The 57,671-nt window shown below is 61.2% G+C and carries 47 protein-coding genes and 1 tRNA gene (2 of these 48 cut by a window edge); 26 read left to right on the forward strand and 22 right to left on the reverse strand.

Features of this window, described 5'->3' with window-relative positions:
- A protein-coding gene (locus CFE428DRAFT_RS18770; RefSeq protein ID WP_006981198.1) for a beta strand repeat-containing protein crosses the window boundary here: on the reverse strand, positions 1–2,349 show its 5' portion. 2,163 nt of this gene lie to the left of the window's left edge; the window shows 2,349 of its 4,512 coding nt (coding positions 1–2,349); its start codon is at positions 2,347–2,349; its stop codon lies off the left edge, out of view.
- A gap of 347 nt (positions 2,350–2,696) precedes the next feature.
- Here CFE428DRAFT_RS18770 and CFE428DRAFT_RS18780 point away from each other — a divergent pair, with 347 nt between their 5' ends.
- On the forward strand, positions 2,697–3,464 hold the full coding sequence (locus tag CFE428DRAFT_RS18780) for an SDR family NAD(P)-dependent oxidoreductase (RefSeq protein ID WP_042725366.1): 768 nt from the start codon (positions 2,697–2,699) through the stop codon (positions 3,462–3,464).
- A gap of 113 nt (positions 3,465–3,577) precedes the next feature.
- Here CFE428DRAFT_RS18780 and CFE428DRAFT_RS18785 read toward each other — a convergent pair whose 3' ends face one another.
- From CFE428DRAFT_RS18785 to CFE428DRAFT_RS18795, 3 genes are all read right to left on the reverse strand, one after another.
- A complete protein-coding gene (locus tag CFE428DRAFT_RS18785) occupies positions 3,578–4,924 on the reverse strand; it encodes a phospholipase D-like domain-containing protein (protein WP_006981200.1) in 1,347 nt (448 codons plus the stop codon).
- Positions 4,925–5,196: 272 nt separating this feature from the next.
- Positions 5,197–5,499, reverse strand: a complete 303-nt coding sequence (locus CFE428DRAFT_RS18790) for a hypothetical protein (RefSeq protein WP_006981201.1) — start codon at positions 5,497–5,499, stop codon at positions 5,197–5,199.
- A 15-nt stretch (positions 5,500–5,514) separates the two neighbouring features.
- Positions 5,515–5,808, reverse strand: coding sequence for a hypothetical protein (locus tag CFE428DRAFT_RS18795; protein WP_006981202.1), 294 nt, complete (start codon positions 5,806–5,808; stop codon positions 5,515–5,517).
- Positions 5,809–5,974: 166 nt separating this feature from the next.
- On the opposite strand from CFE428DRAFT_RS18795, the gene CFE428DRAFT_RS35895 reads away from it, so the two are divergent.
- The 5 genes from CFE428DRAFT_RS35895 (at position 5,975) to CFE428DRAFT_RS18815 (ending at position 8,535) form a co-directional block, all read left to right on the forward strand.
- Entirely contained in the window at positions 5,975–6,148 is a 174-nt protein-coding gene (locus CFE428DRAFT_RS35895) for a DUF3606 domain-containing protein (protein ID WP_006981203.1), read from the forward strand.
- Positions 6,149–6,158: 10 nt separating this feature from the next.
- Positions 6,159–6,353, forward strand: a complete 195-nt coding sequence (locus CFE428DRAFT_RS18800; RefSeq protein ID WP_006981204.1) for a hypothetical protein — start codon at positions 6,159–6,161, stop codon at positions 6,351–6,353.
- A gap of 372 nt (positions 6,354–6,725) precedes the next feature.
- Positions 6,726–6,798: transfer RNA gene (locus CFE428DRAFT_RS18805), tRNA-Ile, on the forward strand.
- 19 nt (positions 6,799–6,817) lie between these two features.
- Positions 6,818–7,741, forward strand: coding sequence for a 2-dehydropantoate 2-reductase (locus CFE428DRAFT_RS18810; RefSeq protein ID WP_006981205.1), 924 nt, complete (start codon positions 6,818–6,820; stop codon positions 7,739–7,741).
- A 5-nt stretch (positions 7,742–7,746) separates the two neighbouring features.
- Entirely contained in the window at positions 7,747–8,535 is a 789-nt protein-coding gene (locus CFE428DRAFT_RS18815) for a purine-nucleoside phosphorylase (RefSeq protein ID WP_085951231.1), read from the forward strand.
- Between the two features lie 68 nt (positions 8,536–8,603).
- Here the strand turns inward: CFE428DRAFT_RS18815 and CFE428DRAFT_RS37545 are convergent, their stop codons facing one another.
- The 12 genes from CFE428DRAFT_RS37545 to coaD all read right to left on the reverse strand — a co-directional run bounded on the left by CFE428DRAFT_RS37545 (position 8,604) and on the right by coaD (position 19,715).
- Complete coding sequence (locus CFE428DRAFT_RS37545; RefSeq protein WP_131989536.1) at positions 8,604–9,002, reverse strand: hypothetical protein; 399 nt, start codon at positions 9,000–9,002, stop codon at positions 8,604–8,606.
- A gap of 12 nt (positions 9,003–9,014) precedes the next feature.
- Positions 9,015–9,587, reverse strand: coding sequence for an NADH-quinone oxidoreductase subunit C (locus tag CFE428DRAFT_RS18825; RefSeq protein ID WP_006981208.1), 573 nt, complete (start codon positions 9,585–9,587; stop codon positions 9,015–9,017).
- 3 nt (positions 9,588–9,590) lie between these two features.
- On the reverse strand, positions 9,591–10,127 hold the full coding sequence (nuoB, locus tag CFE428DRAFT_RS18830) for an NADH-quinone oxidoreductase subunit NuoB (protein WP_006981209.1): 537 nt from the start codon (positions 10,125–10,127) through the stop codon (positions 9,591–9,593).
- Between the two features lie 150 nt (positions 10,128–10,277).
- Positions 10,278–10,598 carry a hypothetical protein gene (locus tag CFE428DRAFT_RS18835; protein WP_006981210.1) on the reverse strand — a complete coding sequence of 107 codons (321 nt, stop codon included), beginning with the start codon at positions 10,596–10,598 and terminating at the stop codon, positions 10,278–10,280.
- A gap of 129 nt (positions 10,599–10,727) precedes the next feature.
- Positions 10,728–11,852 carry a glycoside hydrolase family 26 protein gene (locus tag CFE428DRAFT_RS18840; protein ID WP_006981211.1) on the reverse strand — a complete coding sequence of 375 codons (1,125 nt, stop codon included), beginning with the start codon at positions 11,850–11,852 and terminating at the stop codon, positions 10,728–10,730.
- 143 nt (positions 11,853–11,995) lie between these two features.
- Positions 11,996–15,574 carry a trifunctional glycoside hydrolase family 18/polysaccharide deacetylase/glycosyltransferase family 2 protein gene (locus tag CFE428DRAFT_RS18845; protein WP_006981212.1) on the reverse strand — a complete coding sequence of 1,193 codons (3,579 nt, stop codon included), beginning with the start codon at positions 15,572–15,574 and terminating at the stop codon, positions 11,996–11,998.
- Between the two features lie 50 nt (positions 15,575–15,624).
- Entirely contained in the window at positions 15,625–16,437 is an 813-nt protein-coding gene (locus CFE428DRAFT_RS18850) for a TatD family hydrolase (RefSeq protein WP_006981213.1), read from the reverse strand.
- A gap of 9 nt (positions 16,438–16,446) precedes the next feature.
- Positions 16,447–17,460, reverse strand: coding sequence for a beta-ketoacyl-ACP synthase III (locus CFE428DRAFT_RS18855; RefSeq protein WP_006981214.1), 1,014 nt, complete (start codon positions 17,458–17,460; stop codon positions 16,447–16,449).
- Entirely contained in the window at positions 17,426–18,457 is a 1,032-nt protein-coding gene (plsX, locus tag CFE428DRAFT_RS18860; protein WP_006981215.1) for a phosphate acyltransferase PlsX, read from the reverse strand. Before plsX ends, CFE428DRAFT_RS18855 begins: the two co-directional genes overlap by 35 nt.
- 96 nt (positions 18,458–18,553) lie before the next feature.
- Positions 18,554–18,736 (reverse strand): 50S ribosomal protein L32, encoded by a 183-nt coding sequence (gene rpmF, locus CFE428DRAFT_RS18865; RefSeq protein ID WP_042725324.1) that lies wholly within the window; start codon positions 18,734–18,736, stop codon positions 18,554–18,556.
- Between the two features lie 16 nt (positions 18,737–18,752).
- Positions 18,753–19,214 carry a YceD family protein gene (locus CFE428DRAFT_RS18870; RefSeq protein ID WP_006981217.1) on the reverse strand — a complete coding sequence of 154 codons (462 nt, stop codon included), beginning with the start codon at positions 19,212–19,214 and terminating at the stop codon, positions 18,753–18,755.
- A gap of 12 nt (positions 19,215–19,226) precedes the next feature.
- Positions 19,227–19,715 carry a pantetheine-phosphate adenylyltransferase gene (gene coaD / locus CFE428DRAFT_RS18875; RefSeq protein ID WP_006981218.1) on the reverse strand — a complete coding sequence of 163 codons (489 nt, stop codon included), beginning with the start codon at positions 19,713–19,715 and terminating at the stop codon, positions 19,227–19,229.
- A gap of 337 nt (positions 19,716–20,052) precedes the next feature.
- Here coaD and CFE428DRAFT_RS18880 point away from each other — a divergent pair, with 337 nt between their 5' ends.
- Both CFE428DRAFT_RS18880 and CFE428DRAFT_RS18885 read left to right on the forward strand, forming a co-directional pair.
- The gene (locus CFE428DRAFT_RS18880) at positions 20,053–22,113 is read left to right on the forward strand and encodes a beta strand repeat-containing protein (protein WP_042725325.1); all 2,061 of its coding nucleotides are present in this window, start codon (positions 20,053–20,055) and stop codon (positions 22,111–22,113) included.
- A gap of 33 nt (positions 22,114–22,146) precedes the next feature.
- Positions 22,147–22,518: a hypothetical protein gene (locus CFE428DRAFT_RS18885; RefSeq protein ID WP_042725326.1), complete on the forward strand. Its 372-nt coding sequence runs from the start codon at positions 22,147–22,149 to the stop codon at positions 22,516–22,518.
- On the opposite strand, the gene CFE428DRAFT_RS33990 is transcribed toward CFE428DRAFT_RS18885, so the two are convergent.
- The 3 genes from CFE428DRAFT_RS33990 to CFE428DRAFT_RS18900 form a co-directional block, all read right to left on the reverse strand.
- Positions 22,515–25,781, reverse strand: a complete 3,267-nt coding sequence (locus CFE428DRAFT_RS33990; protein WP_006981221.1) for a hybrid sensor histidine kinase/response regulator — start codon at positions 25,779–25,781, stop codon at positions 22,515–22,517. The two genes, CFE428DRAFT_RS18885 and CFE428DRAFT_RS33990, sit on opposite strands and share 4 nt — an antisense overlap.
- Before the next feature lie 31 nt (positions 25,782–25,812).
- Positions 25,813–27,318, reverse strand: coding sequence for an MFS transporter (locus tag CFE428DRAFT_RS18895; RefSeq protein WP_083805240.1), 1,506 nt, complete (start codon positions 27,316–27,318; stop codon positions 25,813–25,815).
- Positions 27,319–27,574: 256 nt separating this feature from the next.
- Complete coding sequence (locus CFE428DRAFT_RS18900) at positions 27,575–29,104, reverse strand: DegQ family serine endoprotease (RefSeq protein WP_006981223.1); 1,530 nt, start codon at positions 29,102–29,104, stop codon at positions 27,575–27,577.
- A gap of 177 nt (positions 29,105–29,281) precedes the next feature.
- On the opposite strand from CFE428DRAFT_RS18900, the gene CFE428DRAFT_RS18905 reads away from it, so the two are divergent.
- The 5 genes from CFE428DRAFT_RS18905 to CFE428DRAFT_RS18925 all read left to right on the forward strand — a co-directional run bounded on the left by CFE428DRAFT_RS18905 (position 29,282) and on the right by CFE428DRAFT_RS18925 (position 36,908).
- Positions 29,282–31,327, forward strand: a complete 2,046-nt coding sequence (locus tag CFE428DRAFT_RS18905; RefSeq protein ID WP_006981224.1) for a HEAT repeat domain-containing protein — start codon at positions 29,282–29,284, stop codon at positions 31,325–31,327.
- Positions 31,328–31,397: 70 nt separating this feature from the next.
- Positions 31,398–32,048 (forward strand): 3-keto-disaccharide hydrolase, encoded by a 651-nt coding sequence (locus CFE428DRAFT_RS18910; protein ID WP_006981225.1) that lies wholly within the window; start codon positions 31,398–31,400, stop codon positions 32,046–32,048.
- A 139-nt stretch (positions 32,049–32,187) separates the two neighbouring features.
- The gene (locus CFE428DRAFT_RS18915) at positions 32,188–34,188 is read left to right on the forward strand and encodes an ATP-dependent helicase (protein ID WP_006981226.1); all 2,001 of its coding nucleotides are present in this window, start codon (positions 32,188–32,190) and stop codon (positions 34,186–34,188) included.
- 240 nt (positions 34,189–34,428) lie between these two features.
- Positions 34,429–35,064, forward strand: coding sequence for a response regulator (locus CFE428DRAFT_RS18920; RefSeq protein WP_042725328.1), 636 nt, complete (start codon positions 34,429–34,431; stop codon positions 35,062–35,064).
- Between the two features lie 107 nt (positions 35,065–35,171).
- On the forward strand, positions 35,172–36,908 hold the full coding sequence (locus tag CFE428DRAFT_RS18925) for a 4-alpha-glucanotransferase (RefSeq protein ID WP_006981228.1): 1,737 nt from the start codon (positions 35,172–35,174) through the stop codon (positions 36,906–36,908).
- A 290-nt stretch (positions 36,909–37,198) separates the two neighbouring features.
- Here the strand turns inward: CFE428DRAFT_RS18925 and CFE428DRAFT_RS18930 are convergent, their stop codons facing one another.
- Positions 37,199–37,702, reverse strand: a complete 504-nt coding sequence (locus tag CFE428DRAFT_RS18930; protein ID WP_006981229.1) for a hypothetical protein — start codon at positions 37,700–37,702, stop codon at positions 37,199–37,201.
- Entirely contained in the window at positions 37,699–37,914 is a 216-nt protein-coding gene (locus CFE428DRAFT_RS18935) for a hypothetical protein (RefSeq protein WP_006981230.1), read from the reverse strand. The genes CFE428DRAFT_RS18930 and CFE428DRAFT_RS18935 overlap by 4 nt, the downstream gene beginning before the upstream one ends.
- A 252-nt stretch (positions 37,915–38,166) precedes the next feature.
- Between CFE428DRAFT_RS18935 and CFE428DRAFT_RS18940 the strand changes: the two genes are divergently transcribed.
- The 13 genes from CFE428DRAFT_RS18940 to CFE428DRAFT_RS19005 all read left to right on the forward strand — a co-directional run bounded on the left by CFE428DRAFT_RS18940 (position 38,167) and on the right by CFE428DRAFT_RS19005 (position 56,832).
- Positions 38,167–39,153, forward strand: coding sequence for a malate dehydrogenase (locus tag CFE428DRAFT_RS18940; RefSeq protein WP_006981231.1), 987 nt, complete (start codon positions 38,167–38,169; stop codon positions 39,151–39,153).
- Positions 39,154–39,644: 491 nt separating this feature from the next.
- Positions 39,645–41,663, forward strand: coding sequence for a hybrid sensor histidine kinase/response regulator (locus tag CFE428DRAFT_RS18950; RefSeq protein WP_006981232.1), 2,019 nt, complete (start codon positions 39,645–39,647; stop codon positions 41,661–41,663).
- Positions 41,664–41,782: 119 nt separating this feature from the next.
- Positions 41,783–43,552, forward strand: coding sequence for a chitobiase/beta-hexosaminidase C-terminal domain-containing protein (locus CFE428DRAFT_RS18955; RefSeq protein ID WP_006981233.1), 1,770 nt, complete (start codon positions 41,783–41,785; stop codon positions 43,550–43,552).
- Between the two features lie 15 nt (positions 43,553–43,567).
- A complete protein-coding gene (locus CFE428DRAFT_RS18960) occupies positions 43,568–45,352 on the forward strand; it encodes a chitobiase/beta-hexosaminidase C-terminal domain-containing protein (RefSeq protein ID WP_006981234.1) in 1,785 nt (594 codons plus the stop codon).
- A gap of 8 nt (positions 45,353–45,360) precedes the next feature.
- Entirely contained in the window at positions 45,361–46,665 is a 1,305-nt protein-coding gene (locus CFE428DRAFT_RS18965; protein ID WP_157447573.1) for a chitobiase/beta-hexosaminidase C-terminal domain-containing protein, read from the forward strand.
- 270 nt (positions 46,666–46,935) lie between these two features.
- On the forward strand, positions 46,936–47,226 hold the full coding sequence (locus CFE428DRAFT_RS18970; RefSeq protein WP_006981237.1) for a chitobiase/beta-hexosaminidase C-terminal domain-containing protein: 291 nt from the start codon (positions 46,936–46,938) through the stop codon (positions 47,224–47,226).
- 19 nt (positions 47,227–47,245) lie between these two features.
- Positions 47,246–48,706 carry a sulfatase gene (locus CFE428DRAFT_RS18975; protein ID WP_006981238.1) on the forward strand — a complete coding sequence of 487 codons (1,461 nt, stop codon included), beginning with the start codon at positions 47,246–47,248 and terminating at the stop codon, positions 48,704–48,706.
- Positions 48,703–50,583 (forward strand): sulfatase, encoded by a 1,881-nt coding sequence (locus tag CFE428DRAFT_RS18980; RefSeq protein WP_006981239.1) that lies wholly within the window; start codon positions 48,703–48,705, stop codon positions 50,581–50,583. The genes CFE428DRAFT_RS18975 and CFE428DRAFT_RS18980 overlap by 4 nt, the downstream gene beginning before the upstream one ends.
- A 50-nt stretch (positions 50,584–50,633) precedes the next feature.
- Positions 50,634–51,614, forward strand: a complete 981-nt coding sequence (locus CFE428DRAFT_RS18985) for a hypothetical protein (protein ID WP_006981240.1) — start codon at positions 50,634–50,636, stop codon at positions 51,612–51,614.
- Positions 51,611–53,206 (forward strand): right-handed parallel beta-helix repeat-containing protein, encoded by a 1,596-nt coding sequence (locus CFE428DRAFT_RS18990; RefSeq protein WP_006981241.1) that lies wholly within the window; start codon positions 51,611–51,613, stop codon positions 53,204–53,206. The genes CFE428DRAFT_RS18985 and CFE428DRAFT_RS18990 overlap by 4 nt, the downstream gene beginning before the upstream one ends.
- Positions 53,207–53,382: 176 nt before the next feature.
- Positions 53,383–55,464 (forward strand): S1 family peptidase, encoded by a 2,082-nt coding sequence (locus CFE428DRAFT_RS18995; RefSeq protein ID WP_006981242.1) that lies wholly within the window; start codon positions 53,383–53,385, stop codon positions 55,462–55,464.
- A complete protein-coding gene (locus CFE428DRAFT_RS19000; RefSeq protein WP_006981243.1) occupies positions 55,461–56,117 on the forward strand; it encodes a thioredoxin domain-containing protein in 657 nt (218 codons plus the stop codon). Before CFE428DRAFT_RS18995 ends, CFE428DRAFT_RS19000 begins: the two co-directional genes overlap by 4 nt.
- 55 nt (positions 56,118–56,172) lie before the next feature.
- Positions 56,173–56,832: a trimeric intracellular cation channel family protein gene (locus tag CFE428DRAFT_RS19005; RefSeq protein WP_006981244.1), complete on the forward strand. Its 660-nt coding sequence runs from the start codon at positions 56,173–56,175 to the stop codon at positions 56,830–56,832.
- Between the two features lie 225 nt (positions 56,833–57,057).
- Here the strand turns inward: CFE428DRAFT_RS19005 and CFE428DRAFT_RS33995 are convergent, their stop codons facing one another.
- A protein-coding gene (locus tag CFE428DRAFT_RS33995) for a tetratricopeptide repeat protein (protein WP_049975687.1) crosses the window boundary here: on the reverse strand, positions 57,058–57,671 show its 3' end. Its footprint extends 697 nt past the window's final position; 614 of the gene's 1,311 nt are visible here — the last part of the coding sequence; its start codon lies beyond the right edge, outside the window; it ends in the stop codon at positions 57,058–57,060.

The following is a 57,671-nucleotide window of genomic DNA, read 5'->3' on the forward strand; positions in this document are numbered from 1 at the left end:
GTAACCGCTGGCGGAAGCGAAATTCACCGAGCCACCGACGCCGCGCGTGTAGCCGGCGCCACCCGCTGTCCCCGTCAAGGTGAGGCTCAGCGTGCCCTTCGGCGTATTCATGGTGGTGACCGTATTCGCGCCCTGCTGGACTGCGAGCGACGCGAGAGTCTGGCTCGACGACACGCTGCCGAAAGCTTGCGTGAACGTGCCCGAGCCGAGGCTGCCGCCCAGGGTCAAGGTAGCGAGTGGATTGATGCGATCGATCAAGCCGTCGTTGGAGGTCGGAGCCGGGCTGCCATCCTGCAAAGTGCCGCCGCCGTTCACGACCAGCGCGGTGGTGCCCGAAAGCTTGCCTTGGGTGGAGTCGCCGGTCACGGCCAGCAATCCGCTCTGGACGATCGTCGCGCCGGTGTAGCTGTTGTTTCCCAGCAACGAGAGCTGGCCGGAACCTTGTTTCACCAAATTGCCGCCGTTGCCGACGACGGCGAGATACATATTCGTCTGGCCGTTGATGATATTGAAATTGCGGGAGGCGGAGCCGATGGACAGTTGCGCCACCGCTCCGGAAGGGACGGTGCCGGAGATGGTAAAGTTGCTCCCTCCTGACGCGGTGAGGTCGCCATTCAGGACGATTTGCGAGCCGGCATTGCCGGAGGTGGCCGCATTGGTCTGGACTGTCTGACCGCTCAGGCTCAGACCGCCCGCCCCGATCGTCAGCGTCGTGAGAGTGGTCGAGCTCCCGCCGATCAGAATTCCACCGCCGGTCACGGTGATGCCATTGCTGCTTACCGTTCCGCCGCTATTGACGACAAAGTCCCCGCCGGCTCCGCCGGTGATGGAGGTATTGCCAAGGATGGTGGTGATGCCGGCGTTGCTATTGAATACACCGCTGCTGAGTTGCAGCGAACCGATGGTGGTGGCGCCGGTCCCACCGGAATAGGTGCCGCCGCTGATCAGCAGGGAGGCGAACGACTCGGAGAAGCCGCTACCGTTATAGCTTCCCCCGGCGATGGTCATATTCGACGTATCGGCGATCTGGTTGCTGGCCCCGAGGAGGAGTGAGCCGCCGTTAATGACCACATCTCCCGCAATGGCATTGACGCCCGCGGCCTTTTCCAGCGTCAGCGTCCCGGCATTCACGATGACCACACCGGAATAAGTATTGGGCACCGTATTGTTCGAAGTTCCGCCGAAGGTGAGGGCGCCGGCTCCGCTCTTGATGAGGCTTCCCCCGGAGCCGGTGATCGCGACGTTGATGAACGTCGTCCCGCCGGTGATATTCAACGTCCGCGTCGCCGTGCCGATGGCGAGCGAGTTGAGTCCGGTCCCGGGTGCGCCGTTGGGGACGATTTTGTTGGCCCCGGAGGCCGTGAGATCTCCGTTCAACACGATCTGGGTATTTCCCGGACCGGTATTGAGGGTGATCGACTCGCCGCTCATCGTCAGGCCGCCGCTGCCCACGACGAGCTGCGTATTGAGATTGCCTCCGATCAGAATGGTCGGCGTGGCGCCGGTCATCGTGATCTTTGCCGCGTTGAGCGTTGCCCCGCTGTTCACTGTGAGCGCCCCGCTGCCGCTGAGCGTCATGGCGCCGGTAATGTTTACGGTGCTGGTTTGGGTGCCGCTATTGCCGGTGATGAAGGTGCCGGCGGAGACATTCAGATTCTGAAAGGTCTCATTGTGGCCGGCGAAGGTCACCGCGCCACCGGCGACAGTGATCGTCGAGGTATCGGCGATCTGGTTATCCGCCGCGAGCGTGAGCGTGCCGCCGGTGTTGACCAGGATGTCACCCGTCACGGCGGTGACACCCGCGGTCTTGCTGAGGGTCAAGGTGCCTCCCGAAACGGTGGTCAGGCCGCTGTAGGTATTCGCGCTCGATCCGCCGAGGATCAAGGTGCCCGTACCGGTTTGCGTGAGGCCCGCACTGCCCGCCACGATGGAATTGATCGTCGCCGATACGCCCGCGGTCGCCGCGAGATTTACCGCGATGTTGCCGGTGGTGATCGTCAGCGTATTGCCGGTGATCGTGTAGTTGCCGCTGCCGGTGGTGTTGAAAGTCAGGGAGTTCGCAGTGATCGCGCTACCGAGGGCGACCGTGCCCGCCGCACCCGAACCCGCGCCGAAAACGGCATCGTTACCATCCGCCCAGGTTTGATTCTGCAAGGTGTTCGTGGAGTCGAACCAATTGCCTCCCCCGGTCTGCCAGGTTCCCGGCCCGTCCTGGGCCCCAGCGGTCGTGTTGTCGGTATCCCAGATGTAGGTCGCCGCTCCAGCGCTCAACCGAAAGGCGATCAACAGCGACGACGTGAGAAGCGAAGGAAGGATGACGCGATAGAGGAGGCGTTTTTTCGAGGGCACAATTTGGGGATTAGGGGATGGGGGCACTTACCTTTACGCATTCAGGGATGCTCTGCAGGAGAACCTTGCCCGATCTTCCTGTGGAGGATTACGTGACAAAATTGGATTCGGCCCCGCGATTCGCAGACGCGATTTCAAGGTTTTGGGCCCTTGCCCGGAGCCTCGCCATAGTAGCCGGCTCACGGATGTTGCCCGTGAACCTCTTACCACAGCGTTCCGGCGAGGCGCGTTATCGTATCGCGCTCGTGAATGACATCGCGTAAAACGTCCGCAGAACGCCGCGGCGAAATTCAGATCTTCGGCACCACCATTCTCTAAAATTCTTGTCTATGAACGATTCTCCATCTCTGAAGCTGGCGGGAAAAGTGGCCTTGGTGACTGGTAGCGGGCAGGGGATTGGGCAGGCGATTGCCATTCGTCTCGCGCAGGAGGGGGCCGATATTGTGGTCGACGACCGCGTCATCGGGGAAAGCGCCCAGGAGACGATTGCTGCGATCCACGAGCTTGGACGGCGCGCGGTGGCCGTGCAAGGCGATCTGAGCAATCCGGCCGACGACCGCCGGGTCATCTCCGAGGCGGTCGCGCAGTTGGGGAAGATCGACATTCTCGTGAACAACGCGGGGGTCGAAAAGCGCGCGGATTTCTGGGATGTGACGGAGCAGGATTTCGACTTCGTGGTGAACATCAACCTGCGCGGGACGTTTTTCATCACGCAGGACTTCGTCAACCATCTCCGGGCGACCAACCGGCCGGGACGGATCATCAATATCAGTTCGGTCCATGAGGAATTGCCCTTTCCCCATTTCTCCAGCTATTGCGCGAGCAAAGGCGCGCTGAAGATGCTCTGCCGGAATCTGGCCATCGAACTCGCGCCTCTCGGCATCACGATTAACAACATCGCGCCGGGAGCCATCGAGACGCCGATCAATAAGGCCCTGCTGAACAATCCGGATTTGCTCAAGATGCTCCTCGGTAAAATCCCGTTGGGCCGGCTCGGCACGCCCGGCGATGTCGCCGGCCTCGCGGCTTTCCTCGCCTCGGATGACGCGGCCTATATCACTGCATCGACCTTCTTCGTGGATGGCGGGTTGCTGTGGAATTACCACGAGCAGTGAGGCACGCGAGAGCCTCTTCACGGAATACAAAGCGCTTTGGCCCTGGTATACGGTAAGCGAAATGGAGTCGTTAGCGGACACGACACCGCTGTTTTGCGCTGAAATCCCGGCGACTAGAATAGTGGCGCCAGGGGAGAGACGGCCCATTCAGAAATATGTTCTGATATCGGCCGTCGCCTGAATTGTTCCAGCGTATAGGGGTCGGCTCTCGCCAGATCCTTCATGAAGATACCGTCCATCTCTGCACCGAAGCCCCGATCATACACCGTGATATCGAGCTCTTCGTTGATCTGCGCCGAGCGGGAATCGAAATTTGAAGACCCAAGGACAGAGAAAAGGCCATCGACCACAATCGATTTCGTATGAATCATCGTGGGAGCGTATTCGTAAATCTTGACGCCTCCTGCCAGTAGCTCTCCGTAGGCGGGTCTGCCGGCGGCTTTGGTGGCCGGCTGGTCGTCATGCTTTCCCGGGATCAAAATCCGCACGTCGACGCCGCGCTTTACCGCTTCGACCAAAAGCTTCACTTGGTTATGGCTGGGTGTGCAGTAGGAATTCGTGATGTAGATGGATTTTTCCGCGGAGGCAAAAGCCACCGCCTGCACCAAGGAAACGGGGGAGACGGAAAATGAGTGAGAGGCGATGAGTTGGGCGGAAAGTTTGCCCGCAGGGGGCAAGGGAGGAAACTGGGATGCGCCGCTGATCGTCTCGCCCGTGGCGCGAATCCAGTGCTGCTGAAAGGCCCCCTGCAATTTTGCCACGATGGGCCCCCCCAGCTTCATCTGAATGTCCCGCCAGTGGTTTGGCGCATCCGCATTTCCCTCCCAGGAATCCGCGAACCCGACGCTGCCGGTGAAACCAGTCTTGCCGTCCACGATCATGATTCGGCGGTGAGTGCGTCTGTTCAGTTTATCGACCCGCCAGGAGTGGGTGGGATGATAGTAGGCGAAGGTGCAGCCAGCGGACTTAAACGTCTTTTCGTCCGCATCGGAAAAATTCTTACCGGAACCGATCCCGTCCAGGAGCACTCGCACTCGCACGCCGGCGCGCGCGCGCTCACACAACGCGTCACGAAATTCAGCCCCTACATGATCTGAATAGAAGAGGAACGCTTCAAAATTGATGCTGGATTGAGCCTGATGAATGGCCTCCAGCATGGCGGGGAAAATCTCATCGCCATTATGGAGAAGCTGGATGGCGTTTCCTTCGAGTGGCGGTGGGTCGGCCAAAGCGTGAGCCGAGGCAAAAAATGAGGGATCGCGCGTCGAAAAGTCGTGCTCCCAGCGGTAGTCGACGACCGCTCGTTTGAGGAACGCGATGCCGAATCCGGCAACTAAAATGAAGACCAGTAAAACGCTGACGACGACGATCCCGAGAATTCTCCACCCCGTGAGTTTGTGGACCTTATGTTTGATCACAATGGCGTCCCGGCTGTTTGGGCCTGTTTCTGGGTGAGCCATGCGGCGGTCATTCTAAACGGAAATCGTTCAAGCTGCCCCGCCGGACGCATCGGGCGTGCGCCGGCATCACGTAGGAGGGGAGCTTGAGAATGACGGAGGTGGTAAACACCGCTTTGGAGATGATCCCAAAGAGAGAGTCACTGCCGCATTAAAAAACGATGTTCGTCATGGCACCTCTCAATATCCGCAGGTGCGAAACTTGATTGCCATGCCCCAAGCGAAAACCACTCTTTCAAGAGAAGAACGCCGGGCGAAGCGCGAAGCGCGGCGGGCTAAAGAACGTCGATGCTGCGCACCACAATGAGCACTGATTCCTGACTCAAGGCGCGTTCCAGTTTCGCCTTCAATTTTCCCCAATCAAAACGGGTCCGCTCATCATCAATCACGCGAAGAATGGTAACCTCGTCGCGAAACGTGGCCCTGCCGACCCGCCATACACCTTCACTCCGCTGGCGAAGATGGGTGTAACCACCAAATGCTTTCGTCAACTCGGCCTTCGTCTCGGAAATGATGTGTTCGTCCACTGGCTGGCCGGCATTATCCGTCGTCGGTAGATAGATTTCGTATTCCCGCATGGGAACGAATCCCTGTCAGGCTGTCTCGCCATGCTCGTGGCCGCAGTCACACGCCTGGCCATCGGTGAGGCACCTGGTGAGGCACGCGCTGAAGCCGCGACGACTGCGGCAAGCCGCGACGCACCGGATGCGACGCGACCACAACGCAACGGCTTTTTCCGGATCGCTGCGCAGCTCTTCCGCTAGCTTCGCGACATCGTACGTTTCGTTATAAACAGTTAACCCATTTACTTCGACCGAGTATTTGATCACGACTTTAAGGTCTTCGTTCAAAGGCTCGGTGGCGGTGAAAAGGCCGACGTCAGGCATAGGTGGAAGATTTTAAAAGTGGGATGGATGAAGTAAAATAGTTGGTCCCGGCAACTCATGATCGGCTCGTGATTGCTTTCCAGCTTCAGGCCGGTCCCCTAGAAAACGGTCGTCACTACATCGGCCCGGCAAATCCGTCGCGACAGGCAGCCGCGAATCGCAGGATATGGCTGATGACAAATCCAAAGCGGGCGGTCCCGACCGGGATCGCATTAACGTGCACGAAGATTACGAGCTTCGCGACTGGTCTCAAAAATTCGGCGTAACCCCGGAAAAACTCAAAGAGGTGGTGAAAAAGGTGGGGCCGATGGTTACGGACGTGGAAAAGGCATTAAAGTAGTTTCCGGTCCGTGAAACGCGTCGAATTTTCAATTCGCGGCGAAAATGGAGCGGCTTTAAGCGAGCCGCAATTTGTCGAGGACTGTTCGGAATTGCCGCTCGCGATCATGCGGGCAGTCGACGACTACCTGGAAGCGCAGGGCGGTAAAATGGAACTGCCGATCGTGATCCGCATTTTTCCAAGTTGCGGGGGGCCGACCTGCTAAAAAGCAACATGCCGATAGCGGCTCCCAGGCCGGCTTGAGCCGCTTTGGCAGAGAAAAGCCGTTGAGCAACTATTCGTAATTTTTAGCGATCGCTTCGGTTGCCATTTCGTTCACCGGTCCAGAGCCGTCGCGCCCAAGGGGGCATCTGCAAATCGCCTGCCAAAGGCTGATGTGTGCAGAGTTCGCCATGATTCCTTGCCGTCGCGAAAAAAGCGGGCGTAGTATGCCCACTCTGATGCCCGAAGAGATTGTTCATGTTCGTTTCTGCCGACCGTTTCTCCGTTTTGCACTCGCTCATGCCTTGAGCGTAGAACGGGAGCGTAAACCGGCAGGCGATTTTGGAACTGGCGAAACTGCTTTTTCTCTGTGAACGGGCCTGTAGCTCAACGGTTAGAGCAGGGGACTCATAATCCCTTGGTTCAGGGTTCGAATCCCTGCGGGCCCACTTTGCCGTTGGCGCTGCCATGAGCGCCGCGCCGAAGACCATCGCGATCGTGGGTTCGGGCGCGCTGGGAAGTTACTACGGGGCGAAGCTGGCCCGGCAGGGCGCGGACGTGCGATTTTTGATGCGGGCGGATTTGGAGGCGGTGCGGCGGGATGGGCTGAAGGTGCGCGAGAAGGGCGAGGAGTGGCATGTGCAGGGACAGGCTTTTGGATCGGTGGCGGAGATCGGGCCGGTGGATCTGGTGGTGATCGGGTTGAAGACGACGGCGAATGCGGATTTGGAGCGATTGATTCCGCCGCTGCTGCATGAGAAGACGCTGCTCCTCACGCTGCAAAATGGGCTGGGGAATGAAGAGATACTGGCGCAGCGTTGGGGCGCGGAACGCGTGCTCGGCGGGCTGTGTTTTGTCTGCCTGAATCGCGTGGCGCCGGGAGTGATCGAGCATTATGGGCACGGGACGCTTTCGCTGGGAGAATTTGGGCGTGCACCGATGGAGCGGACGCAGGCGATCGGCGCGATGTTCTCCAACGCCGGTGTGGAGACGCAGGTGGTGGAAAACCTCATCACGGAGCGCTGGCGGAAGCTGGTCTGGAATATTCCGTTCAACGGGCTTTCCATCGCCACGGGCGGGCGCACTTGCGATCAGTTGCTGGCGGATGAGGGGGTGAACGCGCAAGTGCGGGCGCTGATGCTGGAAACAATTGCTGCTGCGGGAGCGCTCGGGCACGCCATCCCGCAGAATTTCGCGGACTACCAAATCGAGCGGACGTATTCGATGGGAGCGTACAAGCCTTCGAGCATGATCGACTGGCAGCTCGGTCGTGCGGTGGAAGTGGAATCGATCTGGGGTGAACCGTGGCGGCAGGGAAATGCGGCGGGAGTAGCGTTGCCGCGTTTGGAATTGCTTTACCGGCTTCTGCAACAGCTCACGCAACGGTCATGAGTGGGATGGCGCTGACTCTCAGCGTGGAAGTGTTGCCCAAGGCGGTGCGCGATTTTCAACCGGAATGGGGCATCGTGCTCGGCTCGGGCCTCGGTTCGCTGGTGGAGGAAGTGGACGCCATCCTGAGCCTGCCGTACGAGGAGATAACGGGCATGCCGGTGTCGACCGCGCCGGGGCATGCGGGGCGTTTTGTGTTTGGCCGCCTCGCAGGATGTCGGGTGATGATGGCGCAGGGGCGTGTGCATCTCTATGAGGGGCGCACGGCGGATGAAGTGACGGCGGCGGTGCGCTTCATGGAGAACATCGGTGTGCGGAGGCTGTTGCTCACCAATGCGGCCGGGACGTTGAATCCGAAGTTTGAGCCGGGTTCATGGATGATGCTGAACGATCACCTCAATCTCACCGGCACGTCGCCTTTGCTCGGGGCGCCGAACTTTGCCGACATGAGCGCGGTCTATTCCCCTGAGTTGCGAGTGCGTTTCGCGACGGCGGCGGGCGAGGAGGGGCTCGTGTTGCACGAGGGTGTGTATGCCGGGTTACTCGGCCCGCAATATGAGACTCCCGCGGAGGTGCGAATGCTGCGTATGTTGGGGGCGGATGCCGTCGGTATGTCGACGGTGCTCGAGGCCATCCAGGCGCGCGCGTTGAAGATGGAAATAGCGGCGTTTTCCTGCCTCACCAATTGGGCGGCGGGCCTTGGGACCAAACCGCTCAGTCACGAGGAAGTGATCGAAACGGGACGCGTAGCGTCCGCGCAGATGCTGCGGATTTTGACGCGCGGGCTTGCGGGTTAATGCCGAGAGCAGTGCTGTGGGTGGAGTTGGCAGTTCGGACGCGGGCCAGCTCTTCTGTTTGGAACAAGCTAGTTATCGCCGCGCAAGCACTCGACCAGGAGTCGCAATTTGTAACCCTCCAGCATCTCCGCAAGTTTCTCGCGTTCTTCTTTGGGGAGCCACGCATTCGTATGGCGAAGATCGCGAAGAATATCAGCCATTTGCTGCTCCTCTTCGTCACTGGTAATTCGCCAATCGCCGAGCTCCCAAGTGACTATTTCATGCAGCAGATCGCCGGGAACGTGAGCTCCATGGCTCATCAACGAGCGAAAAATCGCCAGACTTGGCAAAAGTGCAGCATGGCCGATCAGCGGCAAAGTACCCCAAGTCGCATCCGGTGATGCTCCAGCGCGCAGGTGCGCCTCCACCTCAACTTCATTCCCGGCGAGAACAGCCAGGGTCAGTGGGGTGGCCACCTCCGGCGCCATGCACTGAGAGCGTTAAACGATCTCGCGGGAGCGCGGCTCGCGGTCCTTGGTCGTCTCGGTTGAGGGGACGGTGACGAACGGGCCACCGGCGAGCGGGGCGGGCTTGGAGAAAGCGACGTCGGGCATTTCGCTGGGACGGCCGGCGAGCGGGAAATCCTTGCGCAGGGGGTAAAAGGGATAACCTTCCCACATGAGGATGCGCTTGAGCTCCGGATGGCCGGCGAACTGGATGCCGTACATGTCGTAGGCTTCGCGCTCGTGCCAGTCGGCGGTGGCCCAGAGGTCGCTCACCGTGGGGACTTCGAGTTCGTCTTCGGAGACGGAAATCTTCAGGCGCAGATAAAGGCCGTCGGCGAAATGGTAGAGCTCGTAAACGACCTCGAAGCGCGGTTCTTCGCCGAAATTATCGACGCCGCTGAGATCGACCAGGTAGGTGAAACCGAGTTGCTCCTTGCAAAAGCGGGCGAGTTCCTTGATCTCGGCGCGCTCCACTTGAAGCGTGGTTTCGCCGCGGAATTCGGTTTTCTTGAGGACCTTGAACTTGCCGGAGATGGCCGAGACGGCGGTGGAAAGCGAGGCAGCCATGAATTAGTTGGCGGAGTCGGAAAGGGAAGCGATGAGCTCGCGCTTTTGCTCACGGAGCGCGGGTTCGGTTTCGATCTTGCGCTGGAGTTTCATGAGACCCTCGAGCAGCGCTTCAGGACGGGGCGGGCAGCCGCTGATGTAGACGTCCACGGGGATGAGTTGATCGATGCCCTGGAGCACGGCGTAGCTGCGATACATGCCGCCGCTGGAGGCGCAGGCACCCATGGCGATGCACCATTTCGGTTCGGGCATTTGGTCCCAGATTCGCTTCACGGCCAGCGCCATTTTGTAGGTGACGGTGCCGGCGACGATCATCACGTCGCTCTGGCGGGGCGAGAAGCGCATGACTTCGGCGCCGAAGCGGGCGATGTCGAAGCGCGACGCACCGGCGGCCATCAGTTCGATGGCGCAGCAAGCGAGGCCCATGGGCATGGGCCAAAGCGAGTTTTTACGCATCCAGTTCATGGCTGCGTCAAGCTGGGTGATGATCACGTTCCCTTCGATCTTCGAATCGTAAGCGACCGGGCTGGTCTCAGGCATATGGGAAGTCTAAAGGTGGGGACAGAGCGGGCAAGCGGAATTTGTGAAAGATTTCACAAGGGGCGGCGGAAAGTTGAGAGTTGAGAGTTGAAAGTTGAGAGCCGCGTCCAGTTTGCGGAAGCGTCAGGAGACAGGGGCCCGCTCTCTCAATTAAACCTCGGCGTCGGTTTCCTCGGACAATCTCGGGAAACGCCTCCAGTGGCGTAGACGAGCGAACCAACCGGCCTTTTCGAGATTGGGATCGTCGGGGCTCAGGTAGTGGTGCTTGTGCGTCCGGGTGGTGACGAGGAGGCGGCCGTCGCGCAGGACTTTTTCGACCGTCCAGAATTTGTCGATGAAGTAGATGTAGGTGTCGCCCTGCGACGCTGGGTGGACGTCGTAAGCGTGCGGGCTTGGATGCGTGGAGACCTTTTGCTTGCGATAGACGATGCGGTCGCCGGGGTGGACGGGGGCATTGGCTAGGGCTCGCATGGGAGGCAGGAATTCGTGCGCTAAAAGCAGCGCCAAAAAGACAGGAGTACCTACCACAACAATAAGAAGAAGCAACTCAACCACGCGAGTACATTAGCAGATGTTTTATGCCTGTAAATACTAAATTGCCTACTTCGCCGGGACGATGATCGGCTTGTCGAGGTAGACGGGATCGGCGACGCCCTGGCGGTAGGCTTCGAGGGAGTCGGGGGAGGAATCGACGTGAAGGTTGCTGTAGCGGCCGTCTTCGTTCTGCCAGCGTTCGTGCCAGTAGACGCACGCCTTGACGTTCGGGTACTTCGGGCTCTTGAAGAGCCGGAAGGCGTCGCGGATCCAGTCACCTTTGCTGCCGAGTTTGGGGAATTCGCCGACTGACCATTCGCAGATCATCACCGGCTTGGTGGCGTCGATGCGGCGCAGCTCTTCGTAAGGCCAGTCGAGCAACGGGAAGAATTGCGTCCAGTCGTCGTCGGCAAATTGCGCGCCGTAAAGGCTGATGCCCATCCAGTCGACATAATCGGAACCGGGATAGTATTCCGCGGCGAGATTCCAGCCTTCCTGCGGCAGGGAGTAATTCATGAGGTGCAGCGCCCATTCGATGTTGGTCGCACCCTTGGCCCGCACGCGATCGACCACGTGACGATAGGCCTTTTTGAAAGTCTCGGGGCCTTCGAAACGCACGGGATTGGTGCCCGGCACCGGCTTGCTACCGCCGTAGAGTTTGCCGCTCCATGGGAACCACTCACCGTTCATTTCATTGGCGAAGGAGACGATGATGGGCGCACCATACTCGCGCGCCTTTTCCGCCCACATGTCGATATAGGCATCGTGCTCGCCGGCGATGATGCTGGTGAGGGAGAATTTATCCGGGCCGCGGCCTTCGATGTAAGGCTTGTCCCAGGGCGACCAGTAGACGAGGGGCACGGAATCGTGGCGGGCGATGAGCCGCAGGTTTTCCAGAGGGAAGGTGCCTTCGCCCCAGTAGCTGGAACTCGCGATGATGGCCTGGTGCTTGCCGACGAGCTTTTCGAATTGGTCGATTTGTTCGAGGGTGACGGAGTCTTCCTTGTCGCCCCAATCGATGTAGGCGCCGGTGTAGATGCCGTGTTGGGGGATGGCGAGATGCTGAAGCGGGTGGGGGGCTGGGCTAGAGGCGGATGTGGAGTTAGCCGCCGGAGTGGGAGAGGAAGGCGTTCGGGATGTGCGTGAGTCGCAGGCCGAAAAGAACGTGGAGATGGCGAAGGTTAGAAACATCCAACATCCAACATTGCCCCCGCGGCACCACGGGCGTCTCGCAAAGCCTCGGCTCAACATCCAACGTCCAATGAGCGTCCATCCACGCGCTTGCCCCATTGGATGTTGGGTGTTGGGTGTTGGATGTTGGATGTTCATCTCCGTCATACGCGGCTGGGAACGCTGGCGGTGCGTTCCAGTTTTCCCCAGGCGACAAACGCGCCCTTGAGCGCACGAGAGATGGAACGCCAGATGACCCAGGCGAGGACGGGGCGGTAGAAAAACCGCATGGGCAGAATGAGGAGGGAGCGGCGAAGACGCTCGCCGTCCATCCAGCAAGCGAGGGCGGCGAGGAAGAGATCGAGCCCGAGCACGATGACAAACCAGTACCAGATGCCGCGGGCATTTCCGAAGAGCAGTGAGTAGAGCAGAATCGCGTCGACCAACGGGGTGACGGCGACGAGCCCGATCTGCATGAACCAGATATTCGGCAGACTGAACCAACCGAGCGCACCGTAACGCGGGTTGAAGACCATGTCCCGGTGCTTCCACAGGCACTGCATGGTGCCAAACGCCCAGCGGGAACGTTGTTTCACCAACCCAATGGTCGTCTCCGGCGCTTCCGTCCAGGCGACGGCCTCGGGAGCGTATTCGATCCGATAACCGAGGCGATGCATCACCAGGGTGAGATCGGTGTCTTCCGCCAGCGTGTCGTCGGAAAATCCGCCGCCCGCCACGATGGCACTGCGGCGGAGGGCGCTGACCGCGCCGGGCACCACCGTGATGCAGTTCCACTCCGTGTAGGCGCGCCGATCGAGATTGAATCCGCAGATGTATTCCAGGCTCTGGCAGCTCGCGATAAACCTGCGGGCCAGCAAGGAAAGCGTGGCCCAGGTCGAGCCGGCCCACCAGCGCGAGAGGAACCCGGGGGAATTCGCGGAAGCAGACGATGCTCCCGAGGAATCGTGACCGGTCAGCAGATTGCCGACGCGGGCATTGCCGCTCACCGCGCCCACGAGCGGATGTTCGAGCGGTTGGACGAGGGCGGAGAGCGTGTGATGCTCGAACAAAGTGTCGGCGTCGAGAAAGGCCACGATCTCGTTGCGGGCGACGGTCACGCCGTGACGCAGGGCGCTGGCCTTGCCGCGATTCGGCTGCTGGATGAGCCGGATGCGCGGTTCCGCCGCCGCGAGCGCTTCCACCTTGGCTGCGGTATCGTCGCGCGATCCGTCATCCACGATAATGAGTTCGAGATCGCCCGTGTAGTCTGTATCGAGGACGGAACGCAGGGTCTTTTGAATGACTTTCCCCTCATTGAAGGCGGCGATGACCACGGAGACGGAGGGTTGAAATGTCGATTTGCTTACGATCTCGCCCCGGTGGTGCCGATGGGCCAGCCAGGCCACAAGTAGAGTGCGCAAGACTACCAGGCCGGTGGAGAAAATCATGAACGCCCAGAAAAATTCGACAATGCCGTGCCAGGTGCGGAAGCCGGTGCCGGTAACGAAGCGTTCCATCGATTGCTGCTTCGGATTGACCGGCGGCATCAGTTCGTCGCGGGGAATTTTCAGCAGTTCCGAAAGCGACACGATGCGGTCGCCGCGAGCCCGCAGGTAATCGATGATCTGCGGCAACGCGGCCAGCGTTTCCGAGCGGTCCCCGCCGGCATCATGCAGGAGAATAATGTTCCCTTCCTTCCGCAGATCTTTCACCCGCTGGACGATCTCGTCCGTGCCGGGCCGCGCCCAATCCTGGGGGTCGATCTTTTCCAGCACCACGGTGTAGCCGAGTTGTTTCTGGGCGAGACTCAACGGCGCGAGTTCGGCGATATCGGTGGGCGTGGAGTCGGCGTTATAGGGCGGACGGAAAAGCGTGGTGGAGCGGCCGGTGATGCTCTCGATGAGCCGTTGGGTGATCGTCAGTTCCAACTCCACCTGCCATTCGGACATCACCGCGAGGTTGCGGTGCGTGGTGGTGTGATTGCCGATCTCGTGCCCCTCCGCGACGATGCGGCGCACGAGGTCAGGGTAGTCCTCGCAATTCTTGCCCAGGAGGAAGAAGCAAGCCTTCACGCCTTTCTCGCGCAGAAGGTCGAGAATCCTGGGCGTCCATTCGGGGCTGGGACCATCGTCGAAAGTGATCGCGACCTCATGTTCGCCGCCCGCGCCCTTGTGAATGAGCGTGGGATATTTGGCAAAATCGGTGTAGCTCGCCCGCAACAGACCCTGGTGGACTTCCGCCAGCGTGGTGGCCTCGAAAGGATCATTCGGGTGAATGATCGGCAGACCAGTGGCATCGATGCTGACGACGCGGATTCCATTGTCGTGGGTGGTATCGACTTCCACGATTTCACCGCGACCGATGTTGGTGATGGTGTCGGTGGATTTGATGGAGCCCAGCGTCTTGAGCACGGCCGGCGTAGGCTGACCCTTGAGTTCCAGCACATCCCAGATTTGCGGATCCTCCGTGCCGAGGCGCCAAATGCCGACCCCTCCGAACTCTGCGGCCCGGGCCGCGCGGAGATGATTGTAGAAGGTGATGGCGTCGAGAAAACTGACGGTGTGATCGTGATTATTGTTCGGATCAAAATACCGGTATTGCCCGTTGTAGCTGGGCGGGGCGACGTCGGTGGACTTGCCGCTCGTGATCATGTCGAGACCGGCTTCGCTGGCGCGGCTCATCGCATCCTTGAAGGTGATCAGTTCCGTCTTCTTCGTCGTCGTATTCCAATCGTAGGCATAGGCGCCGAGGACGGCGATCCACTGATCCGGGTCCGCATACTCGACGATGACCTTCAGCCAGCCCTCGATCCAGGGTTGCGAGGCGATGGGGCCGGGCGGGTCGGTCTCGGAATTTTCGTCGTGCAGGGTGACGACGAACCGGTTGACGAAGGTTTCCAGCGCGGGGCGGTTGAACTTCACCCCGGGCTGCGCATCGGGATCGCCGAAGATGTGGAAGGTCTTGAAATCGTCGCCAGGTGAGACGGAAAACCACAGCTCCATCTTGGCCGCCTGCAGGGCATAGGCCATCTGCTGGAGGAAATCGGAATAGTCGTCGCGCTTGGCGGGATCGAGTTGCTGCCAGTCGATGATGACACCGCCGGCCTTGATGCGACGCAGCTCGGCGAGCAGATCGTGGATGAAGCGCGCCCGTTTATCGGCGGTGCCGGTGGCCAGGTTCTCGACGGCTTCCGGTTGCCAGGTATCGCCCTGCAGATTTTGCAGCAGGGGCATGAGGGTGAGACCGTGCGCGGCGGCGAAGGTCACGAGGCGCGGATTGGGCTCGATGACTAAATGGCTATCGGTGCCTTGCAGGCTGAACCATTCCGGAGCGATGTGGGTGAGGGAACCCGCGTGTTCTTCCAGCGAAGTGAGGCTGTTCGGATCCCAGTCGGAATAGTAAGCGAGACGGATTTCCCCCTTGGCGGCATTCTTCTTTCCCAACTGATGCCGGATATTGATCAACCGATCCTGCGCGGATTTGGATTCGCTGTAGAAGCGTTGCCAATTGATCGCGTGAGGATCGTCCCGCTCGGTGCTGCTGATGGCGGCATCGAGTTGGCGCTGCAACTTCACCACGGAAGGCGGCGCCTTGAGCTGCGGGTGGACGAGCAGCGTTTTGAAAAACCAGACGGTCGCGGCGATGACGAGAATCGCGAAGCACACCAGTACACGCCGCAAACGCGGCCAGCGTCGGCCGTGTGGATCTTGGAAAATGAATGCGCCGCGATCTGTCTCGCTCATCTCTTTCTATTCAACGAGTGCTCGAACGGACATGCACGCCTTTCCGTCGTTCAATTCGGATAGCGGAAAAACGCCGTGGCGTTGCGCGAAGTGCGCTCCGCGAGTGCCGCGAAGGATTCGCCCCGCAACAGCGCGACGTATTCGGCGGTCTGCCGGGTGTAGGCGGGCTCGCAGCGTTTGCCGCGATAGGGGACCGGGGCGAGGAACGGGCAATCCGTCTCGAACATGAACGATTCCGGCGGAATCTGCCGGGCGGTATCCTGTGCCTCGGCAGCATTCTTGAACGTGACGATGCCGGTGAAGGACATCATGTGGCCGAGCTCGAGAAGCACCCTGGCGTGCGCGGGCGATTTGCCGAAACAATGGTAAACGGCGCGCAGCTTTCCGGTGTAAGGGCGGAGAACGGCCAGCGTGTCGTCCCAGGCGTCGCGCTCGTGAATGACGATGTTGAGTCCAAGTTCGACCGCCAAATCGAGCTGCTGCTGAAAAACGGTCGCTTGCTTTGCCTTGATCGCGCGATCGCGCTCCGCCGCCGTGGGATCGTCGGGCGCCTGCTTTCCCGGCAGACGATAGTAATCGAGACCGGCTTCGCCGATGGCGACCACGCGCGGGTTCTGGGCGATCTGCCGCAGTTCGTCGATGCAATGGTCGCCGGCTTCGTCGGCGGAATTGGGATGGACGCCGACCACGGCATAGACCTGCGAATATTTCTCCGCCAAGGCCACCGCCTGCCGGCTGCCTTCAATGGTCGTGCCGATGGTGTTGATCCGCGTCACACCCGCGGCCTCGGCGCGCGCGAGAAGCGCGTCGAGGTCGTTTTCGAAATCAGGGAAATCGAGATGCGCGTGCGTGTCGAACAGCATGCGCAAAGCCTACCACTGGATGACCGAACTCGCCCACGTCAACCCGCCGCCGAAGACGACGAGCAATACATAGTCGCCCACCTTCATCCGCCCGGTGCGATTGGCTTCATCGAGGGCGATGGCCACCGCGGCGGCGCTGGTGTTGCCGTAGCGGTCGAGGTTGATCATGAAACGATCCATCGGCAGATCCATGCGATGGGCGATGGCTTCGATGATGCGCAGATTGGCCTGGTGCGGGATCACGCAGGCGAGATCCTTCGGGTCGAGATTGGCGTCGGCCAGGACCTTGTTCGTCGCATCGAGCATCGAGGTCACGGCGTGCTTGTAGGTCTCCTTGCCGTTCATCTTGATGCAATTGACCCGCGTATCGGCGTTTTCCTTGGTGATGGGGAAGCGCGAGCCGCCTCCCGGGATGTAGAGGATATCGCTCAGGCCGCCGTCGCTGGCCATGAAAGTGCTGACCACGCCGTGGCCACCGCCACGATGCCGGAGAACGGCCGCGCCGGCGCCGTCGCCAAAGAGCACGCAGGTGTTGCGGTCGCTCCAGTCGACGATCGAGCTGAGCTTTTCCGCGCCGATGACGAGGATGGTGTCGTAGGTGTGCGAGGTGATGAACTGCTGGGCGATCTCGATGGCGTAGAGGAAGCCCGAGCAGGCGGCGCTGACGTCGAAGCAGGCGGCATGTTTCGCGCCGATCTTCGATTGCACGAAGCAGGCGGTGCTGGGAAAAAACATGTCCGGTGTGACGGTCGCGACGAGGATGAGATCGACTTCCTCGGCAGTAATGCCGGCGTTTTCGAGGGCGTTGAGCCCGGCCTTGGCCGCCATGTCGCTGGTGAATTCGCCTTCCGCGGCGATGCGGCGTTCTTTGATGCCGGTGCGGGTGGTAATCCACTCGTCACTGGTTTCGACAAGCTTTTCGAGTTCGGCATTGGTCATGATCCGCTCAGGGACATAACTACCGGTGCCGATGATGGAGACAGTGCGCTTAGGCTGGTTGGGGCGCGTTCGAGGTTGAATCATGGGAGCGTTGCACGGCCTCAACGATGTGGGGGTTGAGTTGGTGCTGGATGGAGGAACAAGCGGCGCGCAGGGCGTTCTTGACGGCAACCGGGGAGCTGCCGCCGTGGGCGATGATGCAGATGCCATTGATGCCGAGGAGCGGCATGCCGCCGTATTCGTCAGCGTTGGTGACTTCGTGCACTGCCTTGAAGCCCGGCTTGCAGAGGAGCGCGCCGGCCTTGCGGATGGGGTTGGCGAGGAGTTCTCGCTTGAGGAGTCGGAAAATACTTTTGGCCAGCGCCTCGCTGGTCTTGAGGACGACGTTGCCGGTGAAGCCGTCGGCGACGACCACGTCCACCGCGCCTTCGAAAAGGTCGTGTCCTTCGACGTTGCCGTGAAAATTCAGGCCACTGTTTTTCAGCAAGCTGTGCGCGGCCAGGGTCAACGCGTCGCCTTTGAATTCCTCGGTGCCATTGGAGAGCAGGCCGACTTTGGGATTCGGACGTCCGAGGACATGCTCGCAATACGCCGCGGCCATGATGGCGTTGTCCTTGAGGTGTTGCGGCGTGGGATCGGGATTCGCGCCCGCATCGCAGAGAATAAAGTGCCGGCCATTCTCCGTGGGCATCATCGCCGTGATCGCTGGACGATCAATGCCCGGCAGCATGCGCAGCTTGATGGTGCAGGCGGCGACCGCCGCGCCCGTATTGCCCGCGCTGACCACCGCTTCGGCGGCGCCGGATTTGACGAGATCCACCGCGCGGCTGACCGAGGAATCCTTTTTCTTGCGCACCGCGTCGATGCCGCTGTCGTGCATCTCCACCACCTGCGTCGTGTGCACGATCTCGATGCGCGAGTCGTTGCAGCCCTGCTGTTTAAGCAAGGTCTCCAGCTGGGCGGTATCGCCCGTCAGGATGAGCTTGGAAATCTGTGGATACTCACGCAGCGCCAGAACGGCACCTTCGACGAGCGGCCGTGGGCCATCGTCGTGGCCCATGGCATCGAGCGCGATCTTCATGAGCGCATTTCGTGCGCGAGAAAAACTTTGTGCAAGTGTAAAAAGAAGCAGCCGCCCGCGTGTTGAAACGGGGCGGCTGGCTAAAAGGACTTGCGCTTAAAGGGCCTCGATGGTGAGGACCTGGCGGCCTTTGTAGTAGCCGCAGGAAGGGCAGGCGCGGTGCGACGGAATGGTGCTACCACACTGGCCACACTTGCTCAGTTGAGCGGCATGAAAGCGGTTGGCGGCCTTGCGCGTGCGCAGGCGCATCTTGGACATCTTGCGTTTTGGAACTCCCATATCAGTAAGTGGTAGGTTATTTAAGTTTAAGCTGATCCAGCGCGCCCCAAGCGTCGGGTTTCTCGGCGAGGGGTGCATCGGCGACCTCGGTTTTTGACCGATAGGATACGCCCGGGCACACTCTCTTGCCGTTCCAGTCGCAGTGCGGGTGGGGCGGAAGGGCGAGCAAGATGTCTTCCCTTACCGGTTCTGTCAAGTCCACCATTTCAGAACCTGTTAATTCGATCTGGCAGGCGAATCCCGGCACCCGCAGCGGGTATTGAAAACGCTCCAGGCAGCCCACGCATTGCAGATCCAGGTCCACGCCGAGCTGGCCGGTGGCAAAGAGGCCCCCATCACTCAGACCCACATCGAGGGAATACTGAATATCGCTCACCGGCCGGACGTTGCTTTCCTCCCTCAGGTCGAGGATTTTGCTGGGGTCCGTTCCTTCGAAATGCCGCCCCTCCGTCGGGATTTGGTTCAGATGGATTTTCATAAAAGAGCCTTTTTAGCCGTTGGACGTCGCGAATTTCTCCCGCAACGCCTTGGCCACAGATACTGGCACAAATGAGCTGACATCGCCACCCAGTCGGGCGATTTCCTTCACAATCCGGGAGCTGAGATACGTATATTTCTCGGCCGGCATGAGAAAGATCGTCTCAATCTGCGGCTCGAGCTTGCGGTTCATCAGGGCCATCTGGAACTCGAATTCGAAATCCGAAACCGCCCGCAATCCGCGCACCACGGCGGTGGCCTGCTCCCGGCGGGCGAAGTCCATTAGCAGCCCATCAAACCGGGCAATGCGGATATTCGGCTTCGTGCCCGAAGCTTCCTGAAGGAGGGAAACGCGTTCTTCGGCGGAGAAAAGTCCCTGCTTCTGATCGTTGAAAGCGACCGCGACGACGACCTCATCGAAAAGGGTCGCCGCACGGTTGATGACGTCGAGGTGACCATTGGTGATGGGGTCGAAGCTGCCGGGGTAAATAACGCGTCTCACGGTGCCGAGCGTGCCGAGCGAGGGGCAATTAATGAAGAGGAATTTTTGAATGAAGGAGGGAGGTCCAAACAGAGCGGTTGGGCGAAAAAATGGCCGAAACTGTCGACTGTAAACTACGTGGCGTATAAATACCTACAAAAATGTAAGTATATCCTTGTGTTAGTTTAAACAAATATGGCAAACGCGCGGCACTATGAAGAAGAACAACGGGCGGTGTTCGACTACGGTGGGGTGCTGGGGCAGTCGCCTCGGCATTGGCGAAAAGATATGTACTGGGACGATTAGGACGGTCCTTGCCAGCCTCCGGATTCTTACGGTCTGGGCTGGCCTGACCGGTTTGCGTCTCCACGCTCAGCAGCCGGAGCTTTTGGATTGGGGCGCCAATGGCTCCGGTTTTCCCGGCGGCGGATCGGGAACGTGGGACACGAGCAGCTCGAATTGGGTGATCGACGGGAGAACCACCTATCAAGCGTGGCCGAACAACGATGCCGATACCTACGCCACTTTCGGAGGCACCGCGGGGGCGGTCACCCTTCAATCCGGCATCGTGGTCAATAGCCTGGTCTTCAATACCGACGGCTATATCGTCAACGCGGGTTCGGGGTCGCTCGCCCTGAAAAATTCGAGTACCAACTTCGGAGCCAACGTGACAGTTTCCTATACGGGACAGACCGCCATCATCAATGCTCCGATCACTGGCTCCTCGCTCGCTCAGTTGACGTTGTTCGGCGCTGGGACGCTGAATCTGACGGGGGCCAATACTTTCACGGCGTCCGGCGGTATTTCCATCCAAGGCGACGGCGCACTCAAAATCTCCTCCGCCACCGGCTCTTTGGATCCGAGCACCAACCTGTTTTTCGGTGTTACTCCCGGAACCGCCGGCTCCGGCGGTTCGGGCAGTTTTATCTACGATAACACGGGCGCGACCGGCGCCTCCGCCCAAAGTCTCGCCAGCGTTTCGATTTCGGCGGGCGATGCCACCATTCAGACCAATCGCGTCGCGGCACAAACTGTGTCGCTTACTTTTGGTTCTGAAACGCGCGTGCCCGGAGCCGCGGCAAACTTCGTGGCCAATGGCGGTGTCACCGGCACGGACAACCTCATCTCGATCACCGGGCATGCCAGCGGATTTATCGATCAGGGCTCCTTCTTTGGCGGCAGCGCCTATGCCTGGTATGACTCCGGCGGATTTGTGCGGGGGATCAAATACGGGGTGGACAGCGGGACAATCACTTCCGCGGGTGGCACCAGCGTCGCGTCGACGGCTCAAGTTCAGGTCACCGGCGCGATCACCGCGCAAGTCACGGCCACCTTCACCACGCTGAACCTGAGCGGGGGAAACAACTTTGCGATCGGCAGCAGTTCCACGTTGACGGTTAACGGCATCCTCAAGTCCGGCAATAACTCGGCGACGATAAGCGGGGGCACGATCAAACCGGGGAGCGGCAAGGAGCTCATCATTCGCGCGGATCAGGCAAGCGATGCGCTCACCATCAGCTCGGCGATAGCCGCGAACGGAGCCAACGCGTTGATCAAGAGCGGAGCGGGGACGTTGACGCTTTCGGGCTCCGACGCGTTGACCGGAAAGACCTATGTGGATGGCGGCATCTTGAGCGTCGCGGCCCTCACGAGTCTGCCCAGCGGAACGGTGCAAATCCAAGGCGGCGCTTTGCAATACACCGGCGCCACGGCGAGTACCACGCGCGTATTGAATGTGGGCTTCGGGGGCGGGGCCATCGCGGTGACTCAAGCGGCGACGAGTTTGACTCTTTCGGGAGTCGCCACGGGAGCCAACACCGGCCGGGCGACGGACGCCCTGCTCAAGAATGGCGCTGGGACACTCATTTTAAGTGGCAACAGCGATAACAGCGGTCTCTTTGTGACCGTCAATGCCGGCATTTTGCAAATGGCCAAGACGAGCGGTATCTTCAAACACGCCGTCAGCAGCTTGGTGATCAACAATGGCGGGACGGCGCAGCTTGCCGGCACGGGCGGCGATCAAATTTACGACAACGCGGATGTCGTGGTGAACAGCGGCGGCACGCTCGATTTCAACGGCAAGAGCGAAGGCTTCGACGGCTTGAGTGGCGCTGGGACGGTAACCAACACGGCCGCCACAACGTCGACCTTGACGGTCGGCCTGAACGGCAACATTTCGGCTAATGCGATGGATGCGTTTGCGGGACGGATCACCGATGGCGTGGGGAAAATGGCGCTCTTCAAGATCGCCTCCGGCACCCAGTCCCTCGCTGGCGCCAGCACTTACTCGGGTGGCACCACCATTCAGGGCGGCACGTTGCTGGTCGCGAACACGACCGGCTCCGCCCACCGGCACCGTTTTCGTGGAATGTGCAGTCGGGGACGCTCGGCGGGACGGGGACCGTCGGTGGTCCTCTGACTATCGAAGAGCGGGGGCGGCCCTCGCTTCCGAGTGCGACCACCTTTCGCCGCGACGGCCGGCATCAACCTGATGAGCGGCGCCCAGTTAGTTTTCAATCTCGGCCTCGATCGCGTGACAGATACCGGCGGTCTGACGCTGGGAAACACGATCAACCTGACTTTGACCGGCTTCGGAGCAGGGACCTATGACCTCATCGACTACACCGGTGCGCTGACCGATAACTCTGCGAACTTCAGCGGCTGGACGGTGACCGGGCTTCCCACCGGCTATACGGCAAATTTCGTGGTGACATCATCCGCGCTCCAGGTGCAGGTCATACCGGAGGCCAATCCCGGGCTGCTCCTTGCGCTGGGTGCTGTGGGAATGGGATGCCGGCGCCCGTTTCGTCGGTTGAGAGCCTAGTGGGGTGATTTCAGATTCTTCTGAATTACGCGCAGGAATTCATCGAGCTTGTACGGCTTGGTGAGATAGCCGGCGGCGCCGAGTCGCAGCAGGTGCTCGATGCGCTCGCCCATGGCATCCGCGCTGACCATGATGACCGGAATGTGGCGAACGGCGGCATCGGATTTCAAGCGATGCAGCACTTCGTCGCCGGTCATGTCCGGCAGATTCAGGTCGAGAAGAATGAGATCGGGTTGCTGCGAGCGGGCGAGTTCGAGACCGGTGTTGCCCAGCGTCGCGGTGATGAGGCGATACTGGGGGCGCGGGTTGAGGATGCGCTCGACCAGTCGCAGGTTGAGATCCTGATCTTCGATGTAGAGCAACGTGTGGCGACCATCGGTCACGGGAACGGGCGGCGGCGCCGGCTCTGCGGCGACCGAAATGGCGACGGGTGAGGGTTCTTCCATGGGTGAAATTTCATCGGCACGGGGCAGGGTGAGCCAGAAGGTACTGCCTTCGCCCACGCGGCTTTCCACGTGGAGTTCGCCGTGCAGCGCATTGACGATGCCGCGCGAAAGCGCCAGGCCGATCCCGGAGCCTTCGATGTCCGTGGATTCCGCGCCGAGCCGTTCGAAAGGCAGGAACAGCCGCGAGAGTTTTTCGGGCTCAATGCCGCGACCGGTGTCCGCGATGGTGATGCGGATGCGCGGGCCATCCACCCGATAGCTGACCGTGACGCGACCGTTGATACGATTGTATTTCACCGCGTTGGAAAGGATGTTGTACATCACCTGATGCACGCGCTGGCGATCCGCGAGCACCTGGAGCGGCGGCATTTCGGCCGTGGCCGGTTCCAGGGTTACGGGGATGACGTGCCGCGTGGCCAGTGGTTGTATGCTCTCGATTGCCTCGCTGAGGAAGCCGTGGACTTCGATCGGCTCCGGCGAAAGGGCAAAGCGGCCGGCGTCGATGCGCGAGATATCGAGCACTTCATTGATGAGCGAGAGCAGGTGTTTCCCGGCGCGCGAGACGTGTTCGACGCTTTCGGCCAGGCTCGGCCCGAGGGTCTCCGTTTCCATGAGCTGGGTGAAACCGAGAATGGCATTGAGCGGCGTGCGCAGTTCGTGGCTCATGCGCGAGAGGAATTCGGTTTTCGCCCGGCTGGCGAGTTCCGCCTGCTCGCGGGCCTGGCGGATACTTTCCTCCGCCCGTTCCCGCTGGATGGCGGCGGTGAGGACGTTGGCCACCGATTGGAGAAAGTGGGCATCGTCCTGGGCGAAGGCCCGCGCAGCCATGGTGAAGGCGGCGAGCACGCCGAGCGGTCCTTCGGATCCCTTTACCGCCACGCTGATGCCGCTCTTGAGCCGGGCATCGAGCACCGCCCTGGAGGTGGTAAAGCGTTTCTCGGCGGCGATATCGTTGACGATGACCGGCTCGCCCGCCAGCAAGGTGTAGCCGGCCTGGGAGCCGCGTCCCACGGAGATGCGATTGCCGGTGGAGTTCGGAGGCCAGCCGGCTTGAGAGCGGACGACCAGGTCCTTGCCATCGCGGGTCAGGGCGAGCAGCGAACAGCAGTCGACGCGCAGGACGTTCTGAACCAATTTCATGGCCTCGTCCATGAGCTTGCCCAGCGCCAGGCCGGAGAGCGCACGTTGACCGAGCTGCGCCACCGCTTCCTGCTGGCGGGCGCGATCTTCAATGACGGCGGAGGCGCGAGCCAGCTCCGCCGTGCGCTCGACGACCCGCTGCTCCAGCGTTTCCTGGCTCTGGGTGAGCGCTTCCTGCGCCCAGTGCCGCGCCGTGACATCGGCAAAAAAGCCGACCATGCGTCCGATCTGTCCGCGGCGGTCGAGGAAGAAATAGCCCTTGGCCTCGACGTAGATGTAGCCCGCGTTCTTGGGCCGGAGGCGAAACTCGAGGTGGAAGGGATCGCGCGTATTGATGACCCGCTGCACCTGGTCGTCGAAGATCGGGAGATCCGCCGGGTGAATCAATTGCCGGAACCGCTCCAGGCCACCGGCCATCTCGGCGATGGTGTAACCGAGCACGCGTTCCATGTCGCCGGCATAGGTCACTTCGTTGGTATACGAGTTCCAGTCGAAGAGCACCTGGCCGCTGGCGCGAATGGCCGCGTCGTAGCGGTTGGCCCACTCGATGCGCTCGACTTCGTCCCGCTTCCGCTCGCTGAGGTCCCGAATAATCGTGGAAAGGAACTCCACCTCACCATCCGTGCCCCGATGGGAAAGCAACACCTGGGAAATGGGAATTTCCCGTCCGTCGTGATTCTTCAAAGCATTTTCCCCGCGCCAATAACCGTCGCGTATGGCTGTGGGAATCGCTTCCTTCATCAGGATTTCGTTGGCCCAGTCGGGATGGTTGGCCGTGAGGTGAAAATCCAGCGGCTCGTTCGGGTCGATGCCGATCATCTTCCGGCCCGCGGCGTTGATATAAAAGGGGTGGCCATCCACGGTGGCCATGCCGACGTAGTCCGTGGTGGCCTCGAGGATGCGAATGAGCCGCGCCTGGGCCTCCTCGGCTTTGCGGCGATTGGTAATGTCCCGCGAAGCGACCAGCAGGCGGATGATCTGCCCGGTCGCATCGCGCATCAGGCAGGCGCGGCTGTCGAGCGTGACGTAGTTATCCTCGCGATCGCGGATGCGGTATTCGTAGGAAAGCCGGGTCGCGCCGGTTTTCATCGCCTCTTCGTAAATGTGCAGGATGCGCTCGATATCGTCGGGATGGGCATGCTGCCGCCACCAGGCGTGCGCGGCATGATATTCTGCCGGCGCCTCGCCGAGGAGTTCGATGAAGGCGGCGTTGTAAACGACGTGATTGATGCGCAAATCCCAGTCCCACACCATGTCGTGCGTGACCTGGCTGAGCAATTCGACCGGTTGCGCGGTAGCGCTCGCCGTGGGTGGCCGGTCGCTGATGTCCGTCAGTACGCTCATCAGGCCGCTGAAGACGCCCTTCGGGCCGAAGATGGGCGAGCTGTGTTCGGTGACCCGCCGGTAATCGCCGAGGTCGTTGCGCCGGCGATATTCGATGGCAAAACCCTGGTGCGCCTGGAGGGCGTTGCGGATCGTATCGGCGTACGATTCCTTCTCCTCCTCGTGGACCGAAGCGAACCAATCCCTCGCCAGGGTCACGGGACTTTCGTATCCGGCGAAGGCGAGGGTTGCCTTGTTGAAATAGGCCGCCGCTCCGCTCGGTTCCACGACCCAGACCATCATCGGCAGGTCGTCGAACGTCCGCGGGTCAAACTGGATTTTATCCAGCTTCATGCGGGCCTTGATGTGGACGGCGAGGATACGGTCATTCCGGCAATGGCTGGCCCTTGGTCTCGGGGCCGAACCACACGATTACGATACCAATAATATAGATGCCTGCCATGCAGGAGGCAGCCTTGGGAAAACTGCCGCCGAAGAGTTTCATGAGATTGGCCGTTTGCAAGCCGCCGACGGCCGCAATGATGCGGCCGAAGTTATAAGCAAAGCCCTGTCCCGTTGCACGAACGGCGGTGGGCAGCAATTCCGGCAGGTAGAGTGGGAAGAAGCCGTAGAAGGATGCGGTGACCGTGCCGGCGAGGAAGATGCAGAAGAGGAAGAAAGGGCCATAGGTGTCATTGGCCAGATAAAGCAGCAGTGTGCCGGCGATCGAAGTCGCGCACAGCACGGCGTACGTGATGCGGCGTCCGTAACGACCGGCGGCGATCGCGGCGATCATCGTGCCGACACAGGCGCCGATCGAGAGCCAGATCTGGGTCCATTCCTTGGCGTTCTTGGTGTGAGGCGCGAGTTGATCCGCCACCCACTTCGGCGCCCATTGGGTGGAACCCCAGGTGCCGAGAAGCGCCACGGACGACAACACCGCGCCGAAAAGCATGAGTTTAATGAGGACGGCGCCACGGCCCGACTGGAGCGTGCCGGCGGCTTCCGCACGATGCATGTATTTCCGCACGGGGTGCAGATATCCGATCAAAGCGACCCCGAGTCCCACGACGGTGATGGCGATTGCACCGTAAATATTCACTTTGTCCGCCCCCATCGGCGACCAGGCCCAGATGATGACCAAGGCGGCGACGCTGCCGTAGAGCACGCCGAGCAAGTCCAGGCGTGCCCAGTGGGCGGTGGCGCCGCGGGCATGTTCCGCTTTCCATTTCTCGGATTCGGGAACGAAGAGGAGAATCAGGAAGTTGAGCAGGGCCGGGAGTGCACCGCTGATCATGAGCAGGCGCCAGGCGGAGTGATCGGTGAGGTAATGGACCGTCGCTTGGGAAAGCCCGATCGCGGAGAGGCCGTGCTGCGCCGAGGTGATAAAGCCGAGCAGTGCCATGCTCAGGAAACCGACGATGAGGTAGCCGACATTGGCCGCGGCGCCGATGAGACCGGCGGTGACCGCGCGCGATTTGGCGGACCACACTTCATTGACCAGCGCCACGCCGAGCGACCACTCGCCCCCCATGCCGAGCGAGGCGATGAAGCGCAACGCGGTGATTTGCTCGGCGTGATGGGCAAAACCGCAAAGGCCGGTGAAGATCGCGTAGGTGAAGATGCTCAAGCCCATGGCCCGCACCCGGCCCATCTTGTCACCGAGCCAGCCGAAGAGCACGCCGCCGCTCGCTGCCCCGACGAGGAAGGTGGCGATGATGACCCCAAACCACTGGCTGATCGCGGCATCCGACGTCTGCGGCCCCAGCAAATCCTTCAGCGCCGGCTGGCCGATCAGCGGGAACATTCCCATTTCAAAACCATCGAAAAGCCACCCTAGAAAAGCGGCGAGAAGCGTAAGGACATTACGTCGGGAGGAAAGAGAGGACATTCGCAGCTACGTAGCAGAACGTTTTGCGCACAGCTTCTAAAAAAATAAGGCGGGGCGCAGAAAACACTCTAAGAGGGGCCGGCGCGGCGTCGGGCTCTTAATTTTTGATCCTTAATCCCTTAATCCTCGGTCGGAGGGGAAAGGATTAAGGATTAACGATCAAAGATTAACGATTAAGATTCTCTCCCCAAAAAAACAAAAAGCCCCGCCGGCGAGGCGGGGCTTTTGCCAGATAAACTGGAATGCTTGTCGAGGATCAGTCTTTGCGTTCGACGACCACGTAGCGGCTGCTGCCCTTGGTCGAGACGCGCAGGAGAACTTTCTTCTCCTTCTTCACCTTCTCGCTCATTTCCACCGCCTGCTTGGCCGAGGTGACCGGTTCGCGATTGATCTCATGAATCACGTCGCCCGCCTTGAGGCCGGCTTCGGCGCTCGGGGAATCCGGATCGATCTCCGTGATGACCACACCCTTGGTGCTTTCCGGCAGGTCAAACTTCTTGCGGGTCTCGCCGTTGACGTCGCCGACGGTCACGCCGTCGAGCACGTCCGGGTCCGTGTTCTTTTCCGGTTGGTCCGCGGACGCGACCTTGTTGGTCGGACGCTCGGCGAGTTCCACCTTCACCATCTTTTCCTGGCCGTCGCGGACCAACTTCACGGGCACCGTGGTGCCAGGAGCGATGCCGGCGACCATCATCTGCAATTCGCGGGGGCCTTCCACTTTCTTGCCGTTGACCTCGACGACGACGTCACCGGCCAGGATGCCGGCCTTTTCCGCCGGGCTCTTCGAAGTCACTTCCGCGACCAGCACGCCGGCGTTGTTCTCGATCTTGAACGCCTTGGCGAGGTCCTCGCTGAGCGGCTGCAGGGCGATGCCGAGGAAGCCGCGCGAAACCTTGCCGTTCTTGATGAGGCTATCCATGACGCTATGGGCGAGGTTCGAAGGCACCGCGAAACCGATGCCCATGTTTCCGCCGCTGCGGCTGTAGATCAGCGTATTGATGCCGATGAGACGGCCCTCGATGTCGACCAGCGCACCGCCGGAGTTGCCCGGGTTGATCGAGGCGTCGGTCTGGATGAAGTTTTCGTAGTCGGTGACGTGCATGTCGCTACGGCCGAGCGCGCTGACGATGCCCATGGTGACGGACTGGGTGAGACCGAAGGGATTGCCGACGGCGATCGCAAAATCGCCGACGCGCAGCTTGTCGCTGTCCGCGAAGGTGATCTCGTGCAGCTTCGTGTCGGGCTGGATCTTCAGCACCGCGATGTCCGTGCTGGGGTCGGCCCCGATCTTGGTCGCCTTGTATTCCTTCTTGTCGTTGCCGATGGTCACGATGATCTCATCGGCGCCTTCGATCACGTGATTGTTCGTGAGGATGTGGCCCTCGGGGCTGACGATGACGCCCGAGCCGAGCCCGAAGCGCTCGAGATGCTTCTTGCCGTTGTTGTTATTACCGCCGCGGTTGTTGCGCGGGGCCTGGTCGCCGCCTTGCTCATCCTCGTTGTCCGGGATGCCGAAGAAGCGCCGGAACATCGGGTCATTCAAGTAGGGATTGTTCGGGGAGGCGTTACGCTTGACCATCTTTGAGGTGGCGATGGTGACGACACTCGGCGAGACCTTCTCGACGACCGGCGCAAAGGTCGTAAGCGTGCCGGCGGCGTGGGTAATCGGATTGGGGTCGACTTTGACGGACGCCGGCGGCGCCTCGTCGGCAAGAGCCAGGGGAGCGATCGCGGCGCTTAAAAGCAGCGCGGCGATGGACGAAAACAGCGGTTTGGTGGATTTCATGTGTGATTGAGTTTCGAGCGGCGGAGGTTGTGCGGCTCTGTTCCGAGAGACACAAGTTGCCTCCCGCCGTTCAAAGCAGGGGTTACTTTCGTATTCGGCTCCGTAATTTTGAACACATTAGGGAGGAAGGCTATCTGTATCTTGCTTGGCCCCCGGGGTGCGTTAGGGTCTGCGGCCATGTTTTCCGCCCACACGCGTGTGTTTCGTTGCCTCTTTTGGATGGGAATGGGTCTGGCGCTGAATTGCGGCGCGGAGGAGGCAAACCGGCCTGGGGAGCAGTTTCATGTGCGGCCGGAATTCAGGGTGACCGAGCAACCTCCCCAATCGGTCCTCGTCCCGTCTCCTGGTGGCGCGCAACCGATCGCAGGTGGGCTGCCGCGTGATGATACGTCGATTTTCGGGACGGAGTTTTTGAAGGTGGCGAAGAAAATGTCCTCGCCGACGATGGGCCCGGATGGGCGGGTTTACCTTTTCTGTGCGGATGGCGGGGCGGCGATTACGCGCGTGGAAGGAGGGGTGGTGCATGTGCCGGACGAAGGCGCGGTTTTGCGTTGTGAGCCGGATGGATCGCACCTCGAGGTGTTTTGTCGTGGGTTGCGAGAGTTGCATGACGGGGCGCTGGCTTTTGACAAGGAGGGGAATCTTTTTGCCGGCGACGCGGGTTCGGGCAACGGCAGTGGCGGGCGCTGGCTGTATCTGGTCGAGCATGGCGACTATGGCTGGCGATCCGGTTGGCCGCAGTCAGCGTTGGGCGAGACGCGCAATCCGTGGATGGCGGAGAAGTTGTGGGCAGCCCGTTTCGATGGACAGGCCGCGTGGGTTTTGCCACCGGTGGCCAATGTGACGGCGGGACCGTGGTGCCTTACGCACTATCCGGGGCTGGGATTTGCGGAGCGATACGAAGATCATTTCTTCGCCGGCCGCCCGACGCAGCAGGCCATTCTTTCGTGGGTCAATAAACCCAATGGCGCGGGTTTCCTCCTCATCGATCAGCAAGAGGTGGTCGAGAATGTGGCTGTCGCCGCCGTGAAATTTCCTCCGGCGGGTGGGCTTCATTTTTGGACCGGCGATGGGAAGGCCTTTGTCCTTGCGGCCGCGTCGGGAGTGCCCGATCCGCAAATGGAAGAAGCGACGCAATTGCTCGAGGGAGAGATCGAACACAAAGTTCCGCTCGAATTGGAAGCCCTGCTGAGGTCGCCGGATCAGCGGGTGCGTCTCGAGGCGGAGTGGCGGCTGGCGGTCTCGCCGGATGGCGAACCGATGCTGCGGGAAGTCGCCCTCGCGCCGAATGGCGGCCCGATGCCGTCGATCGCACGACTGCATGGGATCTGGGGTCTTGGCATCATGGCCCGCCGCGCCGAGGCGAAGACGCCAGGCGCCGGAGCGAAGGTGCTGGAGCCCCTGGTGCCCTTGCTGGAGGACGACGATCTCGCAGTGCGCGCCGAGGCGGCGCACGTGCTCGGTGATTCCTACGTCGGAGCGGCCTTCGAGGGCTTGATCAAGGCACTGCGCAATCAGGACGAGCGCGTAGGGATGTTTGCCGCCGAAGCGCTGGGCAAACTCGGCCGGCCCGAGGCGCTCTCGCAATTGATGCTGATGATCCGCGAGTCGGGCGATCACGATCCGAATTTGCGCCATGCTTATGTCGACGCACTGGTAGGCTTGCACGATGACGCGGCGCTGCAGCAGGCCGCCCGGCATGAATCAGCGGCGGTCCGCAAGATCGCGCTTCTGGCCATGCGCGAATTGCATCGCCCGGAGATCGCGCAGTTCCTGCACGATGAAGAGCCTTCGCTGGTGCGCGAAGCAGCCGGTGCGATTCACGACGAAAATATCGCCGAGGCGATGAGCCCGCTCGCGGCCTTGATCGAAAAGCCAGCGGCTGATGAGGCGCTGATGTGCCGGGTGTTGAATGCCAATTTCCGGATCGGACAGCCGGCGAATGCGGATGCGCTGGCTGCCTTCGCGGCGCGCGAGGACGTGCCGGAAGTGCTGCGTATCGATGCCTTGAAATTGCTCGAGGGATGGCATCATCCAGCGCCGAATGATTACGTGACCGGCGCACCGCAGGCGCTGCCGGAGCGGGACAGCGCGCCCGTCAGCCAGGCGGTGGGGCGAATCCTGCCCGTGCTGGAGAAGGACGCGAAATCACCGGAATTCAAGGAGGCTTTGGCCGGCATTATTCTCGCGAACTCGCGATCCATGCCGATCCCGGCGAAATGAGTTTCCCACTAAGGCTCCGCCCCCCAGAGTGATCCTCGCTTAAACGCTTTTTACCGCCCAAGATTCCCCCATGAACCCGTTCTCCCGCCGTCGATTTCTGCAACTGACCAGCCTCAGCTTCGCCTCCCTGCAGATGGGCGCGCTGGCCGCGGAAAAGGAGCCCGTGTGGCAATCGCTTTTCGATGGCAAGACGCTGACCGGTTGGAAGGCGCCGGGATTCAGCGGGCAAGGGGAGGTGCTGGTCGAGAATGGCACGATGGTGCTCGGCATGGGCAGCGACATCACCGGTATGAATCCTTCGATCGAGGTGCCGAAGATGGATTACGAAGTTTCCCTCGAGGCCTCGAAGCTCGATGGATCGGATTTTTTCTGTGGGCTCACGCTGCCCTACGGCAAGACGTCGTTCACCATCATCCTCGGCGGCTGGGGCGGGGCGCTGGTCGGACTGTCGAGCATCAACGGGGATGACGCCTCGGAAAACGAGACGACGAAGTTCATCAAGTTCGACAACGGCAAGTGGTACAAGGTGCGGGCGCGCGTGACCGCGCAGAAGATCGAGGCGTGGCTGGATGGCGACAAGATCATCGACGTGGACACCGACGGGAAGAAGATCGACATGCGCCCGGGAGAGATCGAGCTGTCTGTGCCTTTCGGCCTCGCCACTTTCCGCACGCGCTCGGCATTCAAGGAAATCAAGCTGCGCAAACTCGACGCCAGGTAGCGGAGGGACGCGCTCCGGCGCGCTCCCTGATTTCTGCGGGCGAAGGCGGCGGCCAAAAGCGTGGGACGCGCAGGAGCGCATCCCTCCGCATGGAAAAGCGCTTGGCAGCACCCACGCGCGCGGCGAATGATGCGGCAACATGGCACGCCAATATACGCTTTCCCGCCCGTCCTCACCGGCAGGTTCGCGCATCGATTTCGCCGCTGAACTCAACCCGCAGCAACACGAGGCCGTCACCGCGCCGCCCGGGCCCGCGCTGGTGATCGCCGGAGCCGGCAGCGGCAAGACGCGCACGCTCACTTTCCGCGTGGCTTACCTGCTGGAAAATGGCGTGCTTCCGCAGAATATCCTGCTGCTGACTTTCACCAACAAAGCCGCGCGCGAGATGCTCGATCGCGTGGCCAATCTGCTGCCGAACGACATCAGTGGGCTGTGGGGCGGCACGTTTCACTCGGTGGGTAATCGGCTGTTGCGGCGCCATCCCGAGGCGGCGGGTTTTGCGCCGGGGTTCTCCATCATGGACCGCGAGGATCAGCAGGACATGCTCGATTCGGTGATCGTCAGCGCGGGGATCGACCCGAAAGACAAACGCTTCCCCAAGGGCGAAGTGCTCGCCGACGTCTTTAGCTTCGCCATCAACACGGGGCGCAGCATTGACGACGTGCTCGTGGAAAAGTATCCGCACTTCCTCGAGTTCAACGACAAGATCGCGCTCGCGCAGAAAAAGTATGAGGAAAAAAAGCGCGCGGCCAATTCGCTCGACTTCGACGATCTGCTCGAGAAGACGCTGCTCATGCTGCAAAAGGAGCCGGCGATCGCGGAGCGCTACCAGCGGCAGTTCCAGTTCGTCCTCGTCGATGAGTATCAGGACACGAATCGTATCCAGGCGGATTTCATCGACATCCTCGCCAAGCTGCAGCGCAACGTGATGGTGGTCGGTGATGACGCGCAGTCGATCTACTCGTGGCGCGGCGCGAACTTCAAAAACATCCTCGATTTTCCCAAGCGCTATCCCGGCGCCAAGGTCTACAAGATCGAGACGAACTATCGCAGCGCGCCGGACATTCTCGACGTGGCCAACGCCGCCATCGCGGGCAATGTGCACCAGTTCAAAAAGGAACTCGTCGCCGCCCGCCCCGCTGCGTCGATGAAGCCGGCGCTCGTGCCACTGGGCGACTCGAATCAGCAGGCACTCTTCGTTGCGCAACGGATTCTCGACCTGCGCGAGGAAGGCATCGAGCTCGACGAGATCGCCGTGCTTTACCGCGCGCATTTCCATTCGATGGAAGTGCAGATGGAACTCACCCGGCACGGGATTCCCTTCAGTATCACCAGCGGCTTGCGGTTCTTCGAGCAGGCGCACATCAAGGACGTCGCGGCCTTCCTGAAATTCGTCGTGAACCCGCGCGATGAAGTCGCTTTCAAGCGCATGGTGCGGTTGCTCCCGGGCATCGGCGCACGCAGCGCCGAGCAGCTCTGGAACAGCGTCAGCGACGCCTTATCGCGCGGCGGAGAGGTGAACTTTCACCAACTCTTCTCGCCGCTGAAAGTCCCGGCGAAGGCGGCCAGGATGTGGGAGCAACTGGCCCACACGCTCGACGAAATCGCCCCCGGCGGGAAGCCGCATCCGCCCGCGGAAATGATCCGCAGCGTGATCGAGGCCGTTTACGACGACTACCTCAAGGCGAAGTTCCCCAATTACGAGCAGCGCCGCGAAGACCTCACGACGCTCGGCAATTTCTCCAAGCAGTACGAAAGCGCCGCCGATTTCCTCGACCAACTCGCGCTGCTCACCAGCCTCGACAGCGAAGTCACCGCGACGAACGAGGACGCCGAGATGCTCACCCTCTCGAGCGTCCACCAGGCCAAGGGCCTCGAATGGAAGGTCGTCTTCGTCATCTGGATGGCCGACGGTATGTTCCCGAGCAACCGCAGCCTGGAGAGCGATGAGGCGATCGAGGAAGAGCGCCGTCTCTTCTATGTCGCGGTCACGCGGGCGAAGGACGAGCTCTACCTCACCTATCCCAACCTGCGCCTCAACGCCGGCTACGGCGAAATGCTCCAGCGGCCCTCGCGTTTTCTCGGGGAAGTGCCGAAGGAATTGCTCGAAGAATGGCAGGTCGGTGGCGCGAGTTGGTGAAGGGGGAGCCGCTGAAGAGCGACGACACTTCGTTTTTTAACGAAGCGTTATTGTCGGGTTTTCCCTTATAAGGGATGAGTGGAAACCCGTAAATCACGCTTGCTCGCCGTGTGCGTTCCTGAGACAACTGCCGTCGTCCAAAGCGGCTCGTCGTGTTGGCGGGTGTGGCTTTCCGAAAGGGGTGCCGGTTTTTGAGACGAGTGCCAAAATCGCAACCATGTAACGCTCCGAGGAAGGCTTATGAAAACCCGAGTGCTGGTAGTCGACGATCATGCTTCCATTCGACAGATGCTCGGCATCGTGCTCGCGCGAGAGGGCCCATATGAAATGGTCGGCGAAGCAGGAACGGGGTTTGAGGCGCTCAAGGTTTGCCGGAAGGTGAAGCCGCAGTTGGTAGTGCTGGATTTGATTTTGCCGGAATTGAATGGGCTGGAGGTCTTGCGGGCGTTGCGCGCCGAAATGCGCGAGGTGCGCTGTATGGTTTATTCAGGAACGCTGGATCGCCGTTTGATCGTGGAAGCGCTCCAGGCGCGCCCGCACGGCTTCGTCCACAAGTCGGACCCATTGAAGATTTTTTGCGAGGCTCTACGCGCGGTGACGGAAGGGTGCAGCTATTTCACCCCGTTTGCCACGAAGTTGATGGATGACGAACGCCACCTCCACACCGCGGCCTCGCATCTGACCGATCGGGAGCGGGCGATTTTGCAAATGATCGCCGAGGGCATGAGCAACAAGGAAATGGCCGAACGCATCTCCATCGCGCCGAAGACCGTCGAACATCACCGCGCACAAGTGATGCAAAAGCTCGGCATGCACGATGTCGCGACGCTCACCCGCTATGCGGTGCGGATGGGGCTCGTGCCGGTGGAAGTGTAGGGCCGAAAGGGAAATTCGGGGGAAGCGTAGCGGAAAAATCCGCATTAGAGTCGCGTCCGTGCTTGAAGGCGGGTGCGATGGCTGTTTGAAAGTCGCGCGCACCTTTCATGCAATTGTCACCCGATCATAAGCTCGCCGGCCTTCTCGCCCCGCTCTTTGCCCTGCGCGGAAAGCACGACCTCGGCGTCGGCGACCTCGGCGCGCTGCGGGAATTCGTCGACTGGGCCGCGGAGCAGGGATTCCGTGTCGTCCAACTCCTGCCGGTGAATGAAACCGGCAACGACAACTCGCCATACAACGCGATCTCCTCGGTTGCGCTCGATCCGCTGACCATCGAGATCACGCCGGAAGCCCTGCCGGACTTGAGCGCGGAGGATATCGAGAAGATCACCTCCAGCGCGGACCTGAAAGCCTTGCGCGCCGGGGCGGTGATCTATGCGGAGATGAAGGAGTTGAAATGGGTGCTCCTGGAGCGGGCTTTCGAAAATTTCGTCGGCCACTCGTGGAAGAAGAACGACAAGCGGGCGCGGGCCTTCCGCACCTTTTTGCGGAACGAGGGGGCGTGGCTCCATGGTTACGCGTTCTTCCGCGTGCTCGTCGATGAAAACGGCGGCACGGAGCGCTGGGATCTTTGGCCAGAGGAACAGCGCAGCTTCGCCCAGGCACAGGCGTGGCTGGACGTGCAAAAGCCGGCGAAGCGCCATCAATTCGAGCGCCAGCTCCGCCTCGTTTCCTACGTGCAATGGATCGCCTGGGAGCAGTGGCACAAGATGCACGACTACGCCGGGAGCAAGGGCGTGGCGCTCATGGGCGACATTCCTTTTGGCGTCAGCTACTACAGCGCTGATGTATGGACGCGCCCCGAACTCTTCGATCACATCTGGTGTGGCGGTTGCCCGCCGGAGCGCGTTTTCGAGACCGATCCATTCACCTACAAGTGGGGGCAGAATTGGGGCATCCCACTCTATCGCTGGGAAGTGCATCGCGAGCAGGGCTTCGACTGGTGGCGCCAGCGGGTGCGCAAGGTGCGCGCCTGTTTCCATCTGTTCCGCATCGATCACATCCTCGGTTTCTTCCGCATCTACGGCTTTCCCTGGCGGCCGCAGCTCAATGCCGAGTTCCTGCCGTTGACCGAGGAGGAGGCGAAGGAGCGCACGCACGGCGAGTTGCCGCATTACGTCCCGCACGAGGACGACACCGCTGCGCACAAGGCGGCGAACTGCGCGCAGGGGCGCGAGGTGCTGAAGGTGCTGATCGAGGAGTGCGGGCCGTTTCGTCTCATCGGCGAAGACCTCGGCGTCGTGCCCGACTACGTGCGGCCGTGCCTCACGGAACTCGGCATCGCCGGATTCAAGATTCCCTATTGGGAAAATGAGCCGGACGGCCATATGACCCCCGGCAAGGCTTACCAGCGCCTCTCCGTTACGACCTACGCGACTCACGATTTCGAGCCGCTACGCACGACGTGGGAAGGGTGGATGGCGAAGATCGAAGCCGCCGAGCATGGCGGTCCGGAAACGCACAAAGGGCGCGACCAGGCCTGGCGCGATGTCCGCCGCGTGGCCGGTTGGTGCGGTTTCGATGTACCGCGGATCACCCCTTATTCCGACGAAATCCACGAGAAGCTGTTGCGCGGGCTCTTCGCCACGAATTCCTGGATGGCGATCTACATGATCACCGATCTCTTCGCAACCACACAGCGGTTCAACGTCCCCGGCGCGGTCAGTGAATCGAACTGGAGCCGGCGCATGGACGAGCCCGTCATGCAATGGGACAAGGACGCCAGGCGGAAGGCGAAGATGGACCGCATCCACGAAATCCTGCGCGCCACGGGGCGCCTTTGACTAGGCGGTGGTTGCGAATTTTGGAGGGGAGGATGGCAGCGGATGCATCCCGGAGGGATGCCATAAATTAGCCGGTGGCGTAAGCCACCGGAACCCGTCCCAACCCATCATCCACCCCGGCAGGGGTGGCGGAAATGAATTCATCGCGTTTGTCGGCCCTCCGGGGCTTCAGATTTAGAGGAACGATTCCGGTGGCTCACGCCACCGGCTAATTTATGGTGCCCCTCCGGGGCACGCGCCCTCGCGCCCCCCCCTTCGTTCCTAATTCGTGAACACTGCCTGCCGTACGCCTACGGATCGCTCACTCGCAGTCGCAGGAAGATCGAAGCATGGCCGCTCACGGGAACACTAAAGATATGTTGCGTCCCTGAGCCGGTATCCGTCACGGGCTGCCAGTTGGGAGGGTTCAGGGAACCCGTCCAATCCGCCCCGTAGGTAATGCCGGTCACTCCCGAGGGTGCGGTAAAGGAGACGGTGAAGTTGGTCCCATTATAGACCGGCTGCGGAAGCTGACGCGACACGGGCGTGATCGGATTGAGACCGAAGGCGTATTTGACGAGGTTCGGCAACCCATCGCCGTCAAAGTCGAAGGTGTCCGCCGCGTTCCCGCTGTTTGCTGTCGTGCTGAAATAGGTCTGCCGCCAGTTCTGCAAATTGGTGAGCGTGGTGAAAGTGGCGTCGTTGCCATTGACCGTCCCGACGGTGCTCGTGCCGTTCACGCGGTAGTGATAAGTCGTACCCGGAGCCAATCCGGTGAGCGTGACGCCGACTGCGGTCGGCGTGCTGCCAGTCACTGGCGAGGGCGTTCCAGCGACATTCGTTCGTAGTTGGAGGTCGTCCCGTAGTCGAAGGAGACCGCCGTGCTGTTATTGGCCGCATTGACCGTTCCCTGCAGGAAGGCGCCGCTGGAGGTGACATTGGCGGCCACACCGGTGGTGGCGCGCGCGGTTGCCGTGATCAGCGCCAGGACGAGACAGAGAAGGGGAAGAACTTTCGCTAGGGCCATTGCCGGAGAATGGTAGTGGATCGGTGACCCACGTCAACTCGCTGAACGAGTCAGCTTTGCGAAATGCTCCGAGGGAAGACGGCTGGCCGGACGGAGCAAATGAGGCGGCCCGATTTCGGGAGGGACGAAAATTCCCGCGGCCAAATTCAGCAGGCAGCGATGAACAATCCACTTGTCCGCCGCCCGCGATTCGCAGAATCTCACCGCCTCTTTTTCCCATCCACTTCACGCCCAATCCCGAATTCCCCACATATGAAAGCTCCCATTCGCGTTGCCGTCACTGGTGCGGCCGGTCAAATCGGTTACTCGCTGCTCTTCCGCATTGCCTCCGGTTCGATGTTCGGCCCGGACCAGCCGGTCATCCTGCACCTCATCGAAATCGAACCCGCGTTGCCGGCGCTGGGCGGCGTCGTCATGGAGTTGCAGGACTGCGCGTTCCCGCTGCTCAAGGGCATCGTCCCCACGGCCAACCTCGATGAAGGCTTTGCCGGCGTGAATTGGGCGCTGCTCGTCGGTTCCGTGCCGCGCAAGGCGGGTATGGAGCGCAAGGACCTCCTCGGCATCAATGGCAAGATCTTCATCGGCCAGGGCAAGGCGATCGAGAAGAACGCCGCGCCCGACGTGCGCGTGCTCGTCGTCGGCAATCCCTGCAACACCAACTGCCTCATCGCCATGAACAACGCCAGGGGCATTCCGGCGAATCGCTGGTTTGCCATGACGCGTCTCGATGAAAACCGCGCCAAGATGCAGCTCGCGCTCAAGGCCGGGGTGGATGTCACTCGCGTCAGCAATCTGGCCGTCTGGGGCAACCACTCGGCGACGATGTATCCCGATTTTTACAATGCGCGCATCGATGGGCGCCATGTGACGGAGGTCATCCCCGACGTCCATTGGTTGCAGAACGACTTCATCAGCACCGTGCAACAGCGCGGCGCCTCCATCATCAAGGCGCGCGGCCTTTCCTCCGCGGCCTCGGCGGCGAATGCCGTGGTGGATACCGTGCGTTCGCTGGTTACGCCGACGACCGAGGGCGACTGGTACAGTGTGGCCGTGCATTCCGAAGGCGATTATGATGTCGAGAAGGGCATCATCTCGTCGTTCCCGATCCGCACCAACGCCGATGGCTCGTGGGAAATCGCCAAGTGGGTCCCGGTCGGCGACTTCAGCCGCGAGAAGATCACCGCCACGGTGAACGAGCTCAAGGAAGAGCGCGAACTCGTCCGCGAGTTGCTCGGCTGAGTCGAAGGGACGCGCGCGCCAGTGAACGGGGTAGCTGTTTAGCCTGCGAGGGCGCCAGCCCGGAGGGCTGATGGACCGTAGCCGGAGGTAAGCGAGCTTGGCGAGCGCCACCCCCGGATACCCGCCCAGTCCGGATTCCATCCCAGAGGGATGGCGGAATCTTCCATCAGCGAGAAACTCCAGCACCGCCTCCGGGGTGCATCCGCTTTTTTGGATGGTTTCCGGGGGTATTGCTCGCAAGCTCGCTCAACCCCCGGCTACGGTCCGGCAGCCCTCCGGGCTGGCACCGCCGCGCGCCAAACGGACACTGAACTGGTGCAGCTCGCCAGCGGATAAGAAGAATAGGAGATATAGGACTCCTATCATTCCTATTCTTCCTATCCCTCCTATTGCTGCTCGGAGCGCGCTTGCGCAGCCTCGTCACACGAATGTTACAATAAGTAGTCCTGCGCAGACACCAGCTGGCACGAAGACTGGTCTCTGGATGAGGCATGATTTTTCAGCCCACTTCCGAATCCTGCCTGACCCTCGATTGGTTGGAGGAGTTGATGGTGGAGTCGCGCACCTTCGGTGCCGAGGAGTTGGTCGGGGCGGTTTTCGATAAGCTGCAGGAGTGTGCCGATGGTTTTTTCGGCATCGTCTATCGCGGCGGTTATGTGGGGCTGATCTCGAAGGCACAGATCGCCATGTTGCTCAGTGGGCGGTTCGGCTACGCGCTCTATGCGAAGCACACCATTCGCGAGCATCTGCTGCTGGACACGGTGGTTGTGCGTCCCGGTGAACCGCTGCTCGCCGTCCTCGACCGCGCCTTGAGCCGCACAGGACAGCCTTTCCACGATGATCTCGCGGTGGTGGACTCGTCCGGTGGATTTCTCGGCGTGCTGCCCATGCCCACGCTCCTGCGCTTGCAAAATGAGCTGATCGCCGAGCAGACGCGCCGGAGCGAAGAAAACCGGCATGCCTTGGAAAGCCGCGAGCTGCAGCTTTTCCGCAGCCAGGAGCGATTGCGCCAGAGCGAAGGGCGCTTCGGCATTCTTTTCGAACACAGCCCGCTCGGGTTTGCGTTGCTGACCACCGACGGCCGCGTGGAAGCGCACAACCGCCGGTTCGCCGAGATGCTCGGCGTGGCGCGGCAGGGCGCATTGCCCGTCTTGAGCGAGTTCCTGCGTCCGCAGGATCAGGCTGGTCTCGCCGCGATCCTACGCGGCTTTGAGACGAATCTCGAAGGCGAGCCGCCCTCGACGCGCGAATGGCGTCTCGAGTCGCTCGGCAACGAACCACGCCTCGTGCGTTGCGATTTCCACTGGATCCAGGAAACCGGGCAGGTGTGCCTGTGCGTGCAGGATGTCACCGCGCAACGCCGCCTGGAGCAGCGGCTGCAGCAAAAGGAAAAGTCGGTGCTCCTCGACACACTGGCCGGCGGCATCGCTCACGAGCTCAACAACAAGCTCCTGCCCGTGCTCGGTTACGCGGAGATGCTGCAATTGCGAGCGCGTGACAACATGGAGCTCTCCGGTTGGTGCGATGTCATTCGCCAAAGCACGGTCGAGGCGGCCGAACTTACCGGCCAGCTTCTCCAGCTTTCGCGCCCCCCGGCGCTGGAGCCGCGCGCCTGCGACCTGGTCGCGATCGTGCATGCGGCGATGAATATGCTGCGGTTCCGTCTGCGTGAACTCAGCTGCGAACCCGTGCTCGATCTGCCCGCGCGCCTGGTCCCGTTGCACGCCGATCCCGCGCAACTCAAGCAGGTGATCGTCAACCTTTGCTTCAACGCCATCGACGCCATGTCCGGCGGCGATCGGCCACGCCTGCACCTCAGCCTTTTGGATGAAGACGACGGCGTATGCCTGCGGGTGCAGGACGCGGGCTCGGGCATCCCTGAGGAATGTCTGCCGCGCATCTTCGATCCCTTCTTCACCACCAAGGGCGTGCAGCAAGGAACCGGATTGGGTCTCAGCGTCTGCTTCAGCATCATTCAACAACACGGTGGCACCATCGAGGTCGAGAGCACTGGGCCGGAGGGCACCACCTTTGCCATCTGGCTGCCGCTCGCCGCGGAGTCTCTCGCTGATGCCGGCGAGGCTTCTGCGGAAACGCCCGTGGCCTCCGTCGATCGCGAATCGGTTGTGCTCGTGGTGGATGATGAGCCCTTCATCACCAGCCTCGTCCACGAGACCTTGCGTTCGCATCTCGAGTGTCGCGTCGTCCGCGCCGGCAGCACCGAGGAAGCGCTGCAATTTCTGGAGACGATGTCCTTCCAGTTGATCATCTCCGATGTCCGCCTGCCCGGGCGCAACGGCCTGAGCCTCTTCGAGGAATGCCGCGAGCGCTGGCCGCAACTGGCCGCTCACTTCTTCTTCATCACCGGCGACGCCGGCAGCCGGGAGTTGAACACTTCGCTGGAGCGAACCGGTTGCCCCGTGCTGCGCAAACCTTTCAGCATCGACGCCCTCGCAGCGCAAGCCGCCGCGCTGCTGCCGAAGGAAGCCAGCAGCGTCGCGCTGGCGTAACGGGAAGGCGCCCAGTTTTTTTGGATCGGTCCGCGCTTTACGCATTCGCGTGAACGCAGCGCGGCGATTTTAGTCAATTGGTGGGGCGCTGATGGGGTTGAGTGTTCGCACCCAATTCCATGAAGTTTACCCAGCGTTCCTCCCGCGTCGCATTTTTCGCCGCCTTCTGCCTTGCCGTCATGGTGGCCGATTCCCGCGCCGAGACCCCGGCGGCTGTCTGCAATCAAGTCCGCTTTCAGCCCAATTGGGGCGGTGAAAAGGACATCGTGGGAGGAAAGATCGAAGGCTCCAATGTTTCGAGCCAGACCGGTTTCGTGACGCTCGCGGAAATCAAGGAGGCGCCCAAGTTGAAGGAGTGGGGCGAGGTCAAATTCGACAACACCAAGGTCTATCGCTATTTGCGTGTGGCGTTGCCGCACGAAGGGAAGGGGAAGTTGAGCAAGGTGGAGTTCTATGATGGGGGGCAACTCGTGGCCACTGACAAAATGGGATTGCGCCTTAATTATTTCTACGGCGATGCCCCGGATGATCACATCATCGGCTACGATCTCCGCGAAAAGGGTTCGACCCGGCCGCCGGGTTTCAAGCCCGGCAACCCGGATCTGACCGGGCCGGCGGATGTCGCCTTGACCGCCGCGGATGGCGCCGTCATTCGCTACACGCTCGATGGGACGATGCCGACGGCGGATCACGGCGGAATCTACAAGACGCCAATTCACGTCGATCAGAATACGACAATCAACGCCGTGGCCATTCTGCCTGACCGTGCGCCGAGTCCGCCGAATGGCGTCACCTTTTTGCTGCCCGCCTCGACGAAGCAGGGGTTGGCCGTGGCCAGCGTGGGCAACAGTCTCACCGGCATCACCCTCAACTTTTGGCGCTACGCCCGCACCGCCGGGTACAAACACACGACCTATCCTTTTCTCCGCGGCGGCGCCTTGACTCGCGAACTGTGGGCGCTGACCTCGAGCGAATATGCTGCGGAACTCAAGGAGATGGAGAAGACGAGACCTTCGCTCGCGAACGGGCAACCGTGGGACGACTTTTGGCAGAAGATCAGGAAAGTGGATGTCTTTACCCTGCAACCGCGCGATTTCGATCTCGAGAAGGAGACGGCGGCGGAGGTGAATTTCCTCAAGCTCTTCCGGCAGAAATGGCCGGACCTGCAGCCGTATCTTTATTGCGAATGGGTGGAGCTGGCCCGTCAGCGGCCGAGTGACAAAGGCACGGTGCCGAGCTTCGAGATGCAGAAGACATTCCCAGCGCTCACGTGGGAGGAATCGATGAGCGCGATGCTGCTCTACATGGAGGAACTGCAACATCGTCTTGCCGCGGCTTATCCCGAGGGCAGGCCGGCGCACATCATTCCCGCGGCGCTCGCCATGGGCTGGGTGAAAAACAAGATCGACCACGGCCAGTTTCCCGGAGCGCAGCCGGGCGAGTTTTATTCGCTGCTCTTCAGCGACCAGGTGCACCCCGCCGAGAATGGCGCCTTCCTCGTGGACATGACGTGGTATTCGATGCTCTACCGCGAGCCGTCGGAAGGCAAGGTGCTGCCGGTCGGCACGACTCTCACACCCGAGCAAGCGCGCGCCATGGAGCAATTGGCGTGGGACGTCCTGAAGCACTATCCGGACTGCGGATTTTACGAGGAGGGTAAGGAGCCATGCGGCCAGCCGGAGTTTGCCAATGACGGCAGGATCATCACGTTGAAATCGTCCACGCCGGGCGCGTGGTTTCGCTACACCCTCGATGGCACGAAGCCGACGCGCACGCGTGGCTATGTCTACTGCGGTGCGATCAGTGTGCAGCCCGGCATTCACGTCCAGGCCATCGCTTACAAAAGCGGCATGGCGGACAGCGCGGTGGCCGATGCCGGCCAGAAATAAGCCCCCGATTTTCCCATGAAAACCCCACTCGCCTTCGCCGCGCTGCTTGCCGGTGTCTTCCTCACGTTTGCCGCGCCCGATCTCCGCGCGGAAAATCCGCCGCCCGTTTGCAATCGTGTTCGCTTCCAGCCCACCGCCGCAGGTCCCAAGGACATGATCGGTGGCAAGATCGAAGGCTCGAACGTCTCGCGCACCGAAGGCTTCGTCACCCTCGCGGAGATCAAGGAAGTGCCGAACGCGAAGGATTGGAACGAGCTGAAATTCGATAACACCAAGGTCTATCGTTATCTACGGCTGGCGCTCCCATCGGAGGGGAAAGCGAAATTCGGCAAGGTGGAGTTTTACGATGGCGACCAACTCATCGCGGGTGGAGATCGTGGCGTGGAGATCCACTACTTCCTGCCGGATGCGCAGGACAATCGCACCACGGGTTACGACCTTTTCAATGCCGCTGCCCAGCGCGTTTCTTTCGAGCCAAAGGAGGGCGATCTCGCCGGTCCCGCCGACGTCAAGCTCGCCTCCACGCGCGGCGCGGTGATCCGCTACACGCTCGACGGCACGTGGCCCACCGCGGAGCACGGCGAGACGTACACGCAGCCCATTCACATCGACAAGAGCACCACGATCAGCGCTGTGGCCATTTTGCCCGAGCGTGCGCCGAGCCTGCTCAATACGCAGACTTATCTGCTGCCGAATTCCAGCAAGCCCGGCCTCAATACCGCGCATCTTGGCAACAGCCTCACCGGTACCACCGGCGGGTTCTGGCGCTACGCCCGCACTGCGGGTTACGATCACAAAGCGAATGCCTTCCTGCGGCCCGGAGCGTTGACCCGCGAATTGTATGCCGTCGCCACTGGCGATTACGTGAATGACAAGGTGGCCAACGCCAAGGAAATGCAGGCGCAAAAGCGGGGCGTGCCGACGTGGGCGGAATTCTGGGGCAGGGTCGGCAAGATCGATCTGCTGACCATGCAGCCGCGGGATTTCGATCTCGATAAGGAGATCGCGGCCGAGGTGGGCTTCCTCAAGCTCTTCCGCCAGAAGTCGCCTGACCTGCAGCCGTGGCTCTATTGCGAATGGGTGGAGATGGTCCGCCAGCGTCCGAGCGACAAGGGCACGGTCCCGAGCTTCGAGATGACGAAGACTTTTCCCGCGCTCACGTGGGAAGAATCGATGAGCGCGATGTTGCTCTATGTGGAGGAATTGCAGCACCGCCTGGCCGCGGCATATCCGGAAGGCAAGCCGGCGCATATCATTCCATCGGCGCTCGCCATGGGCTGGATCAAGAATCGGATCGACCACGGTCAGTTTGGCGATGCGAAGCCGGGCACGTTTTATCCGCTGCTTTTCAATGACCAGGTGCATCCCGCCGATGTCCCCATCCACGGCACGGCGAATGGCGCTTTCCTCGTGGATATGACCTGGTTCTCGGCGCTCTATCGCGAGAGGTCGGAGGGCAAGGTGCTGCCGATTGAAACGACCTTCACGCCGGAGCAGGTGCGCCTCGTGGAACAACTCGCCTGGGACGTCATCAAGAACTATCCCGACTGCGGTCTTTACGAGGAAGGCAAGGACCCCTGCGGCCAGCCGGAGTTTGCGAACGACGGTAAGATCATCACGCTGAAATCGTCCACGCCGGGCGCCTGGTTCCGCTACACGCTCGATGGCACCACCCCGACGCACACGCGCGGTTATGTCTATTGCGGTGCGATCAGCGTGCAGCCGGGCATTCAGTTGAAGGCCGTGGCTTACAAGAGCGGCATGGCGGACAGCGCGGTCGCTGAAGCGGACAAGAAATGAACATGCGAATGCAAAAGCTCTTCACTCGTCTTCTCTGCTGCCTCGCCGTTGGGCAGGCGCTCAGCGCTCCCGCCGGGGATCCTCCGCTGCTCATCTTCAATCGGGTCCGATTCTATCCCGCACCGGGGAAGGAGCAGGCGATGGTCGGCGGCAAATTCAGCGGCTCGAATGTCTCGCCGAATGCCGGCTTCGAGTTGCTGGGAGAAATCAAAACCGCGCCGGCGCCCAATCAATGGAACGAGTTGGCGATTCCGAATACCAAGCCCTATCGCTGGCTGCGTTATGACGCTCCCGCCGGTTCGTATGGCATGGTCGCGGAACTCGAATTTTATGCGGGCGATCGCAAGCTGGCGGGTTCGCCGTATGGCTCAATCGCACAACGCGAGCCCGGCCGGTCTTATCCGCGCGCCATGGACGGAAAGACGAATTCGGTCTGGGAAACCGATAATCCGGACGGCCAGTTCGTCGCGCTGGACACCTGGGATTTTTCCGCGGTGAAGCAGCCGATCATGGAGCCGGGAGAGCATCGTGGTAACATCCCGGTCAGCGTGAAATGTCCTACGCCGGAAAAGGGTCCGATTCAGGTGACGCTGCGCTGCAGCACGCCCGGTGCGATGATTCGCTACACTATCGACGGGACGACACCTGGCATCAACGATGGCGTGGTCTACGACAAACCGTTCACCATCGACCACACCACGACGATTGTGGCTGTGGCGTTTCGGAAAGACCTCGCGCCCAGTCCCGCGACGATGTGGACCTATCTCGTGGACGGTTCGACCAAGCCCGGCCTGCGGAGCTTCAGCATCGGCAACAGCCTGACGCAAAGCACCGCGCGCATGGGCATCTTCGCGCACACCGCGGGTTATCTGCACGAATATACCAATTTCACCAAGCCCGGCGTTCCCACCTATTCGCTTTGGGAAGGCTTCGCCTCGCAGCCGAAACCGGAGTGGACGCAGACCCTCGAGGCGATTCCGAACATCGACGAATTCACCGTGCAGCTCCGCGACTTCGACGTCGCGCACGAAGCCAAACACGATATTCTCTTTTTCAATCTCATCCGCGCGAAGTCGCCGGAAATGCAGCCGTGGTTTTATACGGAATGGACCGAACGCGCGCGGTATCAGCCCCCGGGTGCCAAGGTCGATTTGTCCAGGGGTGTGCCGCGCTATGGTCTTGGCAAACTCACCGCCCTGCCGACGGATACCGGGGAATTCAGAGCAGCGAGACCAAGCTCTTTCCGGCGCGCAGTTGGGAGGAATCGGCAGGCGCGTTTCTACTCTACGTTGAGGAAGTGCAGAAGAAAGTGATGGAGACTTATCACGACGGGAAACGCCCGCGGGTGCTGCCCACGGTGCTGGCCGTCGGCTGGCTGAAGAAGTGGCTGGAGCAGGGGAAAGTCCCCGGCCCTTGATCTTAACGCTTTCGACGACATGATGTTTTCACGATTGCGTGCATCCCGGACCTGATGGCCCAGTTCCTTCATCGACTCCCGTTTGGTTCGCCGCCTTTTACGGCAAATCGCCCCGAAGGCCAGGTGCTGCCCGTCGGTACCAATCTCACCCGCCCGCCCCAGGCTAATGCGCTGGAGCGTCCTCGCGTGGGATGTGGTGAGGAATTATCCCGACTGCGGCGTGTATGAAGAGGGCAAGCGGCCCTGCGGCAAACCGGAGTTCGCCAGCGATGGCATGACCGTTACGCTCAAGTCCGCCACGCCGGGCGCCTGGTTTCGTTACACCCTCGATGGCACCAGGCCCACGCGCACCCGCGGTTATGTCTACTGCGGGCAGATCAGCGTGCAGCCGGGCATCCAGTTGAAAGCCGTCGCTTACCAGAGCGGTATGGCCGACAGCGAAGTGGCCACCCAATAGTCCCCCAGCTCCCCAACCCATGAAACGTCTCACCCTGCTTCTCGCATCCTGCCTCGCCGCGGCGACCACCGCGTTCGCCGCGACACCGGATAAACCGAACATCCTCTTCATCCTCGCCGATGACATGGGCTGGTCAGATCTCGGCTGTTACGGCGCGGATTTGCACGAGACGCCGAATATCGATCGTTTCGCCAGCGGCGCGGTGCGTTTCACGAGCGCCTATGCGATGTCGGTCTGTTCGCCGTCGCGCTCGACCTTGATGACCGGCAAGCACGCCGCACGGCTGCATTTCACCATCTGGGCCGAAGGCGCGCAGGAGGGCGGAGCCAAAAATCGCGAGCTACGTGAAGCAGAGTCGATCTGGAATCTGCCCAATTCGGAAAAGACGATCGCGACGTATTTGAAATCCGCCGGCTACCTCACCGCACTCATCGGTAAATGGCACCTCGGCGATTGGGAACATTACCCGGAGGCGCACGGTTTCGATATCAACATCGGTGGCACGAACTGGGGCGCGCCGCAGACCTTTTGGTGGCCGTACAGCGGCAGCGGGACGCATGGGCCGGAGTTTCGTTACATCCCGCATCTGGAATACGGACACCCCGGCGAATACCTCACCGACCGATTGACCGATGAGGCGATCAAGGTGATCGACCACGCGGGGGATCAGCCGTTCTTCGTTTATCTCGCGCATCACGCCGTGCACACGCCGATCGAGGCCAAGGCGGACGACATTCAGCACTTCGACGCGAAGTATCGCGACGGGATGAATCATCGCCACACCATCTACGCGGCGATGAACAAGGAGCTCGACGAAAATGTCGGCCGTGTTCTCGAACATCTCAAGGAGCGCGGGCTCGACAAAAACACCGTGGTGATTTTTGCCAGTGACAATGGCGGTTACATCGGCGTGGACAAAGTCAGCGGGAAGAACATGCCGGTGACGAATAACGCGCCGCTGCGTTCGGGCAAAGGTGCGCTCTATGAAGGCGGCATCCGCGTGCCACTCATCATCCGCTGGCCGGGCGTGACGCCCAACGGCGCGACCTGCGACGAGCCGGTGATCCTGACCGACATGTTGCAGACCTTCCTGCACATCACCGGCCAGCCGCCGGCCACCGATGCGACGGATGGCATGGACATCAGCCCGTTGCTGAAGGACCCGAGTGCGAAGCTGAATCGCGACGCACTGTTCTTCCACTATCCGCACTACTACCACACCACCACGCCGGTGAGCGCGATCCGCGCCCGCGATTGGAAGCTCCTCGAATTCTACGAGGATAATCACCTCGAGCTCTACAATCTGCGCAACGATCTTTCGGAAAAGCACGACCTCGCCAAGGAAATGCCCGACAAGGCCGCGGCCCTGCGCGATCAACTGAACGCCTGGCGCGATTCGGTCGGCGCGGTGCTGCCGCAGCCGAATCCGGACTTCAAGGGTGGCAAGCCGAAACCGCAAAACGCCCAACTCACCCCGTGAAGCGCCTTCTCTTCTTCCTTCTGCTGATCGTTTGCGGGGCCGTCGCGCGGGGCGCGGAGTCTTCGCCGAAGACGCGCCCGAACATCGTCTTCATCCTCGCCGACGATCTCGGCTGGAGCGACACCACCCTCTACGGCACGACGAAATTCTTCGAGACGCCGAATATCGAGCGGCTTGCCGCGCGAGGGATGAAATTCACGAATGCCTACGCGGCCAATCCGGTGTGTTCCCCGACGCGGGCAAGCATCATGACCGGCCTTTATCCCGGCCGGCTCGGTATCACCACACCGTCGGGACATGTGCCGGAGGAAAAGCTGGAGGCCTCGCTCGTCGCGCGCGGTTCACCGAGCCAGAAGTCGTTGCAGGCGACGAGCGCCACGCGGTTGAAACTGGAGTATTTCACCCTCGCGGAGGCACTGAAAGGTGCGGGCTATGCCACCGGGCATTTCGGCAAATGGCATCTCGGGCCGGAGCCTTTCGATCCGCTGCATCAGGGATTCGACGTGGATGTGCCGCACTGGTCCGGCCCGGGCCCGGCGGGTTACATCGCCCCTTGGAAATCGCCGAAGTTCCATCTGCCGGCGAAGCCCGGCGAGCAGTTGGAGGACCTCATGTCGCAGGAGGCGATCAAGTTCATCCGCGTCCACAAGGATGAGCCGTTTTACCTCAACTATTGGGCCTTCTCCGTGCACTCGCCCTGGGGCGGCAAGCCCGATCTCATCGAGAAATACCGGCGGAAGGCCGACCCGAATTCCGCCCAGCGCAATCCCGTCTACGGCGCCATGGTAGAAAGTCTCGACGACGCTGTGGGTCGCCTGCTGGACACGCTCGACGAACTGAAACTCAGCGATCACACGATCATCGTCTTCTTCTCCGACAATGGCGGCGTGAATTGGTTTGAGCCGGCGATGAAAGAGGAGGCCGGCATGAATTCTCCGCCGACGACCAACGCCCCGTTGCGCGCCGGCAAGGGCACGCTTTACGAAGGCGGCACGCGTGAGCCGTGTGTCGTGGTCTGGCCGGGCAAAACGAAAGCCGCCACGCAAAATGACGCGATGCTCTGCAGCGTGGACTTCTATCCCACGCTGCTCGAGATGGCCGGCGTGGCCGCGAAGCCGGATCTGAAATTCGACGGCGTGAGCCAGGTGCCCGCGCTGCTCGGCACCGGCACTCCGCGCGACACGCTCTTTTGCTATTACCCGGTCTATTCGCCGCCGGGCCACGTGGTGCACACCATGCCCGGCGTGTGGGGCCGGCGCGGTGATTGGAAGCTCATCCGCTACTTCCATGACGCCGATGATCAATCCGACCGTTACGAGCTCTACAACTTGCACGACGACCTCGGCGAAACGAAGGACCTCGCCGCGCGATTTCCCGACAAGGTGAAAGAGCTCAACGCGCTCATCGACGCGCATCTCGCGGAGACGCACGCGCTCATTCCCGGCAAGAATCCCGCCTACAATGCGCTCGTGCCCGATTGGGCGGTGAACAAGGAATCGACGGTCACGGTACGGGACGGTGCGCTGCTCCTCACCGCGACCGAAGCTGCGGTATCACTCTCGACGCGCGACCTGCCGCATGCGCAGGGACCTTACACCGTCGAGTTCCGAATGAAATCCAATGGCAAGGGCAACGGTCGTATTTTCTGGGCGGCGAATCCTCGCCAGCCTTATTTCCGCGATCGCGCCGTCAACTTCACCCCGACGCATGACAACGAGTGGCAGGACTTTGCGATCAAGCTGCCGGTGGAAACGCCGATCGAGATGCTGCGCTTCGATCCGGCCGTCGGCCCGGGCGAATTCCGCGTCGCTTACCTGCGTCTCAAGGACCGCAACGGCGCGGTGATCAAGGAATGGAATTACGCCACCGGGCACTGATGCATTTTCCCTAAGGACGGAGTGCTTCCCGATCTCAAACAGACAACACTATGAAACGTTCCCCTCATTTTGTCTCCGTGTTGCTTGCCCTGGTCGTGACCTTCACCAGCGCCCGGGGCGCCGATGAAAAAAGCGCCGCCGCCAGCCAACCCATCACCAAAGGCCAGCGCGTCTACACGTGCGGGCATAGCTTCCACGTCTTCGTCTACCGCTTGCTCGACGAAGTCGCGAAGTCGGCGGGCATTGCGGATCATCAATCCGTGGGCCTTTCCAGCATCGGTGGCTCGCGCGTTATCCAGCATTGGGATGCGCCGAATGACAAATTCGGGTCGAAGGCGGCGCTGACCGCGGGGAAGGTCGACGTGCTCACGCTGTCGCCGATCTGGCTGCCGGACGAAGGTATCGACAACTTCGCCAAGCTGGGCGTGGAGCACAACCCGGACATCCGCGTTTTGGTGCAGGAATTCTGGATGCCGAATGATGAATACGTGCCGGTCTATCCACTGCAGGCGGGGAAGGGGATCGATCACAATGCGACCGATATCGCGGCATTGAAGGCGGCCAATGACAAATACTGCCACGATCTGGAGGATTACGTGAGCAAGGTGAACAAGGCGATCGGCAAGGAGGCGGTGTTTGTCGTGCCGGTGGGCGAAGCGGCGGACAAACTGCGCGAGAAACTCGTCGCCGGCCAGGCCCCGGGGCTGAAGATGCAGTGGGACTTGTTCCGCGATTCGTGGGGACATCCGGATGCGCCATTGCAAGTGCTCGACGCCTATTGCTATTTCGCGGCGATTTATCATCGCAGCCCGGTGGGATTGCCCATGCCGAAGGCGCTCGCCGCTTACAAGGTCGTGGGTCTCGACAAGGAACACAAAGTGCGCCCGCGCGGCACGACCCCGGTGCCGAACACTCCGCCCGCCGGACAGGAGATCAGCCAGCAGGACAAGGAAAAGCTGAACCGCATGCTGCAGGAGATCGCCTGGGATACGGTGACGCATCATTCGATGACGGGAGTGCGCGCCCAATGACACTCCAAGCGGCCAGCGTCATCGCCGGCCTCGTGCTGGCGGCGAATGCTTTGGCCGCGGATGTGCCGCAGCGTCCGACGATCAATGTGAAGGACTTCGGCGCGAAGGGAGATTGTCACCACGTCGTCGATGGCGCGATGCGCAAAGGGGCGGCGACGCTGACTTCGGCGAGTGCGCATTTCACGAAGGCGGATATCGGCCAATCGATCTATGTCGTCGGCGCCGCGGTGCAGAAATTTCCCGACCTCGGCGAAGTGTCCGGCGCGGCGTTGAGCAGCCACATTGCGGCGGTCACGGATGCGCACACCGTCACGCTCGCGGATTCCGCACAGTGCGATGCCGCCGACGTTTCGGTCACCTGGGGCACGGACGATTCGTCGGCCATCCGAAGCGCGATCGATTCGCTGAAGGACACCGGCGGCACGGTCTTTTTCCCCGCGGGAATGTATCGCGTCGTCTATCAAGGCGGGCCGGGCATCCAGGTCGCGGCGTCGAACATTCACTTGCAAGGCATCGGCAACGAAAGCGCGATCTTCAATTCGACTGTCATCTTCCATGCGAAAATGAAAGACGGCGTTCTCCGCACCGAGCAGGCTGGTGTGCCCGTGATCTACGTCGGCCAGCCGAAGGTCGCGATCGAGAACGTGGAGGTCGATCATCTCTGGCTCGGGGACAACGGCGGCGAATACGACTATGCGACCTGGGGGCCGCATGGACCGGCGGACATCGGTTCCGCGGGGAAGATCGATCACTTCAGTTTTCACGATCTCACCATCGCCACTCATTTCCTCTGCGGCGTGGGCACGGATTCGGAGACGACCGGTTTTTCCATCCACCACGTGACGGTAATCAGCACCGGCGAGCACGGCTTCTACCTGGCCGGCACGGGGGCCGACGGCGATGTGCATGACAACCGTATCCTCGGTGATCCGCGCAAGCCGATGCGCATGGGGATCGCCATCAAAAAGAAGGACCGCCTCCGCGTGACGCACAACGAAGTGGCGAACGTCGAGTTTCAAGGGATCAGCGTAGTGGGCGACGATCCCTCCTACACCTCGCACGATATCCTCATCGCGGACAATTGGCTCCACGATTTGCCCGCCTGGCACACCGATGGAATCACGATCTTCAATGCGGAAAACGTCGTCATCCGGCACAACCGGATCGCGGACACGAGTTGGATCGGCGTCGATCTGCGGACCACGCTCTATCCGGTTTCGCACGTGCTGGTTCGGGACAACATCATCACCCGCGCGAGCAACCGCGACCCGGCTTTCGCCATCGCGGTGCACTACGATCCGCCGCGCAATCTGGCTGCCGGTGCGGCCTATCCGGGCGTGGTGAGCGACATCACCATCGAGGGAAATAGCGTGACCGACTGCGCGCACGGCATCTCGATGAAAAACGTGAGCGGCCACAATCTCGTGCGCGACAACCGGGTCGAAAATCACGCTCCGTCCCCTTCCGCCGTCGGCTATCAGCTGGATGAGCTCCCCGATGCCACGACCGAATTCCGCAACAACGTCGGTGCGAATTGCGCCCGCTACGACATCGCCGCGAAGATCGCCAATACGGACAACCAACTTCATTAGGCGTGGAGGGACGCGCTCCTGCGCGTTCCCCAATATTTCCTACTATTCCCCTCCGCCTCCTTGGCTGGGGCGTGTCCCTCCGTTGGAAATTCAGTAGCGGAGCGGGAATCTTTGGATACTAGTTTGCGCAGTTTCACGGCTTGTCAGCCCAGACGATTCCGCAATTTAATTTACCTATGTATCCCCTGGTTTGTCTCCGCAGCGTGCGCGTGTTGAGGATCGCCGCGCTGCTTTTCTTGATCCTGGCTGCGCCGCTGCGTTCGATGGCGCTCGATGCCTCGGCTCTCCAGGCCATGGTCATCGTCGAGGGCGACGAAGGGCGCGGCTCCGGGTTTGTGCTGAAGATGGGGAACCAGACCTTCTTGATCACCAATTCCCACGTCATTCGCGGCAATCGGAATGTGAAATTCAAGAACCTGCACAATGCCGATCTGAGCACGGGTGCCCTGGAAATCGCCGATGAGGTGGACGCCGTCCGCGCCGAGGTGAGTAACGCCACGAACGTCCTCGAACTCGAACCGAATATCGACAAGCTCAAGATCGGCGACGAGGTCATCGTTGCGGGTAATTCGGAAGGCGCCGGTGTGGTGCGCGAGATTCCCGGCAAGGTCGTCGGCATCGGACCAGACCGTATCGAGGTAGACGCGGAATTTGTCCCGGGCAACAGCGGCAGCCCCATCCTGCTCAAATCCACGGGCAAGGTCATCGGCATTGCCACCTATCTGTATGTGCCACGCGGGCGCACCGGCGCGAAATCGCCCTTCAGCCTCAATGAGGTGCGCCGCTTCGGCTACCGCCTCGACACCGTCGGGAAATGGGTGACGCCGCCGAGCAAAAGTCGCCTGATGGAGGAGGGGATGAAGCTGGCTGAATTGGAAGACCTCTTCAAGACGATCACCTCGATCCTCGAAAGCAACGCCAACTTCGTCACCAAATGGGGCGCGAGTACTTTCGTGAATAAGGACGAGACGAAAGACTACCCGGCGTTTGTTTCGCTCAAGACGGCGATTGAGGATTTCGTGAAGGGTTACAAGGGGGCGGCGAACGGCGACGACAAAACTAAGGCGGCCACGGCATTTTTCGCGAAGATCAAGAGCGTGATGGACGAAGACACCCACGGGTTGGCGCAGAATCAATTCAGCGGTTTCTTCGGAACGCAACTCAAGGAGTCTCTCGATCAGTTCAAAAATTTCGGCGAGTGGTACGAGGGCACGGCGATGCCCGCCTATCGCGACAATTGGGTCACCTCGGAATTCATGGTTTCCGGCCGTTCGAGTTTGCCGAAGATCGACCCGGCGAAGTTCAAGCTCGTGCTGAGTGATCGGGTGGCACAGGGCGAGGCGCTGGATAATTGCCACCACGTATGGTACCCGACGGAAGCGGAGCCGGCGAACACCGCCGGTCTCTTTTGGATCATCGTCGATCCCGCGGGACAGCAGAAGGTCATGGAGATGCACCACACTTCGGTGCGCGTGCGCACGCCGGTCGCCGGCACTTACAAGGTCTATGTCGAGTTTCGCGGAGACGGCAGGTCGAAGACCGTCAGCAATGTCGTGGAGGTGAAATACGAAACCGCGGGTCTGGCCGTCACGACGCTGGAGGCCAGTGCCAGCCGGATGGCCAATGCGGTGATCGCCGCCAACTCCCCGGAGGCCTTCACCCTCACGGGCGTACGCCAGGGGACGAAGATCACGCTGCAGTATTTGCGAGGCGCCTGGAAATCGTGGGGGCGCATCGCCACCGCGCAGCCCGACGATCCGAACGCCGAAGGCGGCGACGTCTGCCGATTGGCCATTGCCCTGCCGGTCAAGGACGGCAAGGTCGGCGAAGTCCTCGCCGTTGTGCGGCCGAATACGCGCAAGGAAGCTTTCGTGTTCGAGGCGCAGCAGGATTATCCCACGCTTGTCCTGCGGATCAATAGCAAGGACATCAGCTACTCGGGAAATCCGGGGAGCGTCGAATACAAGCTTTCCGTCCAGCCGCCCGGCGCTCCCGCGCCCAGGGAGGAGGCGCCGCCGAAGGGATTTGCGGCGCTTGGACTTGGGCGGACCATGTTGCTCACCGGGAGCAATGAAGCGCGCTGGGAGCCGACGAAAGGCGAGTGGAAAATCGAGAAAGGAGTGCTCACTGGCACCGGCGACAGCATCGCGCATTGCAAGGTCACCGTCGCGCCGCCCTTTGCGCTGGAGTTCAAGATCAAAGTCCTGGCTGGGATGCGTCCCGCGCGTCAAATTGGGTTCGGTGTCGTTTGCCAATGAAGGCTACCAGCCCCACGCTCGCACTTTATCCGCCCGGCCGGGGCGGCGGCATGGTGGAATATCAATTGAACCAGACCCGCAGCATCTCGCTCCTGGTCCGGGACAAGAGCGTGCAATTGTATATCGATCGGCGACTCGTCTCGACCGGGCCGGGCCTCGACGAGGAATTGAAGAACCTGGAGTTTCGCGGTGGTGACTCGTGGTCGAAGGGGAAGGTGGAATTCCGCGATATTTCCGTGCTGCGTACGGATAACAACCTCGCGCCGGCCGATGGGCAGACCGAAGAGGCGGATGATCGCTCGGCGTTTCTCACTCCGCCGGGCAAGGATATCGACGCGGCGCTCCAACTCGCGGAGAAAGACAAAAAGCGCGTGCTCGTTTTCGTCCTCGATCCGCTCCAGCAGCACAGTCATCACCTCAAGGCGACGATGAGTTCGCCCGAGACGCAAAAGCTCATCGATGCAAATCTCGTCGTCGTGTTTGTCTCGGATCCGGAGGAGAAGCACATCGCCGGACAGGTTAGCGACGTCAGCCCCGCGCATCCGGCCTGGGTGCTGCTCAAGCCCGACGGCACCGTGGCGGAAAAAGGCGATGCCGCCATGGGTGCGAACCGCGGGCTGAAGTGGATCCAGAAGCTGGTTGCCCCGCAGTAAACCCGCTCCACGATTTGCGCTGCGCAACGCGGCTGCGTTCTGGCACAAAGCTGGGATGCCGGCCCTTTCGCTCCCGCTCTATATTGATTTCGGCGCGACGTTTCTGTTCGCCATCACCGGGGCGATGTTTGCCATCCGGCGCCATTACGATTGGGTGGGGCTCTTCGTCCTCGCACTGTGCTCCGGATTGGGCGGTGGCTTGTTGCGCGATGGTATTTTCATCAACGACGGCGCGCCGGCCGCGATGCGGCATGCGGGCTATCTATGGTCCGTCATCGCCGGGTGCATCGCCGCGGGTTTTTTCCATCGGCATGTGGGCAAGCTCGACCGCTTTTTTCTCTACGTCGATGCCCTCGGCCTCGGCGCCTACGGCGTGGTCGGCTCGACGAAAGCCGCGGCCGCCGGCCTTTCGTTGCCGGCCTCGATCGTCGTGGGTGTGGTCAATGCCGTCGGCGGCAGCCTCATCCGCGATGTGCTGACCAATACCGAACCCTTCCTCTTCAAGCCCGGCCAGTTTTATGTCGTCGCCGCATTGGCCGGTTGCGCGAGCTACGTGGCCGCGACGGAATGGTTGCATCTGCCCCTCAGCATCGCGGTATGGATCGCCATCGGTATCACCTTCACCGCCCGCACGCTTTCCATCGTCTTCAATTGGAAGACCGCGTCCATCCTGCCGCGGTCGACGCCGGAGGAAGACGCCAGCCCGCAGCGCTGACCGCGCTCGCGGTTCCCTGGGGGAGGGGCGATCTCCAGGTCCCCCTGCGTTGCGGAGCAACGCCCATGAGGATGGCGTTCCGCGCATTGGATTCGGTCAGCGACCTGGGAGATCGCCGCTCCCAGCGGGCGTCGCAGCCATCCATCTCGACTGAATGCCGATTCAACCTACGGTGCGAGCGCCTTCAATTCCCCCCGCGCCAATGGCCATTCCGCCAACATTTTTTCATCGCTCGCGACGCATTGATGAAAGGAATCCGCGGCGGTGGTTTTGTCTCCGGGCCAGCAGATGCTTCATGCCGACGTAGTATAACATCCGGGTCTGACAGCGGTGTTGCTCCTCGGTATTTTTGGTGGAGGTCGTCACGGCGGCGAGAAGGTCCGGTTCCTTCACTTTGTCCAAAAAGAATCCTCCCACGCTGCCGATCCAGTCGACGGGTTCCCCGTGTTTTCGCTTCTCGAGCCACGCGGTGAGTTCCGCATTGGCCGCGTCCGCTTCTCCATGCTGGCTGCGAATCAACCAGATGTACAAGTGCAAATAGCTCTCATCCGGATCGAGGATGGTGAGGGAGTGCCGATAATCCTGCAGCGCGTCCGTCCATTTGCCCATCAGCGTTTCCGTCACCGCCAGGGAGCTGTAGGCGGTCGAGTTCTTCGGATTGCTCTCGATCATCCGGCGGAAGTCGGCCTGTGCCTGATCCAGTTGATCCAAAGCGCGATAAGCCCGGCCTCGCGTGCGATAGACGACGGTGAGCTTGGGATTTTCTTCCAGAGCGCGATTGCAGTCGTCGATGGCTTTTTGAAATTCATTCCGCGCCACGAAGGCATACCCCCGGTCGG

Source organism: Chthoniobacter flavus Ellin428 (assembly GCF_000173075.1).
Taxonomy (GTDB): domain Bacteria; phylum Verrucomicrobiota; class Verrucomicrobiia; order Chthoniobacterales; family Chthoniobacteraceae; genus Chthoniobacter; species Chthoniobacter flavus.

What these genes read in the sequence shown, in the direction of transcription:
- CFE428DRAFT_RS18785 (WP_006981200.1), bottom strand. Translation starts at nt 4,924, where the DNA reads ATGGCTCACCCAGAAACAGGCCCAAACAGCCGGGACGCCATTGTGATC.
- CFE428DRAFT_RS18790 (WP_006981201.1), bottom strand. Translation starts at nt 5,499, where the DNA reads ATGCGGGAATACGAAATCTATCTACCGACGACGGATAATGCCGGCCAG.
- CFE428DRAFT_RS18795 (WP_006981202.1), bottom strand. Translation starts at nt 5,808, where the DNA reads ATGCCTGACGTCGGCCTTTTCACCGCCACCGAGCCTTTGAACGAAGAC.
- CFE428DRAFT_RS35895 (WP_006981203.1), top strand. Translation starts at nt 5,975, where the DNA reads ATGGCTGATGACAAATCCAAAGCGGGCGGTCCCGACCGGGATCGCATT.
- CFE428DRAFT_RS18810 (WP_006981205.1), top strand. Translation starts at nt 6,818, where the DNA reads ATGAGCGCCGCGCCGAAGACCATCGCGATCGTGGGTTCGGGCGCGCTG.
- CFE428DRAFT_RS18815 (WP_085951231.1), top strand. Translation starts at nt 7,747, where the DNA reads ATGGCGCTGACTCTCAGCGTGGAAGTGTTGCCCAAGGCGGTGCGCGAT.
- CFE428DRAFT_RS37545 (WP_131989536.1), bottom strand. Translation starts at nt 9,002, where the DNA reads ATGGCGCCGGAGGTGGCCACCCCACTGACCCTGGCTGTTCTCGCCGGG.
- CFE428DRAFT_RS18825 (WP_006981208.1), bottom strand. Translation starts at nt 9,587, where the DNA reads ATGGCTGCCTCGCTTTCCACCGCCGTCTCGGCCATCTCCGGCAAGTTC.
- nuoB (WP_006981209.1), bottom strand. Translation starts at nt 10,127, where the DNA reads ATGCCTGAGACCAGCCCGGTCGCTTACGATTCGAAGATCGAAGGGAAC.
- CFE428DRAFT_RS18835 (WP_006981210.1), bottom strand. Translation starts at nt 10,598, where the DNA reads ATGCGAGCCCTAGCCAATGCCCCCGTCCACCCCGGCGACCGCATCGTC.
- CFE428DRAFT_RS18840 (WP_006981211.1), bottom strand. Translation starts at nt 11,852, where the DNA reads ATGTTTCTAACCTTCGCCATCTCCACGTTCTTTTCGGCCTGCGACTCA.
- CFE428DRAFT_RS18845 (WP_006981212.1), bottom strand. Translation starts at nt 15,574, where the DNA reads ATGAGCGAGACAGATCGCGGCGCATTCATTTTCCAAGATCCACACGGC.
- CFE428DRAFT_RS18850 (WP_006981213.1), bottom strand. Translation starts at nt 16,437, where the DNA reads ATGCTGTTCGACACGCACGCGCATCTCGATTTCCCTGATTTCGAAAAC.
- CFE428DRAFT_RS18855 (WP_006981214.1), bottom strand. Translation starts at nt 17,460, where the DNA reads ATGATTCAACCTCGAACGCGCCCCAACCAGCCTAAGCGCACTGTCTCC.
- plsX (WP_006981215.1), bottom strand. Translation starts at nt 18,457, where the DNA reads ATGAAGATCGCGCTCGATGCCATGGGCCACGACGATGGCCCACGGCCG.
- rpmF (WP_042725324.1), bottom strand. Translation starts at nt 18,736, where the DNA reads ATGGGAGTTCCAAAACGCAAGATGTCCAAGATGCGCCTGCGCACGCGC.
- CFE428DRAFT_RS18870 (WP_006981217.1), bottom strand. Translation starts at nt 19,214, where the DNA reads ATGAAAATCCATCTGAACCAAATCCCGACGGAGGGGCGGCATTTCGAA.
- CFE428DRAFT_RS33990 (WP_006981221.1), bottom strand. Translation starts at nt 25,781, where the DNA reads ATGAAGCTGGATAAAATCCAGTTTGACCCGCGGACGTTCGACGACCTG.
- CFE428DRAFT_RS18895 (WP_083805240.1), bottom strand. Translation starts at nt 27,318, where the DNA reads ATGTCCTCTCTTTCCTCCCGACGTAATGTCCTTACGCTTCTCGCCGCT.
- CFE428DRAFT_RS18900 (WP_006981223.1), bottom strand. Translation starts at nt 29,104, where the DNA reads ATGAAATCCACCAAACCGCTGTTTTCGTCCATCGCCGCGCTGCTTTTA.
- CFE428DRAFT_RS18905 (WP_006981224.1), top strand. Translation starts at nt 29,282, where the DNA reads ATGTTTTCCGCCCACACGCGTGTGTTTCGTTGCCTCTTTTGGATGGGA.
- CFE428DRAFT_RS18910 (WP_006981225.1), top strand. Translation starts at nt 31,398, where the DNA reads ATGAACCCGTTCTCCCGCCGTCGATTTCTGCAACTGACCAGCCTCAGC.
- CFE428DRAFT_RS18915 (WP_006981226.1), top strand. Translation starts at nt 32,188, where the DNA reads ATGGCACGCCAATATACGCTTTCCCGCCCGTCCTCACCGGCAGGTTCG.
- CFE428DRAFT_RS18920 (WP_042725328.1), top strand. Translation starts at nt 34,429, where the DNA reads ATGAAAACCCGAGTGCTGGTAGTCGACGATCATGCTTCCATTCGACAG.
- CFE428DRAFT_RS18925 (WP_006981228.1), top strand. Translation starts at nt 35,172, where the DNA reads ATGCAATTGTCACCCGATCATAAGCTCGCCGGCCTTCTCGCCCCGCTC.
- CFE428DRAFT_RS18935 (WP_006981230.1), bottom strand. Translation starts at nt 37,914, where the DNA reads ATGGCCCTAGCGAAAGTTCTTCCCCTTCTCTGTCTCGTCCTGGCGCTG.
- CFE428DRAFT_RS18940 (WP_006981231.1), top strand. Translation starts at nt 38,167, where the DNA reads ATGAAAGCTCCCATTCGCGTTGCCGTCACTGGTGCGGCCGGTCAAATC.
- CFE428DRAFT_RS18950 (WP_006981232.1), top strand. Translation starts at nt 39,645, where the DNA reads ATGATTTTTCAGCCCACTTCCGAATCCTGCCTGACCCTCGATTGGTTG.
- CFE428DRAFT_RS18955 (WP_006981233.1), top strand. Translation starts at nt 41,783, where the DNA reads ATGAAGTTTACCCAGCGTTCCTCCCGCGTCGCATTTTTCGCCGCCTTC.
- CFE428DRAFT_RS18960 (WP_006981234.1), top strand. Translation starts at nt 43,568, where the DNA reads ATGAAAACCCCACTCGCCTTCGCCGCGCTGCTTGCCGGTGTCTTCCTC.
- CFE428DRAFT_RS18965 (WP_157447573.1), top strand. Translation starts at nt 45,361, where the DNA reads ATGCAAAAGCTCTTCACTCGTCTTCTCTGCTGCCTCGCCGTTGGGCAG.
- CFE428DRAFT_RS18970 (WP_006981237.1), top strand. Translation starts at nt 46,936, where the DNA reads ATGCGCTGGAGCGTCCTCGCGTGGGATGTGGTGAGGAATTATCCCGAC.
- CFE428DRAFT_RS18975 (WP_006981238.1), top strand. Translation starts at nt 47,246, where the DNA reads ATGAAACGTCTCACCCTGCTTCTCGCATCCTGCCTCGCCGCGGCGACC.
- CFE428DRAFT_RS18985 (WP_006981240.1), top strand. Translation starts at nt 50,634, where the DNA reads ATGAAACGTTCCCCTCATTTTGTCTCCGTGTTGCTTGCCCTGGTCGTG.
- CFE428DRAFT_RS18990 (WP_006981241.1), top strand. Translation starts at nt 51,611, where the DNA reads ATGACACTCCAAGCGGCCAGCGTCATCGCCGGCCTCGTGCTGGCGGCG.
- CFE428DRAFT_RS18995 (WP_006981242.1), top strand. Translation starts at nt 53,383, where the DNA reads ATGTATCCCCTGGTTTGTCTCCGCAGCGTGCGCGTGTTGAGGATCGCC.
- CFE428DRAFT_RS19000 (WP_006981243.1), top strand. Translation starts at nt 55,461, where the DNA reads ATGAAGGCTACCAGCCCCACGCTCGCACTTTATCCGCCCGGCCGGGGC.
- CFE428DRAFT_RS19005 (WP_006981244.1), top strand. Translation starts at nt 56,173, where the DNA reads ATGCCGGCCCTTTCGCTCCCGCTCTATATTGATTTCGGCGCGACGTTT.